This is a genomic window from Terriglobales bacterium (genome assembly GCA_035764005.1).
In the GTDB taxonomy this organism is placed as follows: Bacteria; Acidobacteriota; Terriglobia; order Terriglobales; family Acidobacteriaceae; genus Gp1-AA112.
Genome location: DASTZZ010000053.1, coordinates 1 through 57671 on the forward strand (window position 1 = coordinate 1; position 57671 = coordinate 57671).

General features: G+C 56.3%; 44 protein-coding genes (1 of these 44 running past the window's edge). 28 read left to right on the forward strand and 16 right to left on the reverse strand.

Annotation, left to right across the window (positions count from 1 at the left end):
- Positions 1 to 716: 716 nt before the first annotated feature.
- On the reverse strand, positions 717 to 1994 hold the full coding sequence (locus VFU50_07775) for a pitrilysin family protein (protein HEU5232740.1): 1278 nt from the start codon (positions 1992 to 1994) through the stop codon (positions 717 to 719).
- A 222-nt stretch (positions 1995 to 2216) separates the two neighbouring features.
- Between VFU50_07775 and rlmN the strand changes: the two genes are divergently transcribed.
- Positions 2217 to 3473: a 23S rRNA (adenine(2503)-C(2))-methyltransferase RlmN gene (gene rlmN, locus VFU50_07780; GenBank protein ID HEU5232741.1), complete on the forward strand. Its 1257-nt coding sequence runs from the start codon at positions 2217 to 2219 to the stop codon at positions 3471 to 3473.
- Positions 3474 to 3590: 117 nt separating this feature from the next.
- Here rlmN and VFU50_07785 read toward each other — a convergent pair whose 3' ends face one another.
- Positions 3591 to 4202 (reverse strand): LON peptidase substrate-binding domain-containing protein, encoded by a 612-nt coding sequence (locus VFU50_07785; GenBank protein HEU5232742.1) that lies wholly within the window; start codon positions 4200 to 4202, stop codon positions 3591 to 3593.
- A gap of 90 nt (positions 4203 to 4292) precedes the next feature.
- Here VFU50_07785 and VFU50_07790 point away from each other — a divergent pair, with 90 nt between their 5' ends.
- Complete coding sequence (locus VFU50_07790) at positions 4293 to 5072, forward strand: SDR family oxidoreductase (GenBank protein ID HEU5232743.1); 780 nt, start codon at positions 4293 to 4295, stop codon at positions 5070 to 5072.
- A 46-nt stretch (positions 5073 to 5118) separates the two neighbouring features.
- On the opposite strand, the gene VFU50_07795 is transcribed toward VFU50_07790, so the two are convergent.
- Together VFU50_07795 and VFU50_07800 are read right to left on the reverse strand one after the other, a co-directional pair.
- A complete protein-coding gene (locus VFU50_07795; GenBank protein HEU5232744.1) occupies positions 5119 to 6327 on the reverse strand; it encodes a SpoIIE family protein phosphatase in 1209 nt (402 codons plus the stop codon).
- A 205-nt stretch (positions 6328 to 6532) separates the two neighbouring features.
- A complete protein-coding gene (locus tag VFU50_07800; GenBank protein ID HEU5232745.1) occupies positions 6533 to 9400 on the reverse strand; it encodes a PAS domain S-box protein in 2868 nt (955 codons plus the stop codon).
- Between the two features lie 206 nt (positions 9401 to 9606).
- On the opposite strand from VFU50_07800, the gene VFU50_07805 reads away from it, so the two are divergent.
- Positions 9607 to 10407 carry a molybdenum cofactor biosynthesis protein MoaE gene (locus VFU50_07805; protein HEU5232746.1) on the forward strand — a complete coding sequence of 267 codons (801 nt, stop codon included), beginning with the start codon at positions 9607 to 9609 and terminating at the stop codon, positions 10405 to 10407.
- Positions 10407 to 11324, forward strand: coding sequence for a VWA domain-containing protein (locus VFU50_07810; GenBank protein ID HEU5232747.1), 918 nt, complete (start codon positions 10407 to 10409; stop codon positions 11322 to 11324). The genes VFU50_07805 and VFU50_07810 overlap by 1 nt, the downstream gene beginning before the upstream one ends.
- 77 nt (positions 11325 to 11401) lie before the next feature.
- On the opposite strand, the gene VFU50_07815 is transcribed toward VFU50_07810, so the two are convergent.
- The 3 genes from VFU50_07815 to VFU50_07825 all read right to left on the reverse strand — a co-directional run bounded on the left by VFU50_07815 (position 11402) and on the right by VFU50_07825 (position 14018).
- Positions 11402 to 13279, reverse strand: coding sequence for a TonB family protein (locus tag VFU50_07815; protein HEU5232748.1), 1878 nt, complete (start codon positions 13277 to 13279; stop codon positions 11402 to 11404).
- Positions 13280 to 13295: 16 nt separating this feature from the next.
- On the reverse strand, positions 13296 to 13523 hold the full coding sequence (locus tag VFU50_07820; GenBank protein HEU5232749.1) for a hypothetical protein: 228 nt from the start codon (positions 13521 to 13523) through the stop codon (positions 13296 to 13298).
- A gap of 285 nt (positions 13524 to 13808) precedes the next feature.
- Entirely contained in the window at positions 13809 to 14018 is a 210-nt protein-coding gene (locus VFU50_07825; protein ID HEU5232750.1) for a hypothetical protein, read from the reverse strand.
- A 732-nt stretch (positions 14019 to 14750) separates the two neighbouring features.
- Here VFU50_07825 and VFU50_07830 point away from each other — a divergent pair.
- From VFU50_07830 to aroF, 7 genes are all read left to right on the forward strand, one after another.
- A complete protein-coding gene (locus tag VFU50_07830; GenBank protein HEU5232751.1) occupies positions 14751 to 15119 on the forward strand; it encodes a PilZ domain-containing protein in 369 nt (122 codons plus the stop codon).
- A 278-nt stretch (positions 15120 to 15397) separates the two neighbouring features.
- Positions 15398 to 16219: an indole-3-glycerol phosphate synthase TrpC gene (trpC, locus tag VFU50_07835; protein ID HEU5232752.1), complete on the forward strand. Its 822-nt coding sequence runs from the start codon at positions 15398 to 15400 to the stop codon at positions 16217 to 16219.
- On the forward strand, positions 16216 to 16887 hold the full coding sequence (locus VFU50_07840) for a phosphoribosylanthranilate isomerase (protein HEU5232753.1): 672 nt from the start codon (positions 16216 to 16218) through the stop codon (positions 16885 to 16887). The genes trpC and VFU50_07840 overlap by 4 nt, the downstream gene beginning before the upstream one ends.
- Positions 16884 to 18089, forward strand: a complete 1206-nt coding sequence (gene trpB / locus VFU50_07845) for a tryptophan synthase subunit beta (GenBank protein ID HEU5232754.1) — start codon at positions 16884 to 16886, stop codon at positions 18087 to 18089. Before VFU50_07840 ends, trpB begins: the two co-directional genes overlap by 4 nt.
- On the forward strand, positions 18086 to 18877 hold the full coding sequence (trpA, locus tag VFU50_07850) for a tryptophan synthase subunit alpha (protein HEU5232755.1): 792 nt from the start codon (positions 18086 to 18088) through the stop codon (positions 18875 to 18877). The genes trpB and trpA overlap by 4 nt, the downstream gene beginning before the upstream one ends.
- Entirely contained in the window at positions 18874 to 19197 is a 324-nt protein-coding gene (gene pheA, locus VFU50_07855) for a chorismate mutase (protein ID HEU5232756.1), read from the forward strand. Before trpA ends, pheA begins: the two co-directional genes overlap by 4 nt.
- A gap of 19 nt (positions 19198 to 19216) precedes the next feature.
- Complete coding sequence (gene aroF, locus VFU50_07860) at positions 19217 to 20233, forward strand: 3-deoxy-7-phosphoheptulonate synthase (GenBank protein HEU5232757.1); 1017 nt, start codon at positions 19217 to 19219, stop codon at positions 20231 to 20233.
- A gap of 112 nt (positions 20234 to 20345) precedes the next feature.
- Here aroF and VFU50_07865 read toward each other — a convergent pair whose 3' ends face one another.
- Both VFU50_07865 and VFU50_07870 read right to left on the reverse strand, forming a co-directional pair.
- Positions 20346 to 22043 carry a peptidase S10 gene (locus tag VFU50_07865; GenBank protein HEU5232758.1) on the reverse strand — a complete coding sequence of 566 codons (1698 nt, stop codon included), beginning with the start codon at positions 22041 to 22043 and terminating at the stop codon, positions 20346 to 20348.
- A 223-nt stretch (positions 22044 to 22266) separates the two neighbouring features.
- Positions 22267 to 23391: a hypothetical protein gene (locus VFU50_07870; protein HEU5232759.1), complete on the reverse strand. Its 1125-nt coding sequence runs from the start codon at positions 23389 to 23391 to the stop codon at positions 22267 to 22269.
- Between the two features lie 318 nt (positions 23392 to 23709).
- Here VFU50_07870 and VFU50_07875 point away from each other — a divergent pair, with 318 nt between their 5' ends.
- Entirely contained in the window at positions 23710 to 24852 is a 1143-nt protein-coding gene (locus VFU50_07875; GenBank protein ID HEU5232760.1) for a thiol-disulfide isomerase, read from the forward strand.
- 36 nt (positions 24853 to 24888) lie between these two features.
- Entirely contained in the window at positions 24889 to 25281 is a 393-nt protein-coding gene (locus VFU50_07880; GenBank protein HEU5232761.1) for a RidA family protein, read from the forward strand.
- An 87-nt stretch (positions 25282 to 25368) separates the two neighbouring features.
- Here the strand turns inward: VFU50_07880 and VFU50_07885 are convergent, their stop codons facing one another.
- The gene (locus tag VFU50_07885) at positions 25369 to 26169 is read right to left on the reverse strand and encodes a DUF72 domain-containing protein (protein HEU5232762.1); all 801 of its coding nucleotides are present in this window, start codon (positions 26167 to 26169) and stop codon (positions 25369 to 25371) included.
- A 161-nt stretch (positions 26170 to 26330) separates the two neighbouring features.
- Here VFU50_07885 and VFU50_07890 point away from each other — a divergent pair, with 161 nt between their 5' ends.
- Positions 26331 to 27191: a prephenate dehydrogenase/arogenate dehydrogenase family protein gene (locus VFU50_07890; GenBank protein ID HEU5232763.1), complete on the forward strand. Its 861-nt coding sequence runs from the start codon at positions 26331 to 26333 to the stop codon at positions 27189 to 27191.
- A 133-nt stretch (positions 27192 to 27324) separates the two neighbouring features.
- On the opposite strand, the gene VFU50_07895 is transcribed toward VFU50_07890, so the two are convergent.
- The 3 genes from VFU50_07895 to VFU50_07905 are packed head-to-tail and all read right to left on the reverse strand — an operon-like array spanning position 27325 to position 30657.
- On the reverse strand, positions 27325 to 28542 hold the full coding sequence (locus tag VFU50_07895; GenBank protein HEU5232764.1) for an ABC transporter permease: 1218 nt from the start codon (positions 28540 to 28542) through the stop codon (positions 27325 to 27327).
- 8 nt (positions 28543 to 28550) lie between these two features.
- A complete protein-coding gene (locus VFU50_07900) occupies positions 28551 to 29342 on the reverse strand; it encodes an ABC transporter ATP-binding protein (GenBank protein HEU5232765.1) in 792 nt (263 codons plus the stop codon).
- 10 nt (positions 29343 to 29352) lie between these two features.
- Positions 29353 to 30657, reverse strand: coding sequence for an efflux RND transporter periplasmic adaptor subunit (locus VFU50_07905; GenBank protein ID HEU5232766.1), 1305 nt, complete (start codon positions 30655 to 30657; stop codon positions 29353 to 29355).
- A gap of 178 nt (positions 30658 to 30835) precedes the next feature.
- Between VFU50_07905 and VFU50_07910 the strand changes: the two genes are divergently transcribed.
- From VFU50_07910 to VFU50_07920, 3 genes are all read left to right on the forward strand, one after another.
- Positions 30836 to 31534: a response regulator transcription factor gene (locus VFU50_07910; GenBank protein HEU5232767.1), complete on the forward strand. Its 699-nt coding sequence runs from the start codon at positions 30836 to 30838 to the stop codon at positions 31532 to 31534.
- 3 nt (positions 31535 to 31537) lie between these two features.
- A complete protein-coding gene (locus VFU50_07915) occupies positions 31538 to 32923 on the forward strand; it encodes an ATP-binding protein (protein ID HEU5232768.1) in 1386 nt (461 codons plus the stop codon).
- A 283-nt stretch (positions 32924 to 33206) separates the two neighbouring features.
- Positions 33207 to 35348, forward strand: coding sequence for a beta-galactosidase (locus VFU50_07920; protein ID HEU5232769.1), 2142 nt, complete (start codon positions 33207 to 33209; stop codon positions 35346 to 35348).
- Positions 35349 to 35360: 12 nt separating this feature from the next.
- On the opposite strand, the gene VFU50_07925 is transcribed toward VFU50_07920, so the two are convergent.
- On the reverse strand, positions 35361 to 37328 hold the full coding sequence (locus VFU50_07925; protein HEU5232770.1) for an amidohydrolase family protein: 1968 nt from the start codon (positions 37326 to 37328) through the stop codon (positions 35361 to 35363).
- Between the two features lie 269 nt (positions 37329 to 37597).
- On the opposite strand from VFU50_07925, the gene VFU50_07930 reads away from it, so the two are divergent.
- The 9 genes from VFU50_07930 (at position 37598) to VFU50_07970 (ending at position 51996) form a co-directional block, all read left to right on the forward strand.
- Complete coding sequence (locus tag VFU50_07930; GenBank protein ID HEU5232771.1) at positions 37598 to 39202, forward strand: VWA domain-containing protein; 1605 nt, start codon at positions 37598 to 37600, stop codon at positions 39200 to 39202.
- Between the two features lie 156 nt (positions 39203 to 39358).
- Positions 39359 to 39766, forward strand: a complete 408-nt coding sequence (locus tag VFU50_07935; GenBank protein HEU5232772.1) for a hypothetical protein — start codon at positions 39359 to 39361, stop codon at positions 39764 to 39766.
- Between the two features lie 786 nt (positions 39767 to 40552).
- The gene (locus VFU50_07940) at positions 40553 to 41485 is read left to right on the forward strand and encodes a hypothetical protein (GenBank protein ID HEU5232773.1); all 933 of its coding nucleotides are present in this window, start codon (positions 40553 to 40555) and stop codon (positions 41483 to 41485) included.
- A gap of 151 nt (positions 41486 to 41636) precedes the next feature.
- Positions 41637 to 42035 carry a heavy metal-associated domain-containing protein gene (locus tag VFU50_07945; GenBank protein HEU5232774.1) on the forward strand — a complete coding sequence of 133 codons (399 nt, stop codon included), beginning with the start codon at positions 41637 to 41639 and terminating at the stop codon, positions 42033 to 42035.
- Between the two features lie 5 nt (positions 42036 to 42040).
- The gene (locus VFU50_07950; protein HEU5232775.1) at positions 42041 to 42559 is read left to right on the forward strand and encodes a TlpA disulfide reductase family protein; all 519 of its coding nucleotides are present in this window, start codon (positions 42041 to 42043) and stop codon (positions 42557 to 42559) included.
- Between the two features lie 229 nt (positions 42560 to 42788).
- Entirely contained in the window at positions 42789 to 45242 is a 2454-nt protein-coding gene (locus tag VFU50_07955) for an arylsulfatase (protein ID HEU5232776.1), read from the forward strand.
- Between the two features lie 12 nt (positions 45243 to 45254).
- Positions 45255 to 46343 (forward strand): formylglycine-generating enzyme family protein, encoded by a 1089-nt coding sequence (locus VFU50_07960; protein HEU5232777.1) that lies wholly within the window; start codon positions 45255 to 45257, stop codon positions 46341 to 46343.
- A gap of 115 nt (positions 46344 to 46458) precedes the next feature.
- Positions 46459 to 49791 (forward strand): TonB-dependent receptor, encoded by a 3333-nt coding sequence (locus VFU50_07965; protein HEU5232778.1) that lies wholly within the window; start codon positions 46459 to 46461, stop codon positions 49789 to 49791.
- 15 nt (positions 49792 to 49806) lie between these two features.
- Entirely contained in the window at positions 49807 to 51996 is a 2190-nt protein-coding gene (locus VFU50_07970; GenBank protein HEU5232779.1) for an SUMF1/EgtB/PvdO family nonheme iron enzyme, read from the forward strand.
- Between the two features lie 4 nt (positions 51997 to 52000).
- Here VFU50_07970 and VFU50_07975 read toward each other — a convergent pair whose 3' ends face one another.
- Entirely contained in the window at positions 52001 to 53047 is a 1047-nt protein-coding gene (locus VFU50_07975) for a LacI family DNA-binding transcriptional regulator (protein HEU5232780.1), read from the reverse strand.
- A 145-nt stretch (positions 53048 to 53192) separates the two neighbouring features.
- On the opposite strand from VFU50_07975, the gene VFU50_07980 reads away from it, so the two are divergent.
- Positions 53193 to 54185, forward strand: coding sequence for a GRP family sugar transporter (locus VFU50_07980; GenBank protein ID HEU5232781.1), 993 nt, complete (start codon positions 53193 to 53195; stop codon positions 54183 to 54185).
- A gap of 20 nt (positions 54186 to 54205) precedes the next feature.
- A complete protein-coding gene (gene rbsK, locus VFU50_07985) occupies positions 54206 to 55132 on the forward strand; it encodes a ribokinase (GenBank protein ID HEU5232782.1) in 927 nt (308 codons plus the stop codon).
- 745 nt (positions 55133 to 55877) lie between these two features.
- Here rbsK and VFU50_07990 read toward each other — a convergent pair.
- Positions 55878 to 57671: the 3' portion of a TIM-barrel domain-containing protein gene (locus VFU50_07990; protein ID HEU5232783.1), read on the reverse strand. The gene runs 513 nt beyond the window's last position; 1794 of the gene's 2307 nt are visible here — the last part of the coding sequence; its start codon lies beyond the right edge, outside the window — the gene reads right to left on this strand; it ends in the stop codon at positions 55878 to 55880.

Sequence of the window (57671 nt, forward strand, 5' to 3'; positions counted from 1 at the left end):
GTGAGAAACCTTTCTGCTTTTTCATTGTGCTCCTTTTGAGTGGCTGCTTCCGCCCTTTCTTCCTAAGGCCTCTGATCAGCCCGACGCCCTGTTACTCGCAGCTTGCCCGCCCTACGAGCACAACTGAATCAACAGCGCACGTTTTCCTGTGGAAATCTTAATAACGTTATATCAAATCAGCAGTTTATCTGCATACGACTTAGGTGGTAATGTATCGCTTTCATTGGTTTGTATTTACCACAAAGTAAACTAAAACGCCCAATCGACTGACAAAAACTGGCGTTCCTTAGCCATAGAATGTCATCTCCTGGGAAACTTGCACGAGATTCCACGCAGGAGGCAAACGCGGTGAATCCAAATGGCCGGGGAGAGCTTGGCCAATGGCAAATATTGAGCCCCGCGACCGCCGGGTCAGCGCGTTGTTGCTGAGCCAGGGTGCAGCTTGGCCCAATTTGGGAAGGGTTTCCCTGATCCGATCCCTGTTGTTTTGCAGAGGCGGAGGAGAATGCGAGTAAGTCACTTATTTTCCGTCAGTTACGGGAAAATCTGGGATTTCGCTGTTAATTCCCTGCGGCAAACGAAATTTCTCGTTTTTTGGGCAAAAATCTGATGGATTCGCCTGTGAACCCAAACCTTTCGCTGTAATATTCGCTGTTTGTGGAATTTGCTAATTTTGTGGCAGCGTTTGGCGGAATCCTCCGGGGGGGGCGGGGTCGCTAGCAGGCGAGCTGGTCTTGAGTGATTTTCAACCCGTCGAGGTTGCCGAGGACCGTTACCGCGATCTTCTCTGGATGGAACAGCTCTCGAGCCATCTCCTGGAGCTGCTCGGCGGTGACGCTCTCTATTCGCTCGATAATTTCGTCGAGGGAGAAGAAGCGGTCGAAGTACATTTCCTGCCGAGCAAGGTTCGACATGCGCGCCGTCGAAGACTCGAGGCTCAGCATCAGACTGCCTTTTAACTGCGCTTTAGCTCGGCTGACTTCCTCCAGCGGCACGGGCTCTTCTTTCAGGTTGCGGAACTCGCTTACCACGGACTCCACTACCTTCGCAGCCCATTCCTGCGAAGTCCCGGCGCAGACGGATAGACAGCCTGTGTCGCGATACGAGTTCAAGTCGCTGTAAATCGCGTAGCAAAGGCCTTGATTCTCGCGGATGTTCTGGAACAGACGCGAGCTCATCCCGCCGCCTAGCAGCGTGTTCAACACATATGCGACGTAGCGGCGATCGTCGGATATGTGAACCGCCGGCACGCCCATGCAGATCTGAACCTGCTCGAGCGATTTCTTATTGCGCGTCACAATTTTCGCGAATGTCTGTGGAGCGGGTTGCACGAAGCCGTTCTGCTTGGGCTTGAGTGCGGAGAACTTCTGCCGCACCAAATCAGCGAAATTATTGTGGTTGATGCTTCCGGCAGCGGCGACGATCATGTTGCCGGGATAGAAGAAGCTGCTGTAGTACTCGATCAGCATCTGTTGTTCGAATTTCCGCACGGTCTCTTTGGTGCCGAGGATCGGCTTGCCCAGTGGATGATCTTTCCAGAAATTCTGGGTGAAGATTTCATGGACGAGATAATCCGGGCTGTCCTCATCCATCTTGATTTCTTCAAGAATTACGCCGCGCTCGCGCACAATATCTTTCGCAGCGAACACCGGGTTCAGCACCAGGTCGGTGAGAATATCCATCGCGATGGGCAGATGCTCATCAAGGATCTTCACGTTGAAGCAGATGCATTCCTTAGCGGTGAATGCGTCCATGTTGCCGCCGATCGAATCGACCTGGCGTGCAATGTCCTGCGCCGAGCGGCTGGTCGTGCCTTTGAACAGCATGTGCTCGACAAAATGCGAGATGCCGTTGCGCTCGGACTCCTCATTGCGTGAGCCGGTCCGGATCCAGATGCCTATGGAGGCAGAGCGAATCTGCTGCATCTCCTCGGTGAGGATGGTGAGGCCGTTGGGCAGCACCTCACGTCGCACATTTCTTAATTCTTGAACCATCTAAGTCGTAGGATTGCTATTGTAAATCGGCTATCGGCTCTCGGCTGCTGGCTTTCGGCCAGGAAGTAAGCGGATCGCGTTGTCAAAGGCGCAAATAGGGACGTTGATCTCCACTCAGCTTACTTGTAAGTACTTGCAACGCTTAGGTTTCAGTGAACTGTGAAGAATAGCGACTGACGAGCGCCGAAAGCCGACGCCCAATACCCGATTCCAGTGTATTAGATGCCCGCCACCCCTCCACAGACGGAACTATTGAGCCTGTCAAATCAGGAACTTAGCGACCTTGTGCAAAATCTCGGCGAGCCCCGCTTTCGCGCCAGGCAGCTCGCCGACGCCATCTTCCGCCAGCGACGCGAGTCGCTTGCCGAAGTATCAAATCTGCCATCATCTCTGAAATCCCGATTGGCAGAAGGAGGGATGCACATTGGATTTCCGAAAATCGAAGCTAAATTCCAATCGGTTGATGGCACTGTCCGATACTTAATGGCATTCGTCGATGGGCAATCGGTTGAAGCCGTCTGGATGCCTGAAGGAGATTTCGGAGAAGCAGGAGACGGTAGCGAAGCTGGAGTCGAGGAGGAACAAAGCCTCGACGCCCCGAAGCTCCGAAGCCCTACCCCATCTCACGACTTAAGATCGAAAAGAGTCGCTGCGCAGCAATCGCCAGGACACACGAGAAGGGAACAGTATCGAACGCAAAGCTCAGCAGCTTCGCAGCTTCGGGGCTTCGAAGCTCCGCGGCGCAGTCGCGCAACTATTTGCGTCTCTTCTCAGGTTGGCTGCGCAGTCAATTGTCAGTTCTGCCTCACCGCCTTGCTGGGAATAAAGCGCAATCTTTCCCCGGGCGAAATTGTTGGACAGGTGCTTGCAGTTTTGCGCGACCACGCCGTCGATCTCGATCGCGAGCGCGTGAATATTGTGTTCATGGGAATGGGAGAACCCTTCCTGAATTACGAGAACTTCATGAAAGCGGTCCGCCTGCTGGTGGAGGAAGTTGGATTTCCGGAATCGCGGATGACAGTCTCCACGTCTGGAATCGTTCCGCGAATCCTCGATTTTGCGCGCGAGCCGGTACGCCCCAAGCTCGCAATCTCGCTGAACGCGCCGAACGACGAAATTCGCGAACGCGTGATGCCGATTACACGCAAATGGAATATTGAGGCGCTGCTCGATGCGGCACGGCAATTTCCGCTGCGTCCACGCGAACGCCTTACATTCGAATACGTGTTGCTTGCGGGAGTAAACGATGCTCCAGAGCACGCGCAGGAAGTGGCGCGTCGGGTGCAAGACATCCGCTGCAAGGTAAATCTGATTGCCTTCAATTCTGGCCCGGGCGTGGATTACACGATGCCTCAACACGATCGCGTGCTGGAGTTCCAGTCGATCCTTACCAAATCGGGAATCCCCGCCTTTATCCGACGTCCGCGAGGACGCGATATCTATGCTGCGTGCGGCCAGTTGAAGAGAACGGTGGAATGAAAGCGGCTGTTGGCACTAATAGCCTCCTGTGATTAGATGCTGCCATACGTACTTTTTCGGCGGCGGGACTTGTCAGGCGGACTGTCAGCATCGGGGACCTTCGCACGTGTGCCTGCTCTACATCACATGTCCGTTCGAACCGCTTTTCTTTTTTGCTTGCATCATCTTTTGCAATTTGGGAATGATCGCTTCGTAGTATTCGATTAGCGTTGATAGCCGTTGCGTCTCGGTAGGCATCGCGAGGATCGTTTGTTTAAAGTCGAGATCGACCGGTAGCTGCGAAATCAGGTAAAAGGAGAGGAATTCGTCTGGAGGATCCAATGTCGGGATCGCCTGTCCACTTGCTGCCATTAGGAGTAGTGAGTGATGAAGATCGAAAGCCTTTTTTTTCTCTGTCGATGTCGCATCAGGTCCGTCTTTAAGGAAAGTAACGTCGGCTTGCAAAAACGAGCGATCCTGATTTAGCTCAACGATCTCGAAGCGCCGCAGACCGCGTGTGACGATGTCCATTCTTCCATCGTCATACTTTTTCACAATGGTAACGACTTCCGCCGAGCAGCCGACTTGGGCAAGGCCGTCTTCGACTGCGCGTACCACACCAAAAGGCGCGTCCTGCTCCAAACACTCCCCGATCAGCTCTTTGTAGCGCGGCTCGAAGACGTGCAGCGGCAGAGCCATACCTGGGAAGAGCACTACATCGAGCGGAAAGAGAGGAAGGAGTTCGCTCACCACCCGATTCTAAATGACGCTCACGCGAGCTCAGAACGCGTTTCGCGTCAGCATTTTTCAAGTTCAACAGGTTGGTGAATAATCCACATCATGCGTTGCCGCGATCAGGTCGTAGTCATTACGGGCGCTTCGATGGGAATTGGCGAGGCGCTGACGCGTGCTTTCGCTGCCGAAGGCGCTCAGGTTGTAATGAGCTCGCGAAACCTGAAGGGTCTCGAAGAGGCGCGGACCAGATTGGGAATCCCAGAGAGAACCAGAGCGATCGCATGCGACGTTCGCGATCGCCGTCAGATCCAATCATTGGTCAGTCAAGCGCGTGACCACTTCGGGCAGATCGATGTGTGGGTAAATAACGCAGGCTACGGTCTGCTGGATTCAATCGCAACTATGTCTATGGAAGAATGCCGGCGAATCTTCGACACGAACCTGTTTGGCGCGATCGACTGTATGCAAGCCGTGATCCCGGTTTTCAAGAACCAACGATGGGGAACGATCATTAACATTTCGAGCATCGTAGGGCATCTCCCCGTTCCGCATCTCGGCGCGTACTCTGCTACCAAGCACGCGCTGAATGCGATCAGCGAAGCTGCCCGCCTGGAGCTGGAGCCTAGCGGCATGCGCGTTATAAGTGTGTGTCCAGGACGAATTCAAACGCAATTTGGAACGAACACGATCAGAGGATGGGAAGGTAAACGTCTGGGCGAGAGCTTCCAAAAAGGAATTTCCGCCGAGCGCTGTGCTCGCGCCATCTTGCGCGGTTACTTACGCGGTTCGCGGGAGGTATTCGTGCCTTGGCACGCAGGAGTCATTGCTCACCTTTACGAATTGTTTCCTGCTGTTGTCGAGTTTGCGATGAGAAGAATGGGTTAGCAAAACGTCCCACACAAGAGACAAAGGATGGCTCCGCACACTGCTATCACTCTACGGCGATGACGACAACCGTGGCGTCATCGTGGAAGCGCTCTTCGCAGTGAATACTTACGGCCTTCATGACCGCGCGCTGAATTTCTTCGGAAGAAGCGGTGCGATTTTGCACGACGATTTCTTTCACGCGCTGCATCCCGAATTCTTCATCGTGACGGCTCTCCACTTCGGTAATGCCATCGGTGTAAAGAATCAGCCGATCGCCGCTTTGAAGCTTCAGCTGCGTTTGCTCGTACGTCCACTCAGAAAATAGCCCGAGAACGCCTCCGCCTACACGCAGCTCCTGAGCTGTTCCGTCTGCATGCACGAGAATCGGAGGATTGTGGCCGGCATTGCTGTAGCAGAGAGTGCGCGATTCCGTATCAATGATCCCAAAAAAGAACGATACAAACTTGCCAATCGGCATGATCTCGCTCAGTGCTTCGTTCAGCGAGCTGCAGAGCTGCTGCGGGTGAACATCATGCGTAACGATGCTTTTCTCAAGCCCACGCAGGCTCGCTGTGAGCAGAGCGCCCGGAACTCCTTTACCTGCGACATCCGCGATGGAGACAGCAAACTTTGACGAGGTGAGCGGCGTGAGATGGCAATAGTCGCCGCCGACGTAGCGCATGGAACGCGAGTCTCCGCTCACTGTAATACCGTGCTGCTCGGGCAATCTCAGCGATAACAGCTTGCGCTGAATTTCTGCCGAGAGTTGCTGCTCTTCTTCGACCTCTGCACTCAAGCGGCGAGCCTGCTCGGCGCGTTCGATAAGATCGCGTGATTTTTGAATCAGCTGAGAATTCGTCCATGGCTTCTGGATGAAATCGGATGCGCCGCGCTGCAGTGCTTCTACGGCGAGTTCAATAGTTCCCCAGGCGGTTATGACCAAAACGGGAACGTTCGCGTTGATCTTGCGGATACTGGAGATCAGGTCCAGACCCTCGGTTCCGGAGGTGGTATCGAGGGTGTAGTTCAAATCGGTGATGAGCAGATCGAACTCGCCGGAGTTCAGTGCTTCGATGACAGCCGCAGGATGACTGACCGTCTTCGAATCAAACCCCTCCAGTTTCAACAGAAGAGCAATGGCGTGCAGAACGTCGGCTTGATCGTCGGCAACGAGTACACGCTTGGGCCGCGCCGCAACGCCAACTCCGGCGCCAAGGGATGAGAGATAAGAGCTATCGGTCACTGCAATCTCCGATTTGGGCAGGGAAGACAATGGGATGAGTCGAAGGAAACGGCATTTTAAACTGCAAACGGTCCCGCTCTGGTAATGAGCAAGCCCGATACCATCGTTCGCGCTTGCGACACGTCCGTTCATCCGGCAATATCTCTCAGTGATTGAAGAGCTTACGAGAACTCATCGAGACGATAGCGTTGGTTAGGTGTTCGAATCTGAAATGAAAGAAGGCAAAAGCGAACAGTCAGTTTTGGGAAGTCGCGAGAGCTGGGCCGTCTAGAACGTACCTGATCTTCCGAGCCAGAGCCTCGGTCGTGAATGGCTTTTGCAGAAAGGCGACGCCGGCGTTCAGAACGCCATGATGCACGATGGCATCGTCAGCATAGCCAGAGACGTACAACACCTTCATTTCCGGACGCACTTTAATTAAACGCTCAGCGAGTTCGCGTCCGCTCATCTGCTCCAGCACAACATCGGTAAGCAACAGATCGATTTTTCCGGAATGACGCTCGCACATCAGCAGTGCCTCGCCGCCGTGCCGCGATTCGAGAACGTTATAGCCGTGCTTATGCAGAACCTGGCGCATGAGAGCGCGGACGCCATCTTCGTCTTCCACCAGCAGAACGGTTTCGCTGCCGCGCCGAGCCGGCTGTTGCATAGTGCGCGCAGGCAGTTCCGCTGGAGCATCGACAGCGGGAAGATAGACTTTGAATGTCGAACCGATTCCCACTTCGGAATACACCCAGATGTAGCCGCCGCTCTGCTTGATGATTCCGTATACGGTCGAAAGTCCCAGGCCGGTGCCCTTGCCGATTTCTTTCGTGGTAAAAAACGGCTCAAAGATGCGCGACTTTACTTTGTCCGTCATTCCCGTTCCCGTATCGGTCACAGCAACCATCACGTAGGAGCCGGACTTCACAGAAACATGATCGCGGATGTAGTTGTCATCCAGATCGACGTTCCCGGTTTCAATGGTCAGCTTGCCGCCATTTGGCATGGCATCACGTGCATTCACGGCAAGGTTCATGAGTACCTGCTCGACCTGTCCGGGATCCGCTTTTACGCGCGCCAGCCCTGGCTCGAGCACTGTGAATAGATCGATGTCCTCGCCTAGCAGACGACGAAGGAGCTTGTCCATGTTCCCGACAACTGCATTGAGGTCGAGAATCTTCGGCGCGAGTACCTGCTGGCGGCTGAAGGCGAGAAGTTGCCGGGTGAGCGCGGCCGCGCGATCGGCGGCTTTCTTGATTTCGTCGACCTCTGAGCGCAAAGGATCGGCCCCATCGAGCTCGTCGAGCATCAGTTCGCTGTAGCCCTTCATCACCGTAAGCAGGTTATTGAAATCGTGTGCAATGCCGCCGGCGAGGCGGCCAATGGCTTCCATTTTCTGCGATTGGCGAAGCTGCTCCTCAAGCGCTCGGCGTTCGCTTACGTCTTCTGCAATCATCTCGAAGCCGAGAGTATCGCCGTGTTCGTTTTTGAAGACGTTTCCGCTTAGCCGGACTGTAATCGATCTGCCATCCTTCCGCTTCCAGCGCAGCTCGCAGCTTTCCAGGCATCCAGACTCGCGATAGGCGTGGATCACGGCTGCTCTCTGATCCGAATCCAGATAGATGTCGCGCGCCATATCGACGGCCATGAGTTCGTCCGCAGACGAATAGCCAAGCATCTTCACCAGCGCAGGATTCACGTCGAGGAACTTGCCATCGAGGCTGGAGCGATACATTCCATAGACCGCGCTCTCGACCAGCGAACGATGGCGAGCCTCAGAGGCGCGAAGAGCCTCTTCCTGCTGCTTTCGTACAAGCGCGACGGCGATGTGCTGCGAAACGTATGTGAGAATCTCGCGGTCATGCTCGCTATGCCGGAGGTTCGTGTCATGGCTCTGCAGAGCGATTACGCCGAATACCTTGTTGCCTTGACGAAGCGGAACTCCGAGCCAGTCGACGCAATCACGGCGCGTGCCGTCGATTTCGTTCTTGTTCTCAAGGTCACGGATTTTAGCGAAGTCCGCGAGCAGAGGTTTCCCATTTCGGAGCACATACTCGGTAAGGCCTTTGCCCAATTTGCGGCTCACCGGCGCCGGATCGTTTTCATCGACGAAGTAGGGAAAATGCAGCCGTTCGCCACTTTCGTCGAGAAGCGCGATGTAAAGATTGTTTGCGTACATCAATTCCCCAACAATCTTGTGGAGCGCCGGATAAAGCTGCTCCAGATCGACCACCGAATTGACACAGTCGCTGATGGAATGCAACGCACTCTGCAGGCGCTCCGAACGTTTGCGTTCAGTAATGTCAATCAGGGTGCCGACAATCGCTTCATCTTCGCTGTTTTCAAGCGTCACGTTTTCGAGCACCCAAACTTCTGACCCATCACGCTTGCGCAGGCGGAACTCAAGGTTGCTCAGGGCGCGTTCACTCTTCAGTCTCGCTATGTAGTCGGCACGTTGCTGTGGGCTGTAGTACGGATTGAAGTCGCCGGCAGCGATCATGTGCTCGCGCGATTGATAGCCGAAGATGTGCGCGAAGGAGTCGTTGCAATCGAGAAGGCGGCCGGATCGGCTGCTGAACACTCCTGCGAGATTGCGTTCGAAGAGACGCCGATATCGTTCTTCTGAACGCCGCAGCTCTAGTTCGGCTTCAAACCGATCGCCGATATAGCGAAAGCTGGCCAAAAGCCCGGCTTTGCGTCCTTGATGAATATAAGGGCTGCTAACCGCCTCAAATGACTTCCAACAGCCTGATTTGTGGCGTAGCCGGATGGCGATTGCTTCCCCTTCAGCCGGATCTTCGAGGCCTTGGCGGAATCCGGCGATGGCTGTCTCCAGGTCCTCGGGATGGACAAAATCGAATGACGAAACACCGATCATCTCTTCGGGTTGATATCCGAGATGCTGGACGATCGATTTGCTTTGGTAAATGATGGTGCCGCGTTCGTCGAGCAGCGACAGCATGTCCGATGATTGTTCGACAAACGCCCGGAAGCGATTTTCGGTGTCGCGGAGCGCCTGCTGAGTCTCGCGCAAGCTGACCGATTTCGGCGCTTTTCCGCGAGCGGGAAGGCGAGTTTCAGGCGTGCTGGTCACACGCGCAGGCTTGGGCTTAACGCCCATCGTAAGGGGACTCCTGCGTGGTCATTGGAAAGTGGGACTGCTGTTCGGGGGCGCAAATAATGTACCGCAAATTGGGCAGTACTAGAAAGGAAATACGACATTACTTTCGTTTACCAGGACGTCAGCTCCGGGAAGGGTTCATCCGGAGCGGGACCCGGCGGCTTTTTCTCAGTGAAACTTGTCGATCGCACTCCGGTTGACTTGCAGTGAGTTCCTCGTCTCTCATCGCGCTGCTACGTCTTTTTCGACTACTCTCACGTATTCTTAGACAAGCCATGCATGTGCGCGTGCTGTTGTTCGGGGTACTCAAAGACATTTTCCGACGCAGTGAAGACTCGCTGGAACTGAGCTCGGGAGACACAGTTTCCGACGTATTGGAGCACTATCGCGAACTTGCTCCGGACAGGGCTAGCCTATTCCATTCCGTTGCTCTGGCAGTGAATCAAGAGTACGCCGCTCCGGATCGCCGCTTACAAGATGGTGATGAGGTTGCACTACTGCCACCAGTAAGTGGCGGTCTCGAAACGCCGGTGCGGCCGGGAAGTTACAAATGCGAGATCGTTCGGGAGAGTATTCCTACCGAGCAGATTCTGCAAGGCACTAAGCACGCGGAAGATGGTGCCGTAGTCGTCTTTGAGGGCATCGTTCGCAACCGCACACGCAATCGGCAGACGCTTTTTCTCGACTATGAAGCGTACGAACCTATGGCTCTCAGCCAGTTGAACGCCTTGGCGGAGAAGGTCCTCGCGAATTACAAGATCCGCGAGATTGTCATAGTCCATCGCCTTGGACGGCTTGAGATTGGGGAGACCAGCGTTCTGATTGTAGTTGCATCTGATCATCGTGCGGCCGCCTTTGATGCTTGTCGATTTGCCATTGACACCTTGAAACGAACGGTTCCCATTTGGAAAAAAGAGCACTTCAGCAATGGTGTGGTTTGGGCGGATGGTGAACCTTTTCCAGAAGAACTTCGAGTCGATCGGGAGTCTCCGAAGGGGCGCGTGTAATGAGAGCTGTAGCCACTGTGCTCGCGGTTGCGGCCTTGCTTTTGCCGATTTCAGCTCAGGAGACTTCCGAGCCTACCTTCAAAGTGGATGTGAAACTGGTGAACGTCTACGTCACCGTCACTGATCAGCAGGGCGCCCCGATTGGAGACCTTACTAAGAACGACTTTAGTTTGGCTGAAGACGGAGTGCCGCAGAAGATATCGGTCTTCAGCAAAGAGTCGCAGTTACCACTTTCCATTGTGCTGGCCGTTGACACAAGCTCGAGTACGCGCAAAGACATTCGCTTGGAATTGGAGGCGGCACGAAAATTTATTCACTCAATTATTAGACCGCAGGATGCAATTTCGCTTTATGCATTCGCGACTGACGTAGATGAAATGGTGTCGTTCACCTCGAAGCTTCACCAGATTGATTCTGCCATCAACCAGGTCCAGGTGGGCGGAGCTACCTCTCTATACGATGCCATTTATCTCGCTTCAAAGGCGTTGATGAAGCGGCAAGGCCGGAAGGTTCTGGTGCTGATCACTGATGGGGGTGATACGGCGAGCACAGTCGACTACAAGGAGGCCCTGCGTGCGGCGCAGCAGTCAGAAGCACTGGTCTACAGCTTGATTGATGTTCCGGTCGAAGCCAGCGCCGGACGGAACACTGGGGGCGAACACGCACTCATTCAAATCTCGAACGATACGGGCGGGAAGTATTACTACGTTTCAAGCGTCTTCGAGTTGGATAAAGCGTTTCAGCAGATCAGCGATGAATTGCGCACGCAGTATTTGCTTGCATACTACCCAGTGCCGCGCCGCGCTGCATCGGATTTTCGCGAGATCGACGTGATGGCGCATTCTCATGAATCCGATGGAAAGGGTCAGCTTGTCATCCGTGCGCGTCGAGGATATTACACCTCAAAACTGGAATGACCCCCGTGTGCTCGCCTTGCCGGCGCACCAGTAGCGTTTTGAGATGGATAGTTTGACGTTCAGCTTCGTGGCTTGTGTTAGTGCTTGAAGCTGATGGTTATGTGCGTGTCGGTTTCGACCGGCTTTCCGCCAAGCAGATACGGCGAATAGCGCCATTGCCTGGCGGCGGAGATGGCTGCTTCCCGAAGCAGCGGGCTGCCACTGACCACGCGAATGTTCTTCAGCTTTCCATCAATGCCGATCCTAGCGCTCAGGACAACATCCCCGCCTACGCCCGCGCGTCGCGCCATCTCTGGGTACTGAGGCAATACCTTTCTCGTCAGTTTTCCTTCGACCACGCCGCGCGATTGGGGCAGCGTCAGTCCCGGAGTTGGAGTGTTGGCGGCAACGATGTCAGCGGCTAGCTTTGCAGAGGATACTGTTGAGAGTTGGCCGAGCGAAGGCGCCTCGGGCGGGGCATCGATGGCAGGCGATGTTGACGAGTTCTCGCGAACTGTAACCTCCTGCGTTGCCGGTTCAGTATGAGGCTCTGACGAGCTTTTGGTCGCGTGCGTTGGAGCGGCGGCGCTGGGCTTCTTCGGCTCGCTCTTAGCAGCCTCCACAACGGTGGTTGAGGTTGGCTGCGAGAGCGCGGGCGTCGGACTAGGAACTGTCGTGGCTGTGGCAGTCGGCGCAGCCTGCGGACTCGGCGCGTTCTTGCGCAGGCGCAAGATAGCGAATGTCGCAAATACAATCAGCAGAATGGCAATTAGACCGACGGCAAGATACAGGCGCCGCCGCTGATCCAAGGCAGTGGAATTTGAATGGGTTTCTTCGTGAACATCGGGTGCATGGACCGGCAGCGGGCCGCTTGCGAGTTGCGGAGTGGCAGCGGTCGAAGCCACTGTTGCGACTCGAGCGGGTACTGGCATTGGCGCAGGGATTGAAACCTCGCGTGCGGGTGCCATAGCCGATTGAACTGTCCTCACTACTGGCACCGGAGTTGCGACCGGTGCCGCAGGAATTGGGACCTCCATCGCGATGTGCGGAGTTGTTGCATCCGCTTCCAGCAGTGGTTCGAAGCTGGTACGGCGCTCAACGGGTACAACTTCGCTTGGCTCCGCGGGCACCGCGACGCCAGCAATAAGTTCAGCGATGAAGCTGACGACGAGAATGTCAGCGCCTTCGAAATTTCCGGGGGTTGGAGAGAGCACCTCGGCGATTCCGGCCGGCATTCCGCCAGAGAGGACCGGAACGATCAGCAGCGAACGGAAGTTCAGTTGCCGGCAGATGGCCGCGTCAACTCGTGGATCGGTTTCCGAATCGCGCAACAACACCACGTTGGCCGTCCGCATGCACTCGCCGGAGAGTGACGATTCCGAAAGCTGCACACCGACATCAGGCGCATTGCCATGAGATGCGCGGCAGATTGCGTGTTGTCCATCGCGCAGTGCAATAGCAGCTCCTGTCGCGCGCGTCAGCTCGGCGAGGCGGCGCACGATTAACGCAAGCGCTCCGTCAGCGTCGAGATCGTCAGAGGAGATCTGTGCCTGGAGATCGGCGATCTCGCGCAGGCAAGCTACCTTAGCCGCAAGGGCAGCGTCGGCACCCAGGGTTGCGGAGTCATCTCCGTGCTGAGGCGAGCTCTGAAGCCAGTCTTGAAGTGCTGTTAGCGAATCGATGCTGATGTGTGCGAAACGAATACCCGTAGCCATTTCGTCGCTCCAGGCGATTACGCCTGAGGCCTCGATCTGCATCTCGGAATCTGGAAGCGTGAATCGCAGTTGCGTCTCGCTGCCGATATTCAGATCCGCGCTTCCGAATAGGCTAATGCCGCCTTCGCTGATGTCGCGTGCCGCGCCGCTACGGCCGGGCAGGAGCTCAATCCGGCTGTGCATCGGCAGCGGCTTTCTCGAGGCGCTGCGACGATCGTTTTCGATATAGGGAAGACGTGCTGCTTCGGCAGATGTGGCCATTCAACGTCTCGCGAGTCTACGGAAATTGCTTGGCTGTTGCCCACGCATTAGCAGACGAGGTCGTTGGCGCGGACGTTTGCGGCTTCGTGGCCGCAGCGGTGCTGAACACCTGCACTGGCGCGGCAGACGTTGGACGTGCTGCATCTTCCAACAGCTTGGCACTCAGTCGGAGAGCCTCAATCTCATGCTGGATGCGCTGCAGTTCAGCCTCTTTTTGACGGATTACTTCGTAGATATCTTTCATTCGTGCTCTCGTAATCGAGTAGTTAAGATCTGGGCGGGGGTGGGTAAGCGCATCATCACCCAGTCTGACGCGGAAATCAACAGGAATTCACGTCAGGTGCGCAGTACAGGTAAATTTGGAAGCGAATTGAGAAGAAAGCTCGGTGTTGGTAATCTGATAGAAATTACTCTGCTTATGTGGCATTACGTCGTTGGCTCACAGCCGAAACGCTGCATTCACAGGCGGAGCGGCGTTTGGCGATATCCGCTCGCCGATCGGGAAGGCGCAAAGCAGCAGAAGGGCAGATCAGATGGTTACGCGCTCTTGTTTCGCGATGCGCATTACCGCTTCTGCAAAGCTTTCAGCTTTGGATTTAGTCTTCGCCGGAGCCGCTTTCTCCACTTGTCGGCGGAGCAGGTACTCGTCGTTTAGACGGGCGAGCCGCTTTCTTGCCGCTTCAGCATTAGCTTTCATCCGATCAATTGTCTCTTGTGAATGTTTGCTGTGATTCTTCATTGGGCCTCATACGAGAAACTGCCAGTCACGACTGTCACTTCGGGTAAAGCAACTACGAAACCAACTAAGCTTTTTGATTTCGGCGAAAGCCGGGTAAGAGCCGTCGCAGACATCGAAATGTACGCCTCGACTGAGCCAGCATTTTAGAACTACTTACGCAATGCGTCGCCACGTAGAGTTTGGACGGGAACGCATCCTCCGCGTGCGGGCATGCAGCCACCAGTCAAAAGCGTAGAGCGCAAATGCAACCGTCAGAATCGCACCCGATACGTCTCTAGGAAGCGTGAAAGCCGATTCGAGGAACAGCCACAGAATCATGAGGATGATCGAAACGATGACCACTGTTCGGTATCCTTTACGAGGCGTCTAAAATTGCTGAGCGTCCAAGCTCCTGAAGGGGGAACGATCTCTGATGTCGCCGTCAGCATCTGGGCATGCACCTTGAGTGCTTGCGGCGTTAAATTTAGGATGTCCAGAGCAGCTGGATGGGTTGCAAGATGGCCGGAGCCCAAATCTGTCCAGGTGTGAAACTAACCTCGAGGCTGGTATTTCTGCAGTCGTAGTTCCGACAATTTCAACAGTAACCGCAAAACACCTTGAATCACCAGCTGTTGCGGATCCGGCTGTAGTTGACAAAAGCTTCGAGGCTTCGCAGCTCCGTGGCTGCGCAGCTTCTCACGTTACCTAAGTGCTTTGCTTCGTGCATAAAGCTATCTCATACTGCGATGCGTCATGGAGCACGAGGTCACTACACGGCCTACGCGGTGGGGGAAGTCTGCCGAACGGCAGTGGCCGCGGTTTAAAGTCGACTTTGGGATCAAGATCATCGCCGGAAATGCGGGCACCAAAAATGTGGTGCAGGGCAGAGCCCATGACCTCTCTGAAGGTGGACTCGGTTTCTATGGGGTTCTGGAACTCCAGGAAGGACAGCTCGTCCAGGTGGAGTTCACGCCTCCATTTTGCCGCCGTGCCGTGGAACTGACAGCGATCGTCAGGGACAAGGACGGCTATCGCTATGGACTCGAGTTCCGCAAAATCAGTCAGCACGCTGCCGAAGACCTCTCCCGCTCCTGTCGCGCATTGAACCTCGCTTTGGAATAAGCTCTCGCGTCAGTACCGTCCGCGGTAGCGCATGGGTGACTCACCTCCGTTGCTGGTCAACTCAGGCCGCTGCCGGTTCCCTCGCGGTTGCGAAATTCCCGATCTCTGCCTGATAATGTCCTGCACATGCCCGCCACGCTCATAGCTGCGCCTCAGTTCTGCACATGGCGCGAGTGCGTCCCGTATTATCGATACTGGCGATTTTGATTCCGCCCGTCCTGGCTTTTCGGCCGCTCCGCTCGCAGTAAGACCAGTTTTGATTCGCCGCTTTTGCGAAAATGACCATCCTTCAGCAAATCGTTTCTGAAACGCGCGCTCGATTGGCCGAAAAAACCGACGCCGTCTATCGAGCAGAGCTGGAGAAGCTGGCCGAGCGACACACGCCGCGTGGATTTCGCAACCGGCTGATCGATGCCGCGCGATCCGGGCCCGCAGTGATTGCGGAGCTGAAGAGAGCGTCTCCCTCCAAAGGCGTGATCCGTTCGGATTTTCATGTGGCCGAACTGGCGCACGCGATGGAGCAGGCGGGTGCGGCGGCTCTGTCGGTTCTAACCGAAGAAAAGCACTTTCAAGGGTCGCTCGAAAATCTCCGACTGGCTTCTGCGAATGTTTCCATTCCTTGTTTGCGGAAGGACTTCATCGTCGATGAACTGCAGATGCTCGAAGCTCGGGCGTATGGCGCCGATGCGGCGCTCCTCATTATTGCAGCATTGAGCGATGCCGAATTGAAGCAGCTTGGCCGCGCCGCTCAGAGATTTCTGCTCGATGTTCTCTGTGAGGTGCATGAGGAACAAGAGCTGCAGCGCGCCGTTGACGCGGGTTTTGACATTATTGGAGTCAACAATCGCGATCTGCGCACTTTTCAAGTCACACTTGAAACGAGTTTGCGCCTCAATACCATGATTCCCGCGAATGCGCTTCGAGTCGCCGAGAGCGGCATTCACAGCGGAGCCGACATTTCACGACTGCGGTCGGCCGGATATCAGGCATTCCTGATTGGGGAATCGCTGATGAAAGAGCGGGATCCTGGCGCGGCTTTAAACAAGCTTCTGGCCGACGCGACCCGCGAGGAGCGTCGAGCGGAGGTCGCCAGACGGTGACGTGGATCAAGATCTGCGGCACTACCAATGAGCGGGATGCCGATGTGGCGATCCGAGCCGGCGCGAATGCGCTTGGGTTCATCATGACCAGAAGCCCGCGGCAGGTGAGCGACAGTAGGGCGTATTCGATTGGGACGATTGTGCCGAAGGGCGTCGAAACTATCGGCGTATTCGTGAATGAGGACTTCAAAACTCTGGTGGAAACGACGCGCTTCTGCAAGTTCACCGGCGTGCAGTTGCACGGCGACGAAGACGCAGACTACATCGATCGGCTGCGTGCCGAACAGCCGGGTGTAAAGATTCTGAAAGCCGTTTCTGCCGCGTTGCTGAACGGTTCCACGGCGTCGAATCCGGATATTTGGCTGATTGATAACGCTCACGGAGCGCTGCGCGGAGGAACAGGTAAGCCGTTTAGCTGGCGCGAGTCGGCTTCCCAAATCCGGAAGTTACGCCGGCCGGTGATTATTGCCGGCGGGCTGAATGCGCAGAACGTGCAGGAGGCGCTCGGTATCTTTCATCCGTGGGGAGTCGACGTGGTGAGCGGCGTCGAATCTTATCCGGGGCGCAAGCATCCGGGATTGGTGGCGCAGTTCATCGATGCTGTCCGCCAGTTCGACTCGCGACAGCGCGACGCGAAGACGCCGGCGCAGAAGGGAATTGGTCGGTGAGGCAGATCGAGACACAACCCATAGTTTCAGCGAAAGCCGGACGCTTTGGGCCATACGGTGGACGCTACGTTCCCGAAACCTTGATGGCCGCGCTCGAGGAGCTTGAGGCGGCCTACGCGCAGGCCAAGGAAGACGCGGAATTCCAGCGTGAACTCGATGGACTATTGCACCAATATGCCGGCCGTCCGACTCCATTGTTTTATGCCGCACGGCTTTCGGAGAAGCTTGGTGGAGCACGGATCTACCTGAAGCGCGAAGATTTGCTGCACACCGGCGCACACAAGATCAACAACTGTCTCGGGCAGGGCCTGCTCGCGCGACGCATGGGCAAACGCCGCATCATCGCCGAAACCGGCGCTGGCCAGCACGGAGTAGCTACAGCAACGGTGTGCGCGCTGCTTGGCTTTGACTGCGTTGTCTACATGGGCAGCGAGGACATGCGACGGCAGGAGCTGAATGTCTTCCGCATGAAGCTGCTCGGGGCCGAAGTGCGGGCGGTGAATTCAGGCTCATGCACGCTGAAAGACGCAATCAATGAAGCCATGCGGGATTGGGTCACAAACGTCCGCACCACGCATTACCTGCTTGGTTCGGTGTTGGGCGCACATCCCTATCCCGAAATGGTACGCGATTTTCATCGCTGCATCGGCCGCGAGGCTCGCGAGCAGATTCTCTCGCAAACAGGCAAGCTGCCTAATGCGGTGATCGCCTGCGTCGGCGGGGGCTCGAACGCGATGGGTGCGTTCTACGAGTTTATTCGCGATAAGCAGGTTGCACTGATCGGAGTCGAAGCAGGCGGACGAAGTTCTAAATTGGGCGAACATGCGGCACGGTTTCAAGGCGGGTCGCCAGGAGTTCTGCAAGGCACATATTCGTATGTACTGCAGGATGAAGCCGGACAGATTGCCACAACCCATTCGGTTTCCGCCGGTCTCGACTATCCATCAATCGGTCCGGAACACGCTGCGTTGCACGACGCCGGCCGCGCCGAGTATGTATCGGCCTCCGACTCTGAAGCTCTTGAGGCATGCGTCAGGTTGGCTCGGACTGAAGGGATCGTTCCAGCGCTCGAATCATCGCACGCAGTCGCGGAGTGTATCCGACGTGCTCCCAAAATGAAACGAGACGAGATCGTCATCGTGAACATCTCGGGCCGTGGCGACAAAGATATGGGAATCCTCACCAAAGAGCTGAAGCTTTGATCGCCTTCGAACACAACCCCGGGCTGGTTGCTTATCTCACGTGCGGCGATCCGGATATTGCCACTACCCGCGCTACCGCGCTGGCCATGATCGACGCCGGAGCCGACGTGATCGAGCTAGGCGTGCCGTTCAGCGATCCCGTCGCCGATGGGCCTGTGATTCAGCGAGCGAGCGAACGAGCTTTGAAATCGGGAACATCACTGAGGCAAGTCATCGCACTCGGTGCTGAGCTGCGGAAAGCTCGTCCCAAAGCGGGACTGATTGTCTTCACTTATCTCAACCCGGTCCTACGATTGGGGATCGCTGAGTTTGCGGTGCAGCTTGCGGACACCGGCATCGATGGCGCTCTGATCACCGACTTGACGGCGGAAGAAGCGGGCGAATACATCAGCGCAATGCGTGAGCATAATCTCGTCACCGTGTTTCTGGCTGCCCCCACTAGCACCGATGCGCGCTTGAAGTCGATTGCAGAACTTTCGCGCGGCTTTGTTTACGCCGTGTCGCGCACGGGAATAACTGGACAACAGAAGCAGCTTGCCTCCGATGCTGCCGATCTGGTCAGCCGCATTCGGCGGGTAACCAAGCTGCCCATTGCGGTAGGCTTTGGAATTTCCACTCCGGAGCAGTTTCAGGCAGTCGGAGCATTTGCCGATGCGGCAGCGATCGGCAGCGCGATTGTTTCGATCATCGAAAAGCACGGCACGGCCTCGGTTGAGCCGGTGGCAAGATTTATTCGCGGGTTGCGTGCAGGAAGACTGGCGGCGCAGGCGGAGAGTTTAGCGAAATGACGATAGAAGACTGGCGTAAGAAAATCGATGAACTGGATCTCAAACTGGTAGAGCTGATCAACCAGCGCGCGGCGGCGGCGAAGGAAATCGGCAAGCTGAAGAACGACACCAATCTTCCCATTTATGAACCCGAGCGCGAGAAGCATGTTTTTGAGCGGGTGAAGAAGGCCAATCAAGGTCCGCTGCCCGACAGCGAGATTCAACATGTCTTCGAACGAATCATCGATGTCATGCGCAAGCTGCAACAGCAGGAGATTCACCGCGCCAGCGCTGCCAAAGCATCCGGCGAAACCGAATTTGATCTTGAAGTGAACGAGTAAGGACCAGAGGCTTCCAGACATGATCATCGCCATGCAGCCGGGCGCGACCGAGAAGCAGATCGATAACGTGATCGAGCGCCTCGTCATGCGCGGATTTGAAGTGCATCGCTCGACCGGAGAGCAGCAGACCGTCCTCGGCGCTGTGGGCGCGAAGATTGATTTTGACATTCGCGAAATCGAATTGCTTGAAGCCGTGCAGCAGGTCCATCGGATCAGCGCGCCTTATAAGCTCGTTGGACGAACATTTCGCCCTGAGGGCACGGTTGTGAAGTTCCCAAACGGAGTTAGCGTCGGCGCAACTCAGGTAATCGTGATGGCCGGACCATGCTCGGTGGAATCAAAAGAGCAGCTCTTCTCAGCGGCGGAGCAGGTGTCGAAAGCAGGCGCAAAATTCTTGCGCGGCGGAGCTTTCAAGCCGCGCAGCTCGCCGTATTCCTTTCAGGGAATGGGAGTGGAAGGTTTGAAGCTGTTGCGCGAAGCAGGCGACCGCTATGGGCTCCTCATCGTGAGCGAAGTGATGGAAATCAGTCAGATCGAAGTCATGCTGCCGTACGTCGATCTTTTCCAGCTTGGCGCGCGCAACATGCAGAACTTCAATCTGCTGAGGGAATTGGGAAAAGTTCGCAAGCCCGTCTTGGTCAAGCGCGGAATCGCTGCCACCATCGAAGAGCTGCTGCTTTCGGCCGAGTACATTCTGGCCGGCGGAAACTACGATGTGATCCTCTGCGAACGCGGGATCCGTACATTTGAGACGTACACGCGCAATACAATGGACATCTCGGCAATTCCCATTGTGAAAAAGCTCTCCCATTTGCCGATGACGGCAGATCCATCTCACGGCACCGGTCGCCGCGACAAAGTAGCGCCTATGGCTCGCGCGGCGCTCGCCGCCGGCTGCGATGCCCTCTTGATCGAAGTGCATCCCGACCCGGAAAAGGCACTCTCGGATGGCCCGCAGTCGTTATATCCAGATCAGTTCTCAAATCTGATGCAGGAGCTGCGGATGATCGCCCCGGCTGTGGGACGAACAATCTAAAACCAAGAGCGAACACGAAGGTCACAAAGGTCAAAACAAGAGGTCACAGAGAATTTTCCGTGACCTCTTTTGTCTACCTTCGTGTCCTTCGTGTTCGCCTCTCCGGCTTTGGTTAACGTTTCTGCGTCGTTGCATCGATGAAGTTCACGAAATCCTGCTTCATCTTTGCGTGCGACTGAGAATCCAAGTAGACCATGTGTCCGGACTCGTACTGCGTGAACGAGATGTTCTTGTGGTACTGCGGAGTCAGATCGAGATGGTCCATGGTGTAGTCGACGGCGAGGTACGGCGTGGCCAGGTCGTAGTGACCCTCCATGACCAGCACGCGGAGGAAGGGATCTTTTACGATCGCCTGCCGCAGAGCCGTCGCGGTATCCGGATATCCACCCCCAAAGCCCTCGACTCCAGTCCAACTCCAATGGAAATTCCCCGACTGATTCGCTGATGTCCAGTACGGCATGTCGGTCTTGTAATTCAGTTCACGACGCGCGTAGTCGTTGAACACGGAAGTGAACGGCGGACCAGTTTGGGAACTGGTTGGATCGTAGAACGGCGTGTCCATGAAGCCGTTCGGATCGGGCCCGGTGTAGCGTCCGTCGAGGCGCCCGACATGAAGCTTCTGATCGGAGAGCAAGTAGTGCGTGAACGTACGCACGTCGATCCGCAAGTTCGCCCATTCGATGATCTCTTTGCTGAGGCCCGTATAACGCGAGAGCTTATCCACGACACTCGCGCGCTCCTGCGGCGTGAGCGCGTCGCCCTTGTTCAGCGCTGCCCAGTATTCCCCCATGGCCCAGTCGCGCGCCTCCTGAGCTGCTTTCGGTACATCAGCCTGCAGATCGGCAGGAAGCTTCTTGTGATAACCGGCGATCCAGGTGAAGCTGGGAAGAATGAGCGGATAGGGAACATCGTTGGTCTTCGCGAATTCGAGAGTCTCAAAGCTCAAAACGGTTGAGAGCAGAACAATCCCATTAAAGGAAATTCCCCGATCAGCTAGATAGCCGGCAATTCCCGCCGAGCGCGTGGTTCCATAGCTTTCGCCGAAAAGATACAGCGGCGATGACCAGCGCTCGTTGCGTGTGAGGTACATGCGAATGAATTCGCCAAACGACTCAATATCGCCGCGCATGTTCCAGAAGCGACGTGCGGCGGCGGCATCCGCCGGACGACTCCAGCCAGTGCCGATGGCATCGACCATGACCAGATCGGTCTTATCGAGCGGAGTGTTGGGATTGTCTTCGAGGCGGTATGGCGCGGCGGGCATCCAGCCTTGCGGCTGCAGCACGACTTTGCGTGGACCCATTGCGCCCATGTGCAGCCAAATCGAAGCCGCTCCAGGCCCGCCATTGAACGAGAACGTCAGCGGACGCGTGCTCGGATCTGCCCCATCGAGCGTGTATGCGACGTAAAACATCTCTGCGTCGATCTTGCCTTCGGCGTCCTTGATCGGCATGCGTCCCGCTGTAGCGGTGTAACGAATCTCGTGTCCACCAACGCGGATGCTGTGATGCGTCACGACCGGTGGAACTTCGGTCATGTCGTAGTGCATAGGACGAATCTGCTGGCCTTCGCCTTCAGACTGCTGCTGCTCAGGTCTGCGCGTCTGCGCTGGTTCTGGCGGAGCCTGCTCAGGCTGAGGAGTGCGTGCGGTCCGCGGCTCTTGCGCCTGTGGAGGTTGTTCGGTCGGCGTTTGTGCCGACGGCGTGGTGGGTGGCGGCGTTTTTTGTACGCGCTGTCGCGGTGGATTCGATTGTTGTGCGAAGAGACAAGCAGCGATAAGTACAACAGACATCATTAAGGCTGTTCGCATTCAAGACCTCGCTTAATCGCGTCAGTTCGAAAACTGGGAATTGTAACAGTGAGAATGGAATGTATGCCGTCTTGTCGGCCGGATCGGAGGGCGTTACCTGCAAGGCTGCAATCACCGATCATGAGATCGCTAAGTCAGTACCGTTCCCGGTAGGGAACGGGTGTGTGTGATCACGCAGCGATCCATCATGTAGTTCCAGGCGAAGCAGCGGCGAGCCACAGGCTCACCCGTTCGCTACCGCGAACGGTACTGACGCGCTAGACGACTTCAACAGACCGGCTGCTGCCGCAATGCCGATCATCGCGGCGCCGAGGACAAAGTATCGGTCTTCGATGTGGGGAAAAATGATGACGTGCGCGACCCACGAAAGTAGCACGATCGTCACCAGACCTTTGAGCCGCTTCGGAGTTCGTGATGAGAAAAGGGCGATCGCTGCGATGAACGGAAATACCGTCACGCTGTTCTCACGCGCTTCATCGACCATGTCGTGCACTGCGCCAAGATAATCGCTTACAGAAATAGTTGGAGAAACCTCAGCCGGATTCACAATTGGCGTCGCAGTGTTCTGCATCAGAACGCTCCAGGGATAGCTGTGTTCAATGTGGTTAATCATCAGCACGACTGCTATGGCAGCCACCGCAGCCATCCCAGCAGTCACGCGGGTTACTTTTCTGCTCGCTTGAAATGTCTCGACGCCAAGAAAGATGAAAACGAACAGTAGGTTGTCTGTGCGCAGAGCAAGCGAGAGCAGTAAGAGTCCGCTCCCCACAAGCACTGCATCGCGTTCGATTGAGAGATAAACGCCTACCAGAACTACCAGTGCCGAGAGAGCATCGGGCGAGCCCGCTCGTGCACTCGAGAATAAGACCGGAGCAAGCAAAAGCAGGATGGTGCATACCGCAGCCGGAATCTCACCGACGTAACGCCGCATCCAGCTTTGCACCAAAACACCAATGAAGAAGAACGCTGCCGCAGAGATGATACGCGTAGCCTGCACATATCCTATTCCGGTGCGGTGTAGAGTGGCGACCGTCCATATGTATAGAGGACGAATCGTATAAAACTTCAATTGCTGGTGAAAATCCTCAGCATTTTGCGCCACATCGTGCCGAAAGTCAGAGCCATTTGTAATATCGGCATAGTCGTCTTCTGGTAGTTCCGCACGCAGTGCGGCGTACGCCTGCTGCTGGATCAGCTTTGAGTCATGCTCCTGCAACGCGATCGCCGAACCTACATAGGCTACGAGGTCCCAATCGTAGTACGGAATGAAGTAAGCGATCAGGGTGATGGCGAGCAGCAGGACGCCGAAGAGTATTTTCGACGCTTTCATCGAGGTCGACAGATCCAAGATTCTCTCCCTTCAAATTAACTCACAGCGGCTGCGATGTTCATTGAGCAAGTCGGTATCGTCGGCGGTAGCGGATGGATCACTCACCGTTACTCACCCATCCGCCACCGCGGACGGTATTGACCCGCGCTCGTCTACAATTGCGTTTTCATAATGCGGCAAAGGACCTGGTTCGCTTTTGTGCTTGTTGTTGCGGCACTCGTCAGCCTCGGAGTTCAAAAACATTCTTCGCCGAGCGCTCCGACCTTCTATAGAGACATTGATCCCATCCTTCAGCAACATTGCCAGACCTGCCACCGTGCAGGCGAGATCGCTCCCATGTCTCTCATGACTTATGCTGACGCGCACAAATATGCCGCAGAGTTGAAGAAAATGACGAGCGCACGCAAGATGCCGCCGTGGTTTGCTGATCCCAAGATTGGCAAGTGGGCGAACGATCCTTCGTTGACGGACGCGCAGATCGCAACTATTGCAGCATGGGCCGACGCTGGAGCTCCGGCGGGCAATCCGCAAGACGCTCCTGCACCACGGCAGTGGACTCAAGGTTGGAACATTCCTCATCCCGATTTGGTACTGCAGATGACGAAGCCAGTCTCGATTCCGGCTAAGGGCGACGTGCCGTACACCTACGAGATCGTGCCGACTGGATTCACCGAAGATAAATGGGTACAAGCATCCGAGGTTCGGCCGACGAGCCGCGATCATGTGCACCATGCCGTTGTGTACATCCGGCCGCCGAATTCGAAATGGCTGCGCAACGCGCCAATCGGGCGGCCATTTTCTGCAGCCGACATGACGTCGGAAGAGGATGTTCGCCAGGCGCTGTTCACCGACAGTGACATGCTGCTCGTCTATGCGCCGGGCAGCTCGCCCGATCAGTGGCCGGACGGAATGGCGAAATTCGTTCCTGCGGGATCCGATCTCGTCTTCCAGATGCACTACACCACGAACGGCCATTCCAGCACCGATCAGACAAGCATCGGAATCATCTTCGCGAAACAGCCGCCGAAGCAGCGCGTGCTTACCTTGCAGCTTGTGAATCACAGCTTCGTGATTCCACCGGAGACGGACAATTTTCGCGTGGAGGTCTTCGGTACCCTGCCGAATGACGCTACACTGCTGAGCTTTTTCCCGCACATGCACCTGCGGGGCAAGCGCTTCGAATATGACATCGTTCATCCGGACGGAAGCGTCGAGCCACTGCTGCGCGTGAACTATCACTTCCATTGGCAGATGAGTTACCGGCTGGCTGAGCCTCGGTTTCTGAAGGCTGGGACGAAGCTGCAGGCGATCGCGTGGTTCGATAATTCGCGCAACAATCCCCACAATCCGGATCCGACGCAGACGGTTCGGTGGGGCGGGCAAACCTCAGAAGAAATGATGGTGGGATTTTTCGACCTGGCGGTTCCGGCGAGCATCGATAAGTGGCAGTACTTCGTTCGAAAAACGCCAGCGCAGTAACACAAAAGAAGTGAAGCTTCGATTCGAGGAGGAATCGTGAGTCCCAAAACGCAGCGGCAGTATTTCAACCTTCCTGGAAAACGCCCCGGGCTGCCCTACAGCGACGCCGTTCTAAGCGGCAATACTCTCTACGTCGCCGGACGCATCGGTTTCAAACCGGGAACGCGCGAGGTGCCTTCCGATCCGCAAGAGGAAGCCCGCCTTATGCTCGACCAGGTTCGCTCGGTGCTCGCGCAGGCCGGCATGGAAATGAACGATCTCGTCTACGTGCAGATTTTCTGCTCCGATGTGTCGCTGTTCGACAAATTCAACGAAGTTTACCGGCAGTACTTCTCAGGCGATCTGCCGGCGCGGGCGTTCATTGGATCGGGGCCGCTGCTGTTCGGCGCGCGGTTCGAGATCATTGGCATGGCCGTGAAGGATCGGTGATCTAAGAACGTAAGTCAGTACGTCAGCGAGAGAGCGGATGGCTCTCTCACTTGCGTCGGACCCGTCCGCTACCGCGGACGGCACTGACTAAGCCGCCTCGGCTGATAGCCTCTGCGCGACCATTTTCTTCAAGGTGAGCGCATTCAATGCGGCATATCCCGCCTGGTCATTGTCAAAGTAAACATAGACGCTTCGCAACTTCGTGCTCCAGTCCGCAATGCGTTCCGCCCATTGCTGCAGGACCTTGTCGCTGTAGCTACCCTGATATTTCCCACCAGGCCCATGCAGACGGACGTACGCCCAATCCGCGGTGATCTCGATCGGTGAGTGAAAGCCGGCGAGTTCGTAAATGCAAAATGCCACATTGTGCTGGCGAAGAAGCTCGTATACCGAGTCAGTCAACCAACTCAGCTCGCGGAATTCAAATGTATAGCGGTGGTATTTGGGCAGCGCCTCGAGAAATTCTGAGAGACGCTCGAGGTTGATTCCCCATTTGGGAGGAAGCTGAAAGAGAATCGGACCGAGCTTCTTGCCCAAGGCTTCCGCTCGTGGCAGGAAGTTATTGAGCGCATTCTCCGGCTCTTTGAGTTTCTTGTTGTGCGTAAGAAACCGGCTGGCTTTGATGGCAAATTCGAAGTTCCGCGGGGTCGCCTCCCGCCATCCCGAGAGCGTTTCAATCTTCGGCAACATGTAAAAGCTGTTGTTGATCTCGACCGTGTCGAATTTCTCGTAGTAATAGGCGAGCATCTTCGAAGCGGGAAATTTCTCTGCATAGAATTTGCCGACCCAGTGCTTGTAATGCCAGCCTGATGTTCCAATGCGGATGTTCGCCATTGCGAGTGATAGGACGCGATCACCAAGCGGCAACGATGCCTGCGTGGGTACCATCCCTGTAGTGGATGGGAGATCCGTGAGACACCCATCCGCTACCGCGAACGGTACCGACTCTTTCCGCGAAGCGCCTTTCTCGACAGCTCTCTTTCCCTGATAATGTACGATTCCCAATTCTCCGTGCCCTCCGTGGCTCCGTGGTGAAATGGTTTAACTGAATGATCAAGCAAGTCACAGTTGTTGGCACTGGCCTTATTGGCGGTTCGCTGGCGTTGGCGCTGCGTCACCGTGGCATTCGAGTGGTTGGCTCCGATAAGAAGCGTGTCCTGACAAAGGCGCAGGAGATAGGAGCCATCGATGCCGGTGTGGAGAACCCAGCCCGCGCCTGCGTGGGCAGCGATGTCGTGATCCTGGCCGCGAACGTCGGCGGAATCATAGATTCCATTGAGAATCTTGGTCCGATGCTGCCGCGAAATGTACTTCTTACCGACGTCGGGAGTACGAAGATCGAGATCCTCAAGCGGGCTAGATCGGTGTTCGGATCGAGCGCGGCATCGCGTTTTCTGGGCGGCCATCCCATGTCGGGCAAGGAGCATTCGGGAGTTGAGAATGCTGATAGTTCATTGTTTTCGGGCGGCGCATGGATATTTACGCCTGAAGGTGACCAGATCAGCGATCTCGCCCACGAATATATTGAGCTCATCGCATCTTTAGGAACCCGCATCATTCATCTGTCTGCGGAGCAGCACGACCGTCTGGTTGCATGGACGAGTCACCTGCCGCAGATGCTCTCCACCGCATTTGCCGCAGTGCTGCAGGACGAAGCCGAACTGGAGAAGAAGGCGCATGTCACGAGAGCGCAGATGCAGGAAGTCGGCGGACGCTCGCTCAACGAGATGACCCGCATCGCCGCGAGTCCCTATTCAATGTGGCGGGACATCGCTTTGACCAATGCCGCTAACATCGAAGATGCCATTTTGAAACTCGAGCAGCGGCTCACGCATATCCGGGAAAATCTCCGCACCCCGGAGCTGCGCGCAGAATTCGAACGTGCGGCCAAATTTAAGAAAACTGATTAGCTACGGATAATCGAAAGTACGACCTTCTTAGCGGTCGAATTCGCCCGCAGAGGTTTGCTTCGCCCGCTCTCAGTCGATGTTCTGACCGAGAGGCGAAGCAAACCTGCGGGCGTTTTCATGCTGCATCTGATCATTACTCGAATCGCAATGCCTCAATTGGATCAAGACGCGCAGCTTTACGTGCTGGATAGTAGCCGAATGCGACGCCGATTGCCGTCGAGAAGATCACTGCGGCTCCTACCGCCAGCATTGAAACTGACACCGTCCAGTGCAGAACGTAGTTGATCAAAATGGAACTGCCGATTCCCACGATAATTCCAACCGCTCCGCCAAGCAGACTGAGTACCACGGACTCCAGCAAGAACTGACGCTGTACGTCCTGTTCGGTCGCACCGATCGCGACGCGCACGCCGATTTCTTTCGTTCGCTCGGTGACAGATACCAGCATGATGTTCATGATGCCGATTCCGCCCACGATCAGCGAGACGCCTGCAATCGAAGCCAGCAACATGGTCATTACTTGCGCGGACTGATCGGCGAGTTCAGCTATGTCTGCCAGATTGCGGATGCTGAAATCGTCAGGTGCGCCTGCGCGAATGCGGTGACGATCACGCAGAATGGCCGTGATCTGGTCCTGCGCCGCATAGCTTTCCCCCTGTGATTTAGCGGAAACCATGATGTTCCGGAGCCAGTTCTGTCCGGTGATCTTCTTTTGCAGCGTAGTGATGGGGACGTAGATGCCATCATCCTGATCGCCGCCCATGCCCGAAGTTCCCTTGGCCGTGAGCACACCGACTACAGTGAACGGCAGGTTACCGGCGCGGATCGTCTGGCCCACCGGATTGCTGTTCCCAAAAAGGTTCTGCCGAACCGTCTCGCCGATTACAGCTACATTGGCTGCGCGGCGCACATCGTCCTGACTAAAGGTGTCGCCCTGGCTAAACGCCCAGTCGCGGATATCGAAATACTGAGGCTCGGTCCCCGTAACGGTCGTGGCCCAGTTCTGGTTTCCGAACACGAGCTGCGTGCTTGCAGACGATACCGGCGCGGCATTCGCTACAGCCGGAGCTTCACTGAGAATCGCCGTCACATCCGAAGACACGAGTGTTTGCGTGGCGCCAGCACCCAGGTGCGTACCGCCCATGTTCACGCTACCGGCTGAGACATACAGCAGATTCGTGCCCATCGCGGCAATGCGGTCCTGCACCTCCTTCTGCGCGCCATTGCCGATTCCGACCATGGCGATCACGGCGCCGACTCCGATGATGATTCCCAACATGGTCAGCGCGGATCGCAGCTTGTTGCGAGCCAGAGCCCGTAGTGCGATCTTCATCGTCTCAAGAAGTTCCATAAGCCACCTCAGTCCTCTTCGCTTGTGGGCATTTCTGCCAACACCTGGGCTGCGCTTGGACGCTGCGCAACCAGTTCATCGCGGCGGACTCGGCCGTCGCGGAAGGTAATTACTCGCTTCGCATACTGCGCGATGTCGGGCTCGTGTGTTACCAGCACGATCGTCAGTCCTTCATCGTTGAGCTTCTGCAGGATGCTCATGATCTCGACCGACGTGCGGCTGTCGAGATTGCCCGTGGGTTCGTCAGCCAGCAGAATCGATGGCTGATTCACCAGAGCGCGAGCAATGGCGACGCGCTGCTGCTGTCCTCCGGACAACTGCGAAGGAAAGTGGTCGAGACGCTCGCCGAGTCCGACCATCTCCAACGCTCGTCGCGCGCGCTTCTGCCGTTCTTCAACATCGAGTCGGGCATAAAGCGTTGGCAATTCCACGTTCTCCAACGCGGTCGTACGGGACAGGAGATTGAATCCCTGGAAGACAAACCCGAGTCGCCGGTTTCGAATTGCCGCCAGTTCCTTTTTGGGAAGCTGTGCGACATTCACTCCGTCGAGAACATAATTTCCCGAGGTTGGTCGATCGAGGCAGCCGAGGATGTTCATCAGTGTCGATTTCCCGCTGCCGCTCGAACCCATGATGGCCACGAACTCTCCGTGGCCAATGTCCAGGTTGATGCCCCGCAGGGCGTGCACGCGGTTCTCGCCGAGCTGGTAGATCCGGTGCACGTCCTGGATGCTGATCACAGCATCTTGCTTTTCGTTTGCCGTCGTTCGTTGTTCAAGTTCTGCAAGTATGGTTGCCATCACAGACCTCCTACCGTCCCATCCTGCCGCCGCCTACGCGAGGCGTTGCCGGCGAACTGCTGGGGCGTGCTGCAGACGCCGAACTCTTGCCGGCGTCCGCCTTCCCGGTCACAAGTTGATCGCCGGTGTTCAGCGCGCCCGCGATCACCTTCGTCACCGCAGTATTCACGTGATCGGTCAGGCCGCCGGCGATCTGGACCGGAACCAGATTCTTTCCACCTTCGAGCTTCCACACCACCGCCTGCTGCGACTGGCGCCCCTTACCGGAGGACTGTATGCCGTTGGCTGCAAGAAGTTGTTGCAGCTTGTCGGCGCTCAGGTCGGGCTTGAAGCGCAGCGCAGCATTCGGGACCTCCAACGTGTTCTCCGCCTGTGCAACGGGAATGGTCACGTAGGCAGTCATCCCGGGGAAAAGCTTCTGGTCTGGATTGTCGAAGGCGATCACGGTGTCATAGGTCACCACGTTCTGCACCGTCGTCGGATTCATGCGCACCTGCTCCACCGTTCCGCGGAATACCTGATTGGGAAATGCGTCCACGGTGAAGGTTGCGGGCTGTCCGGCGTGGATCTGTCCCACATCGGACTCGTCGGTCTTGGCATAGACGCGCATCTTCGTCAGATCCTGCGCGATGGTGAACAGCGTCGGGGCCTGCAAGGATGCGGCCACGGTCTGGCCCACGTCGATGCTGCGCGCCGTCACCGTGCCATCGATGGGTGAGCGGATGATGGTGTGATCAAGATTCGTCTGCGCGACCTTCACCGCAGCAAGCTTCTGCGCCACTTGCGCATTGGCCTGCTTCACCGCTGCTGCCGCTGAAGACACACTCGCCTGATCGGACTCAGAAGTCGCTTTGTCGATGTCGAGCTGCTGCGCCGCGATTACGCCGTCTTTAGCGAGAGCGTTGCTACGGTCGAATGCTTTCTGAGCCTGCGTCGCCGTGGCTTGTGCCTTCAGCAATTCGGCCTTCGAGGCAGCCGCAGTTGCTTGCGCGTTCTGTAAGTCGGCTTGCGCCTGCAGCAGCGCTCCCTGGAAGAGGGCAGGATCGATCTCGGCGATCACCTGTCCTTTCTTCACGCGCGTGTTGAAGTCGGCGTTGAGTTTCGAAACGGTGCCGGAGACTTGCGAACCAACTTGAACCGTGGTGACGGCGTCGATGGTGCCGGTCGCCTGCACAAGCTGACGGATGTCGCCCTGCTGTACCGCCTGCGTTGTGTACATCGGCTTATCGCCGCCGCGTAGCGTAAACGCCGCCATCACGGCGACCGCTATCATTAGTGCGAAAATCCCAATCCACTTCCGCTGAATGTGTTTCATTGCCTTTTCCTCTCCCACGCCTCTTTAGACCCACAGGGGAGAAGAACGACCGTTAAGACTACGGAAAGTGTATGTAAAGAACTCTAAAGCCCTGATTCCAAATGGCCTGCACTTGCCTCTAACAGGTGTGACTTGTTTAAACTCCGAAGCAGACGTTTTGGCCGAATCGGCGATCGCTATGGAACGCATCCTCATCGTTGATGACGACGTAGATCTGTTTCAGCTCGTAAAGCAATTTCTGGAACCCGAGGGATTCCAGATAGAAGGAGCGCATGACGGCCCGAAAGGCCTGGAACGCGCGCTCTCGGGCGATTACAGCCTGGTCGTGCTCGACGTGATGCTTCCCGATATGGGAGGGCTCGATGTCCTCCGGAACCTGCGCCAGAAATCCAGTGTTCCCGTCTTGATCCTTACCGCCCGTGGCGAAGACGTGGACAGAATCATCGGGCTGGAAATCGGGGCGGACGACTACCTCCCGAAGCCATTTAATCCACGCGAGCTGCTGGCTCGAGTTCGCGCCATTTTGCGCAGATCGCGCGACACTGCTCAGCGCGATGCAAACCAAAAAGTGGAAATTGGAGATGTAGAACTGGATCCCGGCACGCGTCGTGTGCAGTCCGCCGGCAAGAGAGTCGAACTCACCGCAGTTGAGTTCAACCTGCTGGAGCAGTTGCTGCGCTCAGCCGGCCGCGTCGTCGAGCGCGAAGAACTCGCCCAGGAGGTGCTTGGCCGCAAACTCTCTGCTCTCGATCGCAGCCTCGACGTGCACGTCAGCAACCTGCGCAAGAAGCTCGGGCCGCGATCTGACGGCGAGGATCGCATTAAGACGATTCGCGGAGTCGGATACATCTACCCGCTCGAAGGGAATCAGAGCTAGGCGATGAGGAGCATCTTTCTCAAAATCTTTCTCTGGTTCTGGCTGACGATGGTGCTGGTCGCGCTGGGGTTCGTATTTGTCTGGAGTCTTGAAAATGATACTGCTCCCTCCCGGCAGTCGCTCACGGCTGATGCGGTTGGGCTCTATGCGTCTTCCGCCGCTCAAGCGTATGAAGCCGGCGGCAGAGCTGCGGCCGACCAGTCGCTCCAGCATCTACAGCAGAGTTTTGGGATTCGCGCCGCACTGCTCGGCGAGAGGATGCAGATGCTTGCGGGTACCCTCGACAGCATTGATCAACAGCTCGCGGCTAGTGCTAACGCGACTGGGCAAACGCAGATCGATATGCGGAGCAATTTCGCTGAAGTTGCCGCTAACGTGCAAGCTCTTTCAGGCAAAAAGTACGTTTTAATCGCAGAGCTTCCGCGGCGAACTTCAGGACTATTTCGCGGAAGCGCCAGCCAGCAGTTGCTGCGCTGGGCGATCGCCATGCTCATCTCTGGCCTCGTCTGCTATACGTTGACTCTCTATCTCATCAGGCCCGTGCTGCGTATACGCTCTGCGGCCAGCAGCATCGCCGGGGGAGACTTCTCCGCACGTGCGGCTCCCACTCTCGCGCACCGACGCGATGAGCTCGGGGATCTGGTTCGCGACTTCAATCGGATGGCGGAACGAATCGAGCGGCTGATGGATACGCAGCAGCAACTACTGCGCGACATTTCGCACGAACTCCGCTCTCCATTGGCGCGGCTGACGGTTGCCCTTGAGATCGCAAGGAAATGGGCAGGCAAAGAGGCGACAGACGCACTCAATCGCATCGAGACGGAATCCGAGCGGCTGAACGAGATGATCGGCAGGCTGCTCACGCTGGCACGTATCAATTCCCTGGTTGATCCACCACAGCACAGTGCGATTTCGCTCCGTCCATTGCTGGATCAGATTGCACAGGACGCCAACTTTGAAGCATCAGCCAAGAATTGCCACGTGGAGGTGACCGGAGCGAAGGACTGTGAGATACAAGGCTCACATGAGCTCTTGCACAGTGCCATTGAGAATGTAGTCCGCAATGCAGTGCGGCACACGCCTCCGGGAAGCACGGTGCGGGCTGATCTGAATTGTGACGGAAAGCGTTCGCGCATCTTGATCTCCGACGAGGGTCCAGGAGTGCCTGCCGCCGATCTGGAAAAAATATTCCGTCCTTTTTATCGGGTTAGCGATGCCCGCGAGCATCGTTCGGGAGGTACGGGGATCGGTCTCGCCATTACACAGCAGGTAGCGCGTCTGCACGGCGGTAACGTCAGTGCGCATAACGCGGCTCCGCATGGCTTGATAGTTGAGTTCAATCTGCCTTGCTCTACAACGGCGAAGCAGTTCGTCATCTCCCCGAGCTAGGACTCATCTGAGTCATGGGAATAGAATGCCCGGTCAGAGTTGACTCTATTGTTTGCCAAGGTACCGGCCTACAGGTATGCGGCAGCTTTGCGCCGGCATTCACGCGGCGCAGTTCTAGAATTGCGAAATGCTCAAAGTCTGGATTTCGCAAGGCAAATGCGCTCCCCTCATTTGCTTGATTGGTCTCTGCTGTATTTTGCAGGCGAGCAGTTTGAGAACGCCCAAGGATCCAGAAAATCGAGAGCACGCGCCAACTCATGCGACAGCTCATAGTGCATTGCCCTTGGGGCAAGGCGATTTCTTTCCGGTTGCAGTCTGGTACAGCGGCGGCAAAGCTCGTGCTCCAATGCTCGAAGCCATTACGCCGGATTCGCCACGATTGTGGAGAGCGGATCTGCTCAAAATCAAGAATCTCGGATTCAACACTGTTCGCACATGGGTGGAGTGGAATGTCGGCGAGCCGCGTGAAGGCGAGTATCACCTGGAGAATCTGGATCTTCTGTTGCGCCTCGCGAATGAAGTGGGACTGAAAGTTATCGTGCAGGTCTATGTGGATTCGGCGCCGGAGTGGGTTGGCGAGAAGTATCCAGACGGTCATTATGCCGCGCAGGATGAGCAACCGATTCCATCGCAAGCCGCGCCTGGATACTGCTTCGATCACGTCGGAGTGCGCAAAGCAGTGCTCGCATTTTTTCAGGAGGTCGCTCGCCATGCTTCAGCGAGTCCGGCGTTTTATGCGTGGGACCTGTGGAGCGAGCCGGCAGCGCTCAACTGGGCTCGCATTGGGTACAAAGCCGAGCCGATGTTCTGTTATTGCCCAAGCAGTCTGGCGCGATTTCGCGAGTGGCTGAAAACGAAATATGGTTCTCTCGATCGCCTCAATCAAGCCTGGCATCGAACCTTCACCGATTGGAAGCAGGTCGAGCCGCCCCGTTTTGGAACGATCCTCACTTATTCCGATTTCATGGATTGGCGCGTCTACTACGGCGACAAGCTGGCAGAAGACTTGAAGATGCGCAACGAGGCAGTGAAGGCAATCGATCCGCAGCATCTGACGACCAGCCACGCGCCCAACCCTTCGCCGCTGGTGCGCACGCTGGCTGACCCTTACGATCCCAGCGACGACTATCTCATGAAAAACTCGGTCGATTACTTCGGCACCAGCTTTTATCCAAAGCTCACGTCAGTCGATCGCAATTGGACGCTACAGCGGCAAGCTCTTGCCATGGACCTGACCAACAGCATCACCGGCGGACGCGGTTTCTACGTCGGCGAGCTGCAGAGCGGATACGGTGTACACGGGACGATCATCGGTTCGCCAGTCACATCGAGTGACTTCGACATGTGGACCTGGGGGATGGTGGCGCGCGGCGCTCGCGCCATTAACTTCTATGCCTTTTACCCGATGAATGCCGGATACGAATCCGGCGGCTATGGCCTGATCAACCTCGACGGAACACTTACGGAACGCGGCATTCATGCCGGCGAGATTGCCAAGCGCATACAAGAAAATTCCGATCTGCTTCTGCGATCGCGTCTGCAGCCGGCAGAAGCGGCCGTCATCTTCAATCCTCTGGTTCCCCTCTTGGGAGGATATGACGAGCAGGGAAGCCGGACTGCAATCCATCAGGCGGTTGCGGGATACCACCGGATGTTCTTCGAACGCAATCTGCCGCTCGACATCCTCAGCTCGCGCGAACTAAGCCAGACCGTGTTGCAGAGATACAAGCTCGTCATCGTGCCGTATCCGCTCATGATGACGAAGGACGAAGCGAACGTTCTGCTGCAGTACGTCAAAGACGGCGGACATATGTTTGTAGAAGCCCGTCCCGGCTGGGTCGATGACCGCGGTCAGGCCGAGCCGAAGATTCCAGGGTTCGGGTGGGACGAGATGCTTGGCGTTCGCGAGCAAGAGCTAGTTCCTGGGAAGGAATTCACCCTCACGTGGAGAGATCAGGAATTTAAGGCGATGACATTTCTTGAACGCTTTGCCGTAGTGAATCACTCAGCAAAGCCGGTCGCATACAGCACAGACGGGACTCCAGTGGCCTTTGAAAACAGTTTCGGAAAGGGAAGCACGATCATCATCGGGAGCTTCGTAGGTCAGGAGAACTATCGCGAACCGATCGATATGCATCCTCTTGGTGAGATTCTCGCCCGCTGGGCAAATTTAAACGCGCCTGCACTTCGCGCACCTGCTCTGCTGGAGTTGCGGGAAATGCAGGCTGATAACGGTGGCTTTGTGTTCTTCTTTAATCACGCGGCAAAGCCTGCGAAAGTCGAGTTCACCCGAGCATTGCCAAAGCCAGCATCGCGCATTCGCGAACTTACCAGCGGCGCTGTGGAGCAAGCGACAACCTCGACGCTGAACCTCGAGACGGAAGTGCCCGCCGAGAGTGTCAGGATTTATCGAATTGATTACTAATTGGAATATCAGCTACTTTCGCTTTGCTTGTCGTTCGAGAGCAAAGCCGAACCACAAGGGATTTGATCCGTTGTACTGCAATTTGCGCTTTTGGCTCTCGAATCCCATTCGCGACGCTGTGATTGTGCAGTTGTCGCACGGCTGTTCTGAAGTAATCTCGTACTTGCCTTCACGTCCCGATGTGGCACTGCCTATCTCTCTTCCCGCAGCATCGGTCAGGACCAATTTAGTCCGAGGCAGTGGCCAGCCGTCGGTATCGCTGACAAATCCTCGCACGCTACCGCGCGGTGGAAGACCCTCGGGATCGATGCCGCGGGCCTGATATGCCTGTCCACGAAGAGGACGCCCGCCGAACTGGCCGGTGGTCTTCTCATGCTCGAGCGCCAGAGTGCCGTTAACGAATACGTACTCGATCCCCACGCTGGGCTGATTCGGATTGTCGAACGTCGCTTTATCAATGACTGTCTTGGGATCGAAGATCGTGATATCGGCGAAGTAGTCCTCGCGCAGCAGACCGCGATGATCCAGGCGTTCACGCTGTGCCGGCAGGGACGTGAACTTGCGAATGGCGTCTTCGAGCCGCAGAACGTGTTCTTCTCGAACGTATTTGCCGAGAATACGCGTGAAGCTGCCATATGCCCGCGGATGCGATTTCGATTCGCTGAGCGGACCGTCCGGCGCGACTTCGCCGTAATCAGTTCCCACGCTCACCCACGGCTGCTGCATGGCGAGACGGACATCGTTCTCGCTCATGCTGAAATAGGCGGCGCCGATTCCGTCCTTGCTCTGGATGAGGAGATCGCAGAGAGTATCAAATGGATCTTTGTTCTGCAGCTGCGCAACGGCCGCCAGAGTCTTGCCTTCGTAGTGTTTCAATTCGGGAACAATCGTTGAAACGATCAGCACGCCTTCCGGCCCGCCCACTCCGCGCCACATGTTTTCGTAGCCGGCGCCGTTTTCGAGGTCGGCGCGAATCTGTTGCCTCGTGGTTGGATCTTTGAGACGCGCAGCCAGAGCTTCAGAGCCGCCCTCGTGATACTTGGGAGGAATCAGCGCGCCTAGCGAAGTTGCCGAAGCGATGTACGGATATTGATCGGCCGTTACATCAAGTCCATTCGCTCGCGCTTCTTCGATCTTGGCAACGACTTGCGGCATCTTTCCCCAGTTCTGCTTGCCGGAAACTTTCAGGTGAAAGATCTCAACTGGAATGTTTGCTTCGCGTCCGATGCGGAAGGCTTCGTCGAGCGCGTCCATTTCCTTGTCGCCCTCATTCCGCATGTGGGTGGCGTAGATGCCGTTGTACTTTGAAGCGATTTTCGCCAGATCGATCAGCTCGTCCGTCTTCGCGTAGTTTGAAGGCGCGTAGATGAGAGCGGTGGAGATCCCCATGGCGCCATCGAGCATGGCATCGCCGACGTACTCTTCCATGTCGCGCAATTCGTCGGCGGTGGGCGCGCGATCGGCCAGGCCGATGACTTTCTTGCGTACCTGTCCTGCTCCGACATACGTTCCCAAATTGATTGCCGGAGTTTCCTTGATCAGCCGATTGAAATATTGACTGAGGCTCTCCCAATCGAGGGTGAGATGGAAATGCTCCAGGAAGTCTTTGTTCTCAGTGAGGTCAGAGGCGGCAAGAGGCGCGACGGACTCACCTTCGCCAGTGATTTCCGTCGTGATCCCCTGGGTGAGCTTGCTCACTGCGCGCTTATCGATGAGCAAGTTGGTCTCGGACTGCCCCAGCATGTCGATGAAGCCTGGCGCGACAATCAGTCCGGTGGCGTCAATCGTCTGCCTGGCTTTTACGTCTTCTCCGGCGTGTCCGATGAAGGCGATGCGGTCGCCAATGATTCCGACATCTGCGTAGAACCATGGATTGCCGCTGCCATCGACAACTCTGCCGTGGCGAATGAGGGTGTCGTACTGCTGAGCAACGGAAAACGTCGTGAGGAGCGTGAAAAACAGCAGCGCAGTTTTTCTCATGAATTTCGGGACAGCGGCAAAATAGCAGAAACAAGTGAAAAACTGAATTAGCGTCGGTATAGGCTGCGGCATTTTTCAGATCTCGCATCCGGTCATTGCCAAATTCAGGTCAGCAAACCGATGCCATCGTGAGATACGGAATATCGCCGTTGTAATTTCCTCCGAATAGCCGATGACTCGGCAAGATCGTCATCAAGCCCGGTTGAGCGGAACAGGAAACTTTGTTTACGACGGCAACCTTCCTGTTTCGTCTTACAATCTCCTCTGCCATGTTTCGAGACTCAGGATGTCGCCGCCGCATTGTTCCGGGGCTGCTGCTGGGACTCTTATCTGTTCCATTTTGGTCCCAGGCGGCGAATACGCAAACACCGTCGAACCAGGGCGGGTACGTCTTCCACTCCAATACGCGCGAAGTGCTCACCGATGTGACCGTCACGGATAAACACGGCAATCCCATCGACGGGCTCAGCCGCTCAGCGTTTCACATCTTCGACAACGGACACCAGCAACAACTCGAGTCATTTGAAGCGCACGCCGGCGCTCCGGCGTCAATTGATGCAAGCAGCACCGCGCCGGATCTGTTCAGCAATGCGTATTTGCGGCATCTGCCTCCATCGATCAATGCAATTCTGATCGATACCACGACGATCGATATTGTCGATCAGATGGTCCTGAATCAGGAAATGACGAGGTTTGTGAACGCGCTGCCCACGAATCAGTCGGTTGCGATTTACCAGCGCGCAGTCGACGGAACGATCCTTCTGCAGAACTTCACTTCTGACCACAATCTGCTGTTAACCGCGATTCATCGAGCGATACCGCACCTGCGTCAACCTGGCTCCTGGCGGGCGAGCGACCGCGGGACTCTGCTGCAGATGGCGGCGTTCTTGAGCCAGATGCCCGGCCGCAAGAACGTGCTCTGGTTCACTGGAGGCTCAAATCTTTTTTTGAATCCCGATCCAAGCAGGATGCCGTCGTACCAATCTCTACGCGAAATCTACGACGAGCTCGAGACCGAGCGGATCGCGCTGTATCCGATCGATGCGCGCGGGCTTACCGTAGAAATCTTCCCTGCGAGCGCACGACAGCCCATGCTGAGGACCGGCATGATCGAAGCCCAGCAGCACATGCTGATGGCTGACATGGCAGAAGCCACCGGCGGGCAGGCCTGGTACAACAACAATGGCCTGGCCCAGATAGCATCGCACACCCTGGGCACCGACTCCCATTTCTACACGCTCACGTATCGCCCAGATAATTTGAAGGCGAACGACAAATGGCACAAGGTGAAGATTGCAGTGGATGGAGGTTCGTATCACCTCAGTTATCGACGCGGCTATTTCGACGACGGTACCGGCACATCCCGTCCTCCGCGTAAGACAAGAATAGTTTTGCGCGCTCACGGTGAAACGGTAGAGGGTCCTGACAGACACACGGAACCGATCATCTTTGAAGCGCGCGTGCAGCCATCGACCACGATGCAGCCGTCTACGGCGATCCAGCCTCAAGTTCCAGTGCAATCCACAGAGGTTGCTCGCCCGCCAAAACGAAATGAGACACCGTATGCCGTGCGTTACACGGTTCCATTCGACGCGGTTACGCGGGAGGTGGTGAACGGGCAGACTCAGATCAGCATCGGGGCCGCCGTTCTCGCGTTTAACCACTTCGGAGGTTTGACAGCAAGCGTTGCCGAGAAACTCACCTTCTCCCTAAACGAGGAGAATGCAAAAGCGAGTCCCACGGCAAAGTTTAGCTTCGACCAGCAGATCAATTTGCCAAAAGGGGAGGACTACCTCTACATCGCACTGTGGGACATCATCAACGGCCGGGTTGGCACCCTCCAGCTTCCACTGGATATAGAGAAGCCGAAGTGAAGTGAACTGAGCGGATCCACCGACGAGCGCTGGTTCGTGTCACTCCCCCTTATGCCACAGTGACTGCCGCAGGAACTACGGTTCGTCAGAATGTAGGCCACAAGGTTGGACAGGGTTGATGGCGATGCGGTAAGTTGAACGTCTTCGCCACACTCGATGCCTAGCGACTACAAGGAAATCATCTACGGCGTTGTGTTCGGTATTGCGGCGGCGGTTCTGGACACAGCTCTCGACGCTCGCGGCGAGGGACAATCGATCACGGGCGAAGTCGGCGGCCATCCGGTGATGATGATCTACCGCCTTTTGTTCGTTCTACTCGGGTTCTTCATTGGCTGGCTGCTTTGGCGCAATAATCGGCGTGAGCGCCAGCTCCGCTCTCTGGTGGAGCAGATTCGGCATTTCTATCACACCTATGAATCACAGGCGGTGGTACTGCACACCAATCTGCAGTTGCTGCTGACGAAAAATCTAAAGCTCTCGCCTGAAGACGAAGCCCTGCTGCGCTCAACTTACGAGAAATCGTGCGATCTGCAAGCGTCGGTGAAAGAACGGCCATTCGTTTGAGGCAACTTCGCGGATAGACCGCCATCTTAGCTCAACGAGCGTGAGTGCACTCCGATAGTGAAGGGCAGCTTCGTGCAGTCCTGCCAGGCCAAATTGAGCGGGTCTTCTTCAGGCGCGAGGAGCACGTCGATGGAACGATGCATTCAAACGCACGACGTGAGCTGCCCAATTTTTATGCTCATGAATGCCAGCTATCTTCGAAGAAGGCTTTTCAGGGAGCGGAAACTTCTGTGCTGTCGTGATGAGAGCTTGATACCCACTCTGGGCCATCTTCGTGTGGTGCGGAGGCCCTACACAGATCCATTTCGTTTTTTGTTACGATGAACTCGATGGGCAAGGCGCGATCTGGGTTCGTTGTCGTTATTCTTTTTATGTGGATGACTGCGCCTGCTCTGCGGTGTCTGCTCCCGGGTGAAGTCCTCAGCCCGAAGGAACAGGCCTGCTGCAAAGCTATGGCTGGGCAATGCAGCGAGTCCACCGCGTTCGATCATCCCTGCTGCAAGAAAACGACGCAGACAGCACAGCCGGCGTTGGCCTCTGCAGAGACCACGGCAACCGCAATTTTTCCAATCGCAATTCCAAGTCCCATCCTGGTTAATTGGCACGCCGAGAATAAGGTTGCTGCTGAATGGCTCCTCGATCCTTCTCCGCCGCCATGCCGTGAACAGCCTAGTCCCGTTCTGAGAATCTGATTACTCCGTCCTGGCGCGCTCCTGCGCGTTCGCGTACTCGTGTTCCATCACCTGTCTCTTCATCACGCGCCTTTTCATCATAAGGACGGATTTGATGCGAAATGCTTTTCCTATTCGAATCGCTCTTGGCCTGCTTACCTTGCTGTGTGCCTCGACAGCGGTCGCACAGGGAGCTGCGCCGGAGACTGCGCCTACGCTGTTTCCCGGCGGCGGGCTCATATCCTACAGCTCGGTGTTTCTTATGCGGAGGGCGACAGGGACTTCGGGCAGCATTCCCGCCACTGCTCGTCCGACGCTATCGCACGAAGCCACATTCAATTTCACCTGGGGCTTCCATCCTGACTTCGATGTGACAGTCCTCGTTCCGATCGTGACGCACAGATTCAAGAACGGAGGCGCATCGGCTGGTACCGAAACGGGACTCGGCGATGCGATGCTGCTGGTGAAATACCGCTTCTATCGCCGGGACTCGCCGCGGGGAACTACACAGGCGTCGTTCACAGTTGGGCCAAAACTGCCGACCGGTAGAACGGATTTCAGCGCGGCAACCGGAACGCGTTTGCCTGCCGGTCTGCAGGCAGGTTCCGGATCGACCGATCTCTTCGTCGCGGCAGACTGGACGTACACCGGCTTGTTCAATCTTCGACGGCTCGTGGCTGACGAAGATTTCCATTCACTCGTTCGTTCGGAAGGAACACAGACGACGCGTCTGGGCAGCGGGGTCGAATCGCGTTTTTGGCTTTCATATCGGCCGTACGAAGCCAAAGACGGGTCGCGCGAGTGGTTCATCGGACCGGTGCTCACCTGGCAACACTTCCAGGATGACCGGATCGCCGGAGTCAGGCAGGCAGGCAGCGGTGGCGATGTCCTGCTGAGCGGAATCACCACTTATTTCGGCGTGCATCCGGGAATGCATCTGTGGGTTGGCGTCGATTGGGACTTGGCTCGCTCGACGGGCCCGGCATTCATGCCTGTGAGCCATCACATCAGTTTCGGAATTACGCAGCAATTTCGAGTACATCGCTAGCAGAAAGGAAAAGGTGAACATGAGTATGCATCGAATCGCGCTCGCTGTGGTTTTGCTTGGCGCGATGGTTGTGGTGCCTGTGGCGAAAGCGCAGGTGAAGCACATCGAAATGCGCGTTGAAGGCATGACGTGAAACTTTTGAGCATATGGGGTGAAGCAGCACCTCGGGCGCCAGTCTGGCGTTCAAAAAGTGGATGTGAACTTGTTGGATGGCAAAGTCGATGTCACTCCCAAGGAAGATGGACATATCGATCCCATTCAGCTCCTGAAAGCAACCTACGACAGCGGCGTTAGCACCGCCGAGCTGGATCTGATAGCACGCGGGAAGATCGTGAAGGACTCATTAGGAAAACTGGCATTGCAGGTGGAGCCGAATCAGTCGTTCACGCTGGAGCCGAATGAGTTGGCGAAACAATTGGAACCGCTCGTGGGCACCGCGACCGAGGTCACGGTTCGCGGACAGTTGTACAAGAAACCTGCAGGCAAAAAGAAGCCGGAGCTTCCAAAAGAGTTGAAGCTGCTGCTTCTCGAAGTGCAGAAAAAGGAATAGAGAAATTGAAATTCTGGATACTGATTGTCTGCCTGGCCGCATTCGTGGGATGCAATCATTCGGCGAGTTCGATGAAGCCGAAAGAAACTAAGATCAAGGCAGGCGAGGTTGGCTCTCGTCTGCCGGATTTTTCCGCAACCGATCTTCAAGGTCAAGAAATCTCGACTGCCGATCTTCGAGGCAAGGTTGTGCTGATCGACATCTGGGCGACCTGGTGCGGGCCTTGCAAAAAAGAGATGCCGGGCTATGAAAAGCTCGCAGAGGAGTATGGTCCCAGGGGCTTTGCGGTGGTTGGATTCAAAGCCAACATGATGGCCGACACCGAGGATCCATTGAAGTTCGCGAAGAAGATCGGAGTTCATTATCCATTAGTGATAGCGACCGATGATCTCCTTAACAAATTTGGCGGCCTCGAAGGTTTACCTACAACTTTTCTCTACGATCGTAGTGGGATTCTTCGCAAAAAGGTTATCGGCTTCGAATACACCAACGTCTTCGAATCGGAGCTGAAGGCGTTGCTTTGAGTCACAAACGAGAACTCCCGGTTTGGCGGAGGCTCTCGGCATCGAAACCGCAGTGCTCACGCTGGGGAGCCACGGCCCTCTCGTTAAGAGTGCATCAGTATTTCACAGGCGATTCTGTTGATGTTAGGACTCGAAACCCGCGGTCCCTCGAGGACACGGATTCAGAAGAAAATATCGAGCTTAAGAAGAATAATGAAACGATTCATATTTTCGCGTACAATGCCGCCCCATGAGCTCTTTGGTCGTGCGGGCTTCGGTACCTCTCTGGCGTGAGGTTCGGTTTTGGCTCTCTTTCTCCGTAGTGCTTGCGCTCGGCGCTCCCGCGAGCGCACAACAGCAGCCGGCCCAATCTTTCGCGCAGCCGTCATTACAGGTTCCCGGCTTCGCGGGCAAAATCAATCGCGACGAACGGAAATCTACTCCGTCATGGCCCGAGGTGGTCCATCCGCCAAAGGGGGCTCCCAACGTCGTTCTGATTCTGGTCGATGATGTCGGCTTTAGCACCACATCGACTTTTGGCGGTCCCGTTCCAACACCAAGCTTCGATAAGCTCGCTGCACGCGGTTTGCGTTACAACACTTTCCATGTGAACTCGATATGTTCGGCGAGCCGTGCGGCACTGCTGTCAGGACGTAATGATCATCAAATCGGTTTTGGAACCATCGCGGAGCATGGGCAGGGTTATCCCGGATACAACACTTGGTGGCCGGCAAATTCCGCATCGATCGCGAAAGTTCTCACGGAGAACGGGTACAGTACGGGAGCTTGGGGAAAGTGGCATCTGACGCCGGTGTGGGAGATAAATCCCGCCGGCCCGTTTGATCATTGGCCGACAGGACTGGGCTTTGAGTATTTCTATGGATTTCTCGGAGCCTTTGCCAGCCAGTACACGCCGCTGCTGATGCGCAACACCACATCCATCGAGCCCGGACCTGAAGGCTACGATCTCACAGAAGCCATGACCGACGACGCCATTCGCTGGCTGCATCGGCAGAATGCCGTCTTTCCTGACAAGCCGTTCTTCATCTACTTTGCGACGCCTGGAACCCACACTCCGCACCACGTGCCAAAAAAGTGGGTGGATATGTTCAAGGGTAAGTTCGATGAAGGCTGGGACAAACTGCGCGCGGAAAACTTCGAGCGCGAGAAGAAGATGGGAATCATCCCAGCAGATGCGAAGGACAATCCACGTCCGCAAGGGCTCGCAGCCTGGGATTCGCTCACTTCGGATGAAAAGCAACTGCTCGCACGTCAAGCTGAAGTGTACGCGGGATTCACCGCTCAAACAGATGCCGCGATCGGGCGTTTACTCAATGCGGTCGACGAAGAAGGGAAGAGCGACAACACGCTGGTCATCGAGATCTTTGGCGATAACGGCGGGAGCGCTGAGGATGGGCCGACTGGTTACGATGCGCGGCAGATTAGCGGAAAGTTAAAGAGCATTCCGCAGCGCGTGCAGATCGAAGATGAACTGGGCAGCGAGATGTTCATGAATGCTTCGGCGGCGCCATGGGCATGGGCTTTGACTGCTCCATTTCGCGGAACGAAGACGGACGCCTCACACCTCGGCGGCACTCGCGATCCGATGGTGATCTCGTGGCCCGCGCGCATCAAGCGTGTTGGCGGGATACGCAGCCAGTTTGGACATCTCACTGACATCGCGCCGACGATCTACGAGGCTGCTGGAATCAGGCCGCCGGCTGCAATCGACGGTGTGAAACAAACGGCACTGGAAGGTGTGGCCCTCGACTACACCTGGGACCAGCCCGATGCGAAGAGTCGTCATCATGTGCAGATCTTCGAGACTAATGGGAACAGAGCGATCTATAAGAATGGATGGTGGGCCGGCGATCTGCTGCGCAATTCCTGGGACCGCATCGGCAGCCCGGGTTACGAGGCAGACAAGCTCCTCGCCGCGACCACGCATCCATGGGAGTTGTACAACCTCAACAACGACTTCAGTCAGGCCGATAATGTCGCCAACCAAGATCCGCAGAAGCTCGCCGAGATGAAGTCACTCTTCGACGAGGAGGCGAGGCGCACTCACGTTTATCCAATCCTGCCGCTGCGGCACCTGATCGATCGTCCGGAAGATACGCGCACGAAATTTGTATTTCGCAGTGGTGTTGATCGGCTTGGCGGCACGATGAACGTTCGCACTGGAGCCGGGACGGGATACACGATCACTGCGGAAATCGAAAATCCAAGTGGCGATGCCGAAGGAGTGCTGCTCGCTGACGGTGGACGTTACGGCGGTTTTACGTTATACGTGCAGAACGGGCGCGTGCATTTTGAAATTAACTCCTGGGGCAATCCCTCGGGCGAGTTGGTTTCGTCGAGCGCGCTTCCGCGCGGACACTCGACCATCGTTGTTGAAGTAACTCCGGCTGCAGCACAGCATCAGGACACGACTCCTGCGTCCGGCGCGTCGCCGTTCCCCGGCAGCGGAACGCTGAGCCTGAACGGCAAACAGGAGGCGTCGACAAACTTCGTGAATATCCCGGCAAATGGTGGATATTGGTCAGCATCGGAGTCGCTCGATGTCGGCCGCGACCTCGGCTCCGCAGTGAGCGAACACTACAAAGTGCCGTATGACTTCACCGGGACTATCGGCACCATCACCATCGAAGTGCATCGACCGGCTCAGAACAACAGCCGCGCGCATAACGACGAACATTCCTAGTTTGGATCTGAGATGAAGTTGCGGTTTGCATTTGCTTGCCTGCTGATGACGGCGACTCTCGTCGCCGCTCAGCGCAGCCTATTTCTTCCGACGAAAGCGAACATGAGGAAGCCGCCCGGGCCCGCGCCGCAGGGAATGGTGTGGGTGCCAGGCGGAGAATTTTCGATGGGACTCGACGATCCGCGCGCATTGCCGCATGGCGGGCGCGAGGCGATGGACGATGCGCGTCCCATACATCGCGTCTATGTCGATGGGTTTTGGATGGACAAGACCGATGTCACCAACGCCGAGTTCGCCCGCTTTGTCGCCGTGACACATTATGTGACAGTTGCCGAGCGCAAACCCACTGCAGCCGAGTTCCCCGACGCACCTCGCGAAAAACTTGTGCCTGGCGCGATCGTCTTTCGTCCGCCCGCGAAGGTCACATCACTCGATGATCCCTATCAATGGTGGAGCTACGTTCCGGGCGCGAACTGGCGCCATCCTGTCGGTCCGGGCAGCAGTATTAAGGGAAGGGCGAACTATCCGGTCGTGCAGATCGCGTATGAGGATGCAGTCGCATACGCAAAGTGGGCAGGGAAGCGCCTGCCTACCGAAGCAGAGTGGGAGTTTGCGGCGCGAGGCGGACTCGCGGGCAAGCACTATGCGTGGGGCGACAGTTTAATGCCAGCGGGGCGGTGGATGGCCAACACTCATCAAGGTGAGTTTCCCAGCCACGATAGCGCCGAAGATGGATTCAGCGGGATCGCACCAGTCGGAAGTTTTCCCGCGAATGCATATGGCTTGTACGACATGTCAGGCAACGTGTGGCAGTGGATTTCGGACTGGTACCGTCCCGACTATTACGCGCGAATCGCCGGAACAGTAGCGCGAAACCCACGAGGCCCGTCATCATCGTTCGATCCCTCAGAGCGCGGCGTACAGAAACGCGTCCAGCGCGGCGGCTCGTTCCTCTGCACTGAGCAGTACTGCACGCGGTACCTTGTCGGCTCGCGCGGCAAGGGCGAACCTTCGAGCGCAAGCAACCACATCGGTTTCCGCTGCGTGAAGTCGGTGAGCGTATCGCGCGTTCAGAGTGCCGCGATGCATGCTTCGCGCTGAGCGGCGTTCTTGCCGCGCACTCATTTTTTCCTGGTTGACAGTGCTCAATGACGAGTTATAAGCTTTCTCGCGCATGAAAATGAAACGATTCATTTGAATCGTTCCACCCGCTCCGATGGATCATCAACAAGTGGTCTTGCAGGTGGCATGCGATCAATTTCAACGGTGGACCAACGTCGCGATGCACGCGTCCGCCATGGAGGTCTTCTTGAACCCTGGCAACGTTCTCCGTCGCGCTGCTGTTTCTTGCCTTCTGCTGAGCGTCACTTTCATTCTTCTCTCCAGCTTTGCAATTGGCCAGGCCACGACCGGATCCATCTATGGCACTGTGACTGATCCATCCGGCGCTGTTCTCGCGCACGCCACCGTGTCTGCACGCAACCTGCAAACCGGCGTAATCAAGACGGTCGAATCAACCGACTCGGGAGACTACACCTTCACCGTGCTCGATCCCGGAGACTACGAGGTGTCGATCACGATGACGGGGTTCAAGTCGCAAACGCAGCGCGGCGTCAGGCTGGATGCAAATCAGAGTGTGCACGTGAACTTTGCATTGCAGCTTGGATCGGCGGAGCAGCAGGTGACGGTTGAGGCCGGCACAACTTTGGTCGATACGCGTGAGTCGCAGATAGGCACGACCGTCGACGAGAAGCGCATCCAGGATCTGCCGTTGAATGGGCGAAACGCGTATGACTTGGTCCAGATTGTACCCGGCGTGACTAACTATCAACCAGACGTTGCAACTGGCTCGCGTCAAGGCGCGCAGTTGAGTGTGAACGCGATTCCAACCAACAACACTGGGTTCTATCTTGACGGTTCGTATGACGCCAATCTCTGGCGATTCGGCGGCAACCTGTTGCCGAATCCCGACGCGCTCCAGGAATTTCGCATTCTCACCAGCAACTTCGACGCCGAGTTCGGCCGCTCGCCTGGCGGCGTGGTGAACGTGATCACGCGTTCTGGTACGAATTCATTCCATGGCGTCGCGTATGACTACCTGCGCAACGATGTTCTGAACGCGAAGAACTACTTCGACACAAGCGTAACGCCGCTTCGGCAGAACCAGTTCGGCGCGACCTTTGGCGGCCCGATCCGTCGTGACAAGGCATTCTTCTTTTTGTCGTATCAGGGCCTTCGCGTGCACACGCCGGTGATCATTGGCTCGAGCAGCCTGGTCACTCCGACGCCGGCGGAAGCGCAAGGCGATTTCTCGGCGATGCCCAGCAAGTTCTGGCCGAAGCAGCCGAATGGCACGTTTTATTCGTGCAATGGCGTGCAAGGCGTGATCTGCCAGAACCTGCTCGATCCCGTCGCGCAGAATCTGCTTAAGTTCGTTCCACTGGCGGACCCGACCACAGGTCGTCCGCCGGAGCAGTCTTCGAATGCAAACCTAAACTCGGACCAGGGTATGGCCCGAATTGATTGGCAGCTCACTCCGTCTCACAAGCTGTCGGGGACGTACTTCGAATCGCGGGGCACGTCGCTAAATCCCACGGCGACTGGCAATCAGATCCTTAGCTACGCCGGCATGCAAAACTACGAAGGCCAATACAACGCTGTAGTCAACGACACCTGGCTCGTATCTTCGACGAAGGTGAATGATCTAAGGCTGTTCTATTCTCTGAACCACTACATCATTTCGAACATCTACGGAAACCAACATTTTCTTCCGGACCTCGGCAGCCAGGCTCCGATGGGCGGCAACTACAACGCCGTTCCGTTTTTCACTATTACCGGCTACTGGGCGATGGGCACGAACAATGGCGGCCCGAACAATCTGCCGTCGTCATCGCTCGGAGCGGCCGACACGTTTAACTGGTCACTGGGACGACATGAGCTGAAGTTCGGCGGATCTTACATTTGGGACAAGTTCGCGAGCACTGGTGGCGCAGCGTCGAACGGACTTTTTACCTTCGCCGGCACGACGACCGGGAACGCGCTCGGTGATTTCCTGCTCGGTAAAGCGTCCTCTCTGCGCCAGAACAATGGCGTCTTCTTCCGCAGCCACTCTCAGGATCCATCGCTGTTTGTCCAAGACAACTGGCGCGTGGCGCGCCGCTTGGCGCTGAACTTCGGCCTGCGCTGGGAATGTTTCCCGATGTATACCGGCCAGAACGATACGGCGACGTTCGTACCAAACATGCAGTCAACGCGCTTCCCCACAGCTCCTTTAGGACTCGTGTTCTCGGGCGATCCTGGTATTCCCGATGGAATTTTCAAGACGCCGTTTAACACGTTCGCTCCTCGATTCGGGTTCGCCTATGACGTGTTCGGCAATGGCAAGACGTCGTTGCGTGGCTCGTACGGCATCTTCGACGCGGCGATTGATCAGGTCGCAGTTTCAAACAATCTTGTGCAGCAACCATATTCGCTCACCATAAACGTCTCGAAGACGCCGAACCTTGTGAATCCGTATGCTCCGGGCGTCAGCCCCTTCCCTTACAATCCCGATCCTTCGAATGCAAAGTTCACTTCGGGCGCAACGATCTTTGGTCTTGAACCCGGTGCAGACAACATTCCTTATGTGCAGGAGTATTCATTGGGATTGCAACAGCAGTTGGGTTCGAGCTGGAGTGCTGAACTGTCGTATGTGGGAAACGGAGGACGGCATTTCAACATCACTCACGACGCGAACGCTGCGATTTATGCGCCGGGCGCTTCCACCACTACGGCCGGCTTGAACGCGCGTCGTCCGTATGAGCCAACACCGACCAAGTACACCTTCGGCCAAATCTCGCAGGTCGTATTCGGTTCCAATTTCAATTACAACTCCATGCAGATGACGCTGAAGCACACTTTCAGCAATCGCTTCTCAATGCTCGCAAGCTACGTCTGGTCGAAGGCAATTGCGCAAGGTCCGGTGGTCAACGACTATGACCTGGCCAGCAGTCGCGGACTCTCGGCGCTCGATATTCGACACAACTTTGTGGTTTCGTATATTTATGCCCTGCCCGACCTTCACGCGCTCGGTGATTTCGGAACTCAGGTGCTGAGCGGATGGCAGCTCAACGGTGTGACCACTCTTCACACCGGATCGCCTTTCAACATTACTTCCGGTGTGGACTCGAGTCTCGATGGCAATACCAACGACCGCCCGGATACCATCGGAGATCCTTACGCCATAGATAATGGAAGCCGCGCGGCCAAGATCGCGCACTACTTCAATACCGCGGCATTCGCGAAGGTGCCGGCAGGTGTTCCCTTCGGCAATACGCAGTACAACGCCCTGATCGGTCCGGATTATGTGAATACCGATCTCTCCGCATTTAAGACGTTCAAACTCTACGGCGAGAGAACCGCATTACAGTTCCGGGCGGAGGTATTCAACTTGTTTAATAACGTGAATCTGGATAATCCGAACGGTGTGATGAGCAGCCCGAAATTCGGCACGATCGGCGGCGCCAGTGCGCCACGAATCATGCAGTTCGGATTGCGTTTGAGCTACTAGGTTCCATGGAGGCGGATGGTGAACTGCCGCGTTGCTGTTGGCTTCGGGTTGTACTTGTCGATTATTGGCATAACGTTACCGGCGCATGGGCAGGACCCGAACGTGCACGTGGTCGGCGCGTCGCTGATTGAAGGTCCCTCGAAACCAGAAGAGTTCCCGCGCTGGATCGCCGACATGCACCGCTGGCGGCACGAACAGCTGGTTCGCATCGGCTACGACGGATCTGAATATGACCGTCCGGAGCTGAAGTGGACGCAGAGCAGCTTCATGCAGCCGCAGATGATGATCGAGGACCGATACTTCTACGATCCGGTCGCAGGCAAGTACACCGTCAACCGCTACCTCGACGATCTGGAGAAACGCTACGGCGGCATCGACGCCGTGCTCATCTGGCCGACTTATCCGAACATCGGCATTGATAGCCGCAATCAATTTGACATGTTTCGTGACATGCCGGGCGGGATCGCCGGCATCCGCCAGATGGTTGCGGATTTCCACGCCCGTAAAGTGCGGGTGCTGTTTCCAATCATGCTCTGGGATCAGGGAACGCGCGATGTCGGCAAGCCGGAAGCTGAAGGGCTTGCGGAAGAATTGGCGGCTGTCGGCGCCGATGGAGTGAACGGTGACACCATGAACGCTGTTCCGCGCTTGTTCCGTATCGCGTCGGACAAGACTGGACATCCTCTCGCATTCGAACCCGAACACCTCACGCAAGACGAAGCGCTCGCCTACAACAACATGGACTGGGCGCAAGCGGTGCCCGCGAATCCCATTCAGCAGTCCGGTCCGATGCGGCAATATCTCGGCGTTGCCGGACCAGAATATGTCGACAAATACAAGTGGCTCGAGCATCGCCACATGACAAACATCTCCGATCGTTGGCAGCGCGACAAGAACGTTGATCTGCAATACGCGTTCTTCAACGGCATCGGGATGGAGACATGGGAGAACATCTGGGGGATCTGGAACGGGCTCACATCGCGAGATGCTGAAACGATCCGACGGATCGCAAAGATCGAGCGCTACTTCGCGCCACTGCTCGTGAGCGAAGGCTGGGAGCCGCACGCGCCGATGCTTCGCTTCGAGGTCTATGCAAGCAAGTGGCCTGCGCAAGAGCGCACGCTATGGACGATCATCAACCGCAACGAATACGACGTCGACCGCGAACAGATATCACTGCCAAACACAACCGGGCTACGTTACTTTGACGTCTGGCACGGAGTTGAGTTGAAGCCCGAGGTGCACGGCGACCACATCACGCTGAGCTTCCCGATAGAAGCGAAAGGATTCGGCGCGCTGCTGGCGACGACAAGCTCGGATGCGGCCCTCGATGCATTCTTGCGCGAGATGAAGCAGCTTAACTCCGTCCGCCTCGACAGCTTCTCGAAGCAGTGGACGGTGTTGCCGCAGACAATGACCGCGATCCAGTCGACGAAACCGGCCTCGTCCGCCCCCGAAGGCATGGTCAAAATTCCCGCAACGGAATACCAATTTGACGTTGACGGCGTTGAGATCGAAGGAGGCAATCTCGCCGGCGTCGACTTTCAATATCCGTGGGAGAATGAGGCGCGCCGGCATCACCACCACATCATGCAGGTGGCAAGCTTCTTTATTGACAAGTACCCGGTCACCAACGACCAGTTTAAGAAATTCATTGATGCTACTCACTACCACCCGAAGGACGATCACAATTTCTTAAAGGACTGGACGAATGGGAGCTATCCGGAGGGTTGGACTAATCGGCCAGTCACGTGGGTATCGCTGGAAGACGCGCGTGCCTATGCTGCCTGGGCCGGCAAGCGCCTGCCGCACGAGTGGGAGTGGCAGCTTGCAGCGCAAGGCACCGATGGGCGCACCTATCCTTGGGGCAACCAGTGGGACGCGAAAATGGTTCCGCCGGTCAACCGCTCGCGTGAAGCCAGCGGTCCTGCTGATGTAACCGCGCATCCGCAAGCTGCCAGCCCGTTTGGTGTGGAGGATCTAGTCGGTGATGTGTGGCAGTGGACCGATGAGTATTCTGACGAGCACACACGCGCGGCTGTATTGCGCGGCGGCAGCTACTACCGCCCGACGGGATCGGTGTGGTATTTCCCACAAGCTTATGAGCTGCACCAGCACGGCAAATATTTGATGATGGCGCCGGGTCGCGATCGCGCGGCAACCATTGGCTTTCGCTGCGTTGTAGATGCGGCACCAGCAAAGTAGCAATTTAATGCCGACTTCGCGCGGAACGGCTCTTCATATTGTTTCCGGGTGGGGGAGCAGTCGAGCCTTTTACACGCAGCTGGGGTGCTAGCACGATGTGGCGAGCTGGGCCACTCTTCCGTCCTGCACGCTCAATCACAGCCTGCGCAGCCTGGGCTCCGAGCTGATATGCAGACTGATCGACTGTGGTGAGCGTGGGTAATGTGACATCGCTCTCGGCGAGGTTATCAAATCCGACAACCGAAACTTCGCGGGGACATTCGAGCTTAGCCTCGCGAATCGCCGTCAACACTCCAAGAGCTATCAGATCGTTGCCGGCGAAGATCGCCGTAGGTCTGGGCACCGTCTGCAAAAGTAGAGTCGCTTTTGCATGTCCTGATGGCATGTTGAATTCGGCTTCTTGAATGTAGTTCGCGGGCACACTCAACCGCGCGGCTTTCATGGCTCGTCGATAGCCATTTAGTCTCGCGATTGCGCTGGTGGCGGTTAGGGGCCCAGTGATGGTGGCGATGCGGTAGTGGCCAATCTCGATGAGATGGCGGGTTGCCGCGTAGGCTCCCTCTTCGTGCGCGCTAGTGACACAGTCACCGTGCCACTTTGGGGGAATACGATCGAGGTACACGACGCCCGATCCGGCCTTCACATATGCTTTCGCGCCTTCGAGGCTACGACTTTGCTCGGCGGGCACGATGATCAGACCCGACGGGCGGTAAGTCTGCATCTCGCGTATGTAGCTAGCTTCCTTTGAGGAATCATTGTCGGAATTGCAAAGGACGAGCCGGTAACCGTTCTGAAAAGCGATATCCTCAGCGCCGCGCACCGCCGCAGGAAAGAATGGGTTCGTAATGTCGGGGACGATCATCACGATCATGTTCGTCTTCTCTTTACGCAGCGCTCGGCCCAACATCGAGGGCTGATAGCCGAGGGTGTCGATCGCGTCCAGCACGCGTTTGCGTGAGGCTGCGCGAACCGTGGAAAGTCCATTAATCACGTTCGACGCAGTACCGATCGAGACACCTGCGGCTTTCGCAATTTCCTTAATCGTGGCCATTGATTCCCGAGACGCAGTGTAAACGGTTGCTTAGCGCGTTGCGAAGAAACACTGTTGACACTATGGCGGCAGTAAAGGTACCGTAGGTGCCGCGAATGAAACGTTTCATTCGCATTTTATCTCCACCGCCGTCACGAAAGGTTCCATGTATCTGCCGCCGACTTATCTAGCCGCGCTGCTGTTCATGATTGGCAGCATGCTGTGCTGGGGTTCATGGGCCAATACCATGAAGCTCTGCCCGGGATACCGATTTCAGCTCTTTTACTGGGACTACATTATCGGGCTGATCCTCGGCATCATCGCCTTCGGCTTCACCCTCGGATCGATGGGCAGTGTTGGCCCGGTGTTCCTGCATGACATCGCCAGCGCCCCCACTTATTCGATCATCATGGCAGCAATTGGTGGAGCGGTATTTAACGTGGCAAACCTGTTGCTTGTTGCGGCGATCGAGATTGCCGGACTGGCGGTGGCGTTTCCGATCGGCATCGGTTTGGCACTTATCGTCGGTGCGCTGAGCAGCTACATCATTGCGCCTAAGGGAAACCCACTGCTGCTGTTCGGAGGCATCGCCCTGGTCGTGATCGCAATTGTGTGCGACGCGCTCGCGTATCGCACTCACGAAAGCGGACAACGTCGCGGCGGCAATGTGCGCGGAGTCGTTATCAGCCTCTTATCGGGAGTGCTGATGGGCAGCTTCTATCCGCTGGTGAGCAAGTCAATGAGTGTGCCCAACGCGCCGGGTCCTTATGCGACCTGCTTATTTTTTGTGATCGGCTGCGCACTCTGCGCGATCCCCGTGAACTATCTCTTCATGCGCAAACCAATCGATGGTGGTGTGCCAGTTAGCATGAGTGGCTACGCCTCGGCATCAGCGGCATGGCATTGGGCGGGAATTTTTGGCGGCATAGTCTGGGTTGCAGGAGCGACGCTCAATTTCGTAGCCTCTCGCGTCAACTTTGTCGGCCCTGCCATCTCCTATTCCATAGGACAAGGCGCCACTATGGTGTCAGCCGGCTGGGGAGTGTTCGTCTGGCGCGAGTTTGCGTCGCCGACGACGCGCGTGCGCAATCTCCTGATTGCAATGTTCGCCTGCTTCGTTGCCGGGCTCGCCGCCATCGCCATCGCTCCTCTTTATTAAAGGATTCAGGGACCTCTTGCATGAAACCAATCGTTGTGGTCGGCAGCATCAACATGGACCTTGTCACGCAGGTAGAGCGAATACCGCGTCCGGGTGAGACGCTTACGGGTTGCGGCTTCCAAACCCACTCGGGTGGCAAGGGCGCCAACCAGGCGGTCGCCGTGGCGCGGCTCGGCCATCCTTGTGTGCTCCTGGGAGCTGTTGGCGAAGATCTGTTTGGTCAGGAGTTGTTGGCAACGCTGCGTCGCTATGGTGTCGACACCGCAAGAGTCACTCGTGTTCCAGGCCCGAGCGGTACTGCCAGCATCGCTGTGAGCGCAACCGGAGAGAATTCCATCATAGTCACTCCAGGCGCGAACGCGCACGTCACTACCGACTACCTCATGCGAAATAAGGAACTGATTCGCGAAGCCGGGATCGTCTTATCCCAACTCGAAATCCCGATCGAAACTGTACAAGCGCTCGCGCTTCTCTGCTCGGAACACAAGATTCCGCTGATGCTCGATCCGGCGCCGGCGCGTACATTGAACTCTTCCATTCTGAAGAATGTGCAGTGGTTCACGCCAAATCAAACGGAAGCCGAATTCTATGCCGGCGACGGAAGTCCCGAAGAGATTCTCAATCGACTTTTTTCGTATGGCGTTCGAAAAGTCGTACTCAAGCGAGGCGCAGACGGCGCAATGATCGCAGCTGCCGATGGAACGCGGTGCAGGGCTGAAGCATTTAAGGTTGCTACCCGCGACACGACTGCCGCGGGAGATGCGTATAACGGCGCGTTTGCAGTTGCGCTTATGAGGGATTATGCGATCCATGAGTGTGCGCGTTTTGCGGCTGCAGCCGCAGCGATATCGGTCACCCGCCATGGTGCTCAACCATCGTTACCTACGCAGGACGAAGTTGAGGCTCTCCTTGAGAGCGTTTCTGAAGCTTCAGTTTCCGACAACTAGGAAAGACAGCCTGCTCTGCTTCGAACGAATCGGGGTCATGTGTATAAAGTGAGGCAGTATAAATGCGTGAGATCGGGAGAATCGCGTGTATGCAAGAGCGAAGAGTGGCTCCTAGACTCTTGGTTGAGCTTACAAAGCCAGCAACTTGGGGCAATGGTGGCCAGGGACGGAATCGAACCGCCGCCAGCCTTTTCAGGATTTGGCGAAGAAGTAACTGATTGAAACGAAACGGCACGGATGGCTATTGCAAGAACAAATAGAGCTCCGAGTAAGCCTTATCGAACCCTTAACGAACCCTCGCGAAATAAAAGATCGCGCTATGAATTGTCGACGCGTACATCCGATTGACAGCCGGTTTGGGGCAGGACGCGTACACGTGTTTTTCAATGACTTAGTCGAAGCCAAATGCCTGTGTTGGAGTGCATTCCGCGACAAACGGTTCCAAGAACGGTTCCAGGTTTGGTCGCCGGGAACTGTTCCATTGTGGAACGAGGAATTCTCTTTTTTATGGCTGGAGAAAGTGTTGGAGGCAAAGCTGCCCTGCAAATACGTCTAGCCATGTTCTCTATCGCCATAGGTGCAAAGGCGTGCGCGGGTCCCCCCCGCGCCTGCCCACAGATCGCCAACTGGGTGCAAACCTTGGTGCAAACCTGTCCTTGCTGAAAATTGGTGCCGAAGCTCCAATTGAATGGGGCAAGGAACGAGGTGAAGGAAACGAAGCCGAAGGTGCGGAAACGTATGCCTTCTATTTGCCTATTACAGTTACTGCAGACCGATCCGATCCAGTCCACGCCGGAGCACCTTCATGTTTGAGGTTATGTGCAGCGTTGTCCCAAGTCAGTTTCGTGATGAAGCCGCCACTCTTCTCATACGTGTATGTTGTCCCGTCATCCTGAAACAGGATGAAACTCCCATCCGCCCCCGAGTACACGCGCACTGAAGTGATCGTCTGCTGCTGATGGGTGCTCTGCACTTCCGATCCAAGAGGAACGATGCTGCCCGCTTTTACAAACAGCGGAAGAACATCGATGGGAGCGTCTGCCGTGATCGTCTGGCCACCGTGCAAGCGTTCATTCGTCCAGTAGTTGTACCAGTCGCAGCCCGCGGGTAGATAAACCTTCCTCTGGGTCGCGCCCTGCTCGGTTACAGGAGCGACCAGAAAAGCTGGGCCATACATGTATTCATCGGGAATATTCAAGGCGTTCGGATCATTGGGAAAATCCATGAAGAGCGCTCGCATGTACGGAGCGCCTGTTTGGTAGCTGCGATAAGCAATTGAGTACGTGTATGGCAGCAGCTGATAGCGGAGCTTCAGATACTTCGCAAGAACGGGTTCAGCCTGCTTCCCATATGACCACACTTCATTGTGTTTTCTCTCTCCATGCGCACGCATGACAGGATGAAATGCGCCCCACTCGAACCAGCGCACAAACAACTCGGGATAGTCTTCATAGTTGTCGATGGTGTCGCGCGCATCCGACCCATCGATCAAAGGCTTGTGCTCTGCGTGGTAGTCGGCCGGAATGCGTGGGGAGAAGAACCCGGCGATGTCCGTGTCCCAATATGGCATTCCACTTGCCGTAAAATTGAGCCCCGCGGGAATCGAGCGCTTCAGCATGTCCCAGGTTGAAACAATGTCGCTCGACCAGAACACCGTGCCGTTCCGCTGAGCGCCGAGGTAAGCCGCGCGAGCCAGGATCATGACTCTGCGGCTGTCACCAAAGTCCCGGCGAAAACCCTCATACACTGACGCAGTGTGAAATAAAGGATATATGTTGTAGAAGCGGGTTCCGGAACCGATAGAGAACACGTCTTTCGCAGGGTCGATGTCCGGCTCCGTTTCATCCAGCCATATGTAATCAAACCCGTACGGTTTCACGTAGCGGTCGCGAATCTGTTCCCAGAACCACTTTGCTGCTTCAGGGTTCGTGGTATCGAGATTCGGCCCGATAACATCCTTGAAGGCCCCCAAATCGGGCTTTCCGTCGCGCGTATGCACCAGCCATCCTTTGCTCAGCAGCATGTCGTAAAACTGTGTGCCTTGTGCAAAGTGTGGCCATACGCTCAACAGCGTATTCACGCCCATGGCATGCAGCTCGCGATTCATTGCGGCTGGATTGGGCCAACGGTTGGGGTCGAGATCCAATTCGCCTTGCCTGGTCATGTTCAGGAAATCGACCACCAGCACGTCTAGTGGCAACTTCCTGTCGCGATAATTCTTCGCTACGTCCAGAATCTGTTCTTGCGTCGGATAAATTGCTTTGCTCTGGATGTATCCATAGGCGGCCTTCGGGAGTAAATGTGCAACGCCCGTCAGCGACCTATAACCTTGATAAATCTCGTCGGTGGCATTGCCTGCGATTACGAAGTACGAGACGCGGTCTCCCACCTCCGACGACCAGACATTGCGATTGTTGAATCCAAGGTCCACCGTAGTTTTCGACGGGTTGTCCCATATCAGGCCATAGCCCCGAGTCGATACCATGAACGGTACACAAACGTCCTCGCCTCCAATTGCGCCGTAGTCATGCCAGCAGCG

Coding starts and splice junctions, on each gene's coding strand:
- VFU50_07915 (HEU5232768.1), top strand. CDS start 31,538: ATGAGGAGCATCTTTCTCAAAATCTTTCTCTGGTTCTGGCTGACGATG.
- VFU50_07820 (HEU5232749.1), bottom strand. CDS start 13,523: ATGAAAGATATCTACGAAGTAATCCGTCAAAAAGAGGCTGAACTGCAG.
- aroF (HEU5232757.1), top strand. CDS start 19,217: ATGATCATCGCCATGCAGCCGGGCGCGACCGAGAAGCAGATCGATAAC.
- VFU50_07965 (HEU5232778.1), top strand. CDS start 46,459: ATGGATCATCAACAAGTGGTCTTGCAGGTGGCATGCGATCAATTTCAA.
- VFU50_07865 (HEU5232758.1), bottom strand. CDS start 22,043: ATGCGAACAGCCTTAATGATGTCTGTTGTACTTATCGCTGCTTGTCTC.
- VFU50_07825 (HEU5232750.1), bottom strand. CDS start 14,018: ATGAAGAATCACAGCAAACATTCACAAGAGACAATTGATCGGATGAAA.
- pheA (HEU5232756.1), top strand. CDS start 18,874: ATGACGATAGAAGACTGGCGTAAGAAAATCGATGAACTGGATCTCAAA.
- VFU50_07900 (HEU5232765.1), bottom strand. CDS start 29,342: ATGGCAACCATACTTGCAGAACTTGAACAACGAACGACGGCAAACGAA.
- VFU50_07910 (HEU5232767.1), top strand. CDS start 30,836: ATGGAACGCATCCTCATCGTTGATGACGACGTAGATCTGTTTCAGCTC.
- VFU50_07935 (HEU5232772.1), top strand. CDS start 39,359: ATGCCTAGCGACTACAAGGAAATCATCTACGGCGTTGTGTTCGGTATT.
- VFU50_07810 (HEU5232747.1), top strand. CDS start 10,407: ATGAGAGCTGTAGCCACTGTGCTCGCGGTTGCGGCCTTGCTTTTGCCG.
- VFU50_07895 (HEU5232764.1), bottom strand. CDS start 28,542: ATGGAACTTCTTGAGACGATGAAGATCGCACTACGGGCTCTGGCTCGC.
- VFU50_07905 (HEU5232766.1), bottom strand. CDS start 30,657: ATGAAACACATTCAGCGGAAGTGGATTGGGATTTTCGCACTAATGATA.
- VFU50_07775 (HEU5232740.1), bottom strand. CDS start 1,994: ATGGTTCAAGAATTAAGAAATGTGCGACGTGAGGTGCTGCCCAACGGC.
- VFU50_07960 (HEU5232777.1), top strand. CDS start 45,255: ATGAAGTTGCGGTTTGCATTTGCTTGCCTGCTGATGACGGCGACTCTC.
- rlmN (HEU5232741.1), top strand. CDS start 2,217: ATGCCCGCCACCCCTCCACAGACGGAACTATTGAGCCTGTCAAATCAG.
- VFU50_07975 (HEU5232780.1), bottom strand. CDS start 53,047: ATGGCCACGATTAAGGAAATTGCGAAAGCCGCAGGTGTCTCGATCGGT.
- VFU50_07890 (HEU5232763.1), top strand. CDS start 26,331: ATGATCAAGCAAGTCACAGTTGTTGGCACTGGCCTTATTGGCGGTTCG.
- VFU50_07955 (HEU5232776.1), top strand. CDS start 42,789: ATGAGCTCTTTGGTCGTGCGGGCTTCGGTACCTCTCTGGCGTGAGGTT.
- VFU50_07875 (HEU5232760.1), top strand. CDS start 23,710: ATGTCTCTCATGACTTATGCTGACGCGCACAAATATGCCGCAGAGTTG.
- VFU50_07925 (HEU5232770.1), bottom strand. CDS start 37,328: ATGAGAAAAACTGCGCTGCTGTTTTTCACGCTCCTCACGACGTTTTCC.
- VFU50_07885 (HEU5232762.1), bottom strand. CDS start 26,169: ATGGTACCCACGCAGGCATCGTTGCCGCTTGGTGATCGCGTCCTATCA.
- VFU50_07790 (HEU5232743.1), top strand. CDS start 4,293: ATGCGTTGCCGCGATCAGGTCGTAGTCATTACGGGCGCTTCGATGGGA.
- VFU50_07970 (HEU5232779.1), top strand. CDS start 49,807: ATGGTGAACTGCCGCGTTGCTGTTGGCTTCGGGTTGTACTTGTCGATT.
- rbsK (HEU5232782.1), top strand. CDS start 54,206: ATGAAACCAATCGTTGTGGTCGGCAGCATCAACATGGACCTTGTCACG.
- VFU50_07930 (HEU5232771.1), top strand. CDS start 37,598: ATGTTTCGAGACTCAGGATGTCGCCGCCGCATTGTTCCGGGGCTGCTG.
- VFU50_07940 (HEU5232773.1), top strand. CDS start 40,553: ATGCGAAATGCTTTTCCTATTCGAATCGCTCTTGGCCTGCTTACCTTG.
- VFU50_07980 (HEU5232781.1), top strand. CDS start 53,193: ATGTATCTGCCGCCGACTTATCTAGCCGCGCTGCTGTTCATGATTGGC.
- trpC (HEU5232752.1), top strand. CDS start 15,398: ATGACCATCCTTCAGCAAATCGTTTCTGAAACGCGCGCTCGATTGGCC.
- VFU50_07830 (HEU5232751.1), top strand. CDS start 14,751: ATGGAGCACGAGGTCACTACACGGCCTACGCGGTGGGGGAAGTCTGCC.
- VFU50_07800 (HEU5232745.1), bottom strand. CDS start 9,400: ATGGGCGTTAAGCCCAAGCCTGCGCGTGTGACCAGCACGCCTGAAACT.
- VFU50_07815 (HEU5232748.1), bottom strand. CDS start 13,279: ATGGCCACATCTGCCGAAGCAGCACGTCTTCCCTATATCGAAAACGAT.